At 29.8% G+C, this 57,671-nt stretch carries 57 protein-coding genes, 2 tRNA genes, 1 other RNA gene and 1 riboswitch (1 of these 61 running past the window's edge); of the genes, 44 read left to right on the top strand and 16 right to left on the bottom strand.

Annotated elements, in window-relative coordinates; all coding sequences use genetic code 11:
• On the bottom strand, positions 1–455 hold the 5' portion of the coding sequence (locus tag I4V16_RS16020; RefSeq protein ID WP_049179557.1) for a DnaD domain protein. Its footprint begins 538 nt before the window's first position; 455 of the gene's 993 nt are visible here — the first part of the coding sequence; its start codon is at positions 453–455; its stop codon lies off the left edge, out of view.
• Between the two features lie 164 nt (positions 456–619).
• Between I4V16_RS16020 and I4V16_RS16015 the strand changes: the two genes are divergently transcribed.
• Positions 620–1,813, top strand: a complete 1,194-nt coding sequence (locus I4V16_RS16015; RefSeq protein ID WP_111937894.1) for a peptidoglycan DD-metalloendopeptidase family protein — start codon at positions 620–622, stop codon at positions 1,811–1,813.
• On the opposite strand, the gene I4V16_RS16010 is transcribed toward I4V16_RS16015, so the two are convergent.
• From I4V16_RS16010 to I4V16_RS15990, 5 genes are all read right to left on the bottom strand, one after another.
• Positions 1,810–3,003, bottom strand: coding sequence for a S8 family serine peptidase (locus I4V16_RS16010; RefSeq protein WP_111937895.1), 1,194 nt, complete (start codon positions 3,001–3,003; stop codon positions 1,810–1,812). The genes I4V16_RS16015 and I4V16_RS16010 overlap by 4 nt on opposite strands.
• Positions 3,004–3,096: 93 nt before the next feature.
• Positions 3,097–3,912, bottom strand: a complete 816-nt coding sequence (locus I4V16_RS16005) for an MBL fold metallo-hydrolase (protein WP_049179554.1) — start codon at positions 3,910–3,912, stop codon at positions 3,097–3,099.
• 16 nt (positions 3,913–3,928) lie between these two features.
• A complete protein-coding gene (locus tag I4V16_RS16000; RefSeq protein WP_099329377.1) occupies positions 3,929–4,360 on the bottom strand; it encodes a DMT family transporter in 432 nt (143 codons plus the stop codon).
• Positions 4,361–4,448: 88 nt separating this feature from the next.
• Complete coding sequence (locus I4V16_RS15995) at positions 4,449–4,901, bottom strand: dUTP diphosphatase (protein ID WP_111937896.1); 453 nt, start codon at positions 4,899–4,901, stop codon at positions 4,449–4,451.
• Positions 4,902–5,068: 167 nt separating this feature from the next.
• Positions 5,069–5,611, bottom strand: coding sequence for a hypothetical protein (locus tag I4V16_RS15990; RefSeq protein WP_111937897.1), 543 nt, complete (start codon positions 5,609–5,611; stop codon positions 5,069–5,071).
• A gap of 320 nt (positions 5,612–5,931) precedes the next feature.
• Here I4V16_RS15990 and I4V16_RS15985 point away from each other — a divergent pair, with 320 nt between their 5' ends.
• From I4V16_RS15985 to I4V16_RS15920, 14 genes are all read left to right on the top strand, one after another.
• Positions 5,932–7,197 (top strand): UDP-N-acetylglucosamine 1-carboxyvinyltransferase, encoded by a 1,266-nt coding sequence (locus I4V16_RS15985; protein ID WP_049179550.1) that lies wholly within the window; start codon positions 5,932–5,934, stop codon positions 7,195–7,197.
• Between the two features lie 16 nt (positions 7,198–7,213).
• Positions 7,214–8,005, top strand: a complete 792-nt coding sequence (locus I4V16_RS15980; RefSeq protein ID WP_049179549.1) for an MBL fold metallo-hydrolase — start codon at positions 7,214–7,216, stop codon at positions 8,003–8,005.
• A gap of 30 nt (positions 8,006–8,035) precedes the next feature.
• On the top strand, positions 8,036–8,533 hold the full coding sequence (locus tag I4V16_RS15975; protein WP_099329378.1) for an SEC-C metal-binding domain-containing protein: 498 nt from the start codon (positions 8,036–8,038) through the stop codon (positions 8,531–8,533).
• A gap of 83 nt (positions 8,534–8,616) precedes the next feature.
• Positions 8,617–9,258 (top strand): lactate utilization protein, encoded by a 642-nt coding sequence (locus tag I4V16_RS15970; RefSeq protein WP_111937898.1) that lies wholly within the window; start codon positions 8,617–8,619, stop codon positions 9,256–9,258.
• Positions 9,259–9,349: 91 nt separating this feature from the next.
• Positions 9,350–9,871 carry an Hsp20 family protein gene (locus tag I4V16_RS15965; protein ID WP_207745438.1) on the top strand — a complete coding sequence of 174 codons (522 nt, stop codon included), beginning with the start codon at positions 9,350–9,352 and terminating at the stop codon, positions 9,869–9,871.
• Between the two features lie 63 nt (positions 9,872–9,934).
• Entirely contained in the window at positions 9,935–10,414 is a 480-nt protein-coding gene (rlmH, locus tag I4V16_RS15960; RefSeq protein ID WP_111937899.1) for a 23S rRNA (pseudouridine(1915)-N(3))-methyltransferase RlmH, read from the top strand.
• 228 nt (positions 10,415–10,642) lie between these two features.
• Complete coding sequence (locus I4V16_RS15955; RefSeq protein ID WP_195573400.1) at positions 10,643–12,241, top strand: amidohydrolase; 1,599 nt, start codon at positions 10,643–10,645, stop codon at positions 12,239–12,241.
• Positions 12,242–12,425: 184 nt separating this feature from the next.
• On the top strand, positions 12,426–13,433 hold the full coding sequence (locus I4V16_RS15950) for a serine hydrolase (RefSeq protein WP_049179559.1): 1,008 nt from the start codon (positions 12,426–12,428) through the stop codon (positions 13,431–13,433).
• Between the two features lie 278 nt (positions 13,434–13,711).
• Positions 13,712–14,929, top strand: coding sequence for an ATP-grasp domain-containing protein (locus tag I4V16_RS15945; protein ID WP_099329382.1), 1,218 nt, complete (start codon positions 13,712–13,714; stop codon positions 14,927–14,929).
• A gap of 3 nt (positions 14,930–14,932) precedes the next feature.
• Positions 14,933–15,643 (top strand): amino acid racemase, encoded by a 711-nt coding sequence (locus I4V16_RS15940; RefSeq protein ID WP_099329383.1) that lies wholly within the window; start codon positions 14,933–14,935, stop codon positions 15,641–15,643.
• 23 nt (positions 15,644–15,666) lie between these two features.
• Positions 15,667–17,211 (top strand): UDP-N-acetylmuramoyl-L-alanyl-D-glutamate--2,6-diaminopimelate ligase, encoded by a 1,545-nt coding sequence (locus I4V16_RS15935; RefSeq protein WP_195619223.1) that lies wholly within the window; start codon positions 15,667–15,669, stop codon positions 17,209–17,211.
• A gap of 226 nt (positions 17,212–17,437) precedes the next feature.
• Positions 17,438–17,920 (top strand): hypothetical protein, encoded by a 483-nt coding sequence (locus tag I4V16_RS15930; RefSeq protein WP_053089755.1) that lies wholly within the window; start codon positions 17,438–17,440, stop codon positions 17,918–17,920.
• A gap of 99 nt (positions 17,921–18,019) precedes the next feature.
• Positions 18,020–19,324, top strand: coding sequence for an HD domain-containing phosphohydrolase (locus I4V16_RS15925; protein WP_099329386.1), 1,305 nt, complete (start codon positions 18,020–18,022; stop codon positions 19,322–19,324).
• Positions 19,325–19,423: 99 nt separating this feature from the next.
• On the top strand, positions 19,424–20,185 hold the full coding sequence (locus I4V16_RS15920; RefSeq protein WP_111937912.1) for a YdcF family protein: 762 nt from the start codon (positions 19,424–19,426) through the stop codon (positions 20,183–20,185).
• Between the two features lie 43 nt (positions 20,186–20,228).
• On the opposite strand, the gene I4V16_RS15915 is transcribed toward I4V16_RS15920, so the two are convergent.
• Complete coding sequence (locus I4V16_RS15915) at positions 20,229–21,623, bottom strand: FAD-dependent protein (protein ID WP_111937930.1); 1,395 nt, start codon at positions 21,621–21,623, stop codon at positions 20,229–20,231.
• 28 nt (positions 21,624–21,651) lie between these two features.
• Positions 21,652–21,755: riboswitch (purine riboswitch) on the bottom strand.
• A 102-nt stretch (positions 21,756–21,857) separates the two neighbouring features.
• Positions 21,858–22,583 carry an ATP-binding protein gene (locus I4V16_RS15910; RefSeq protein WP_049179566.1) on the bottom strand — a complete coding sequence of 242 codons (726 nt, stop codon included), beginning with the start codon at positions 22,581–22,583 and terminating at the stop codon, positions 21,858–21,860.
• A gap of 201 nt (positions 22,584–22,784) precedes the next feature.
• Between I4V16_RS15910 and I4V16_RS15905 the strand changes: the two genes are divergently transcribed.
• On the top strand, positions 22,785–23,438 hold the full coding sequence (locus I4V16_RS15905; protein WP_099329388.1) for a DUF6483 family protein: 654 nt from the start codon (positions 22,785–22,787) through the stop codon (positions 23,436–23,438).
• 111 nt (positions 23,439–23,549) lie between these two features.
• Positions 23,550–24,905, top strand: coding sequence for an MATE family efflux transporter (locus I4V16_RS15900; protein WP_111937915.1), 1,356 nt, complete (start codon positions 23,550–23,552; stop codon positions 24,903–24,905).
• Between the two features lie 74 nt (positions 24,906–24,979).
• Here I4V16_RS15900 and I4V16_RS15895 read toward each other — a convergent pair whose 3' ends face one another.
• Positions 24,980–25,696 carry a lysophospholipid acyltransferase family protein gene (locus tag I4V16_RS15895; protein WP_099329390.1) on the bottom strand — a complete coding sequence of 239 codons (717 nt, stop codon included), beginning with the start codon at positions 25,694–25,696 and terminating at the stop codon, positions 24,980–24,982.
• A 134-nt stretch (positions 25,697–25,830) separates the two neighbouring features.
• Between I4V16_RS15895 and I4V16_RS15890 the strand changes: the two genes are divergently transcribed.
• The 9 genes from I4V16_RS15890 to ffs all read left to right on the top strand — a co-directional run bounded on the left by I4V16_RS15890 (position 25,831) and on the right by ffs (position 33,510).
• Positions 25,831–26,607 carry a staygreen family protein gene (locus I4V16_RS15890; protein ID WP_111937916.1) on the top strand — a complete coding sequence of 259 codons (777 nt, stop codon included), beginning with the start codon at positions 25,831–25,833 and terminating at the stop codon, positions 26,605–26,607.
• Between the two features lie 46 nt (positions 26,608–26,653).
• Positions 26,654–27,514: a DegV family protein gene (locus tag I4V16_RS15885; RefSeq protein ID WP_111937917.1), complete on the top strand. Its 861-nt coding sequence runs from the start codon at positions 26,654–26,656 to the stop codon at positions 27,512–27,514.
• Between the two features lie 177 nt (positions 27,515–27,691).
• The gene (locus I4V16_RS15880) at positions 27,692–30,094 is read left to right on the top strand and encodes a cation-translocating P-type ATPase (RefSeq protein ID WP_049178458.1); all 2,403 of its coding nucleotides are present in this window, start codon (positions 27,692–27,694) and stop codon (positions 30,092–30,094) included.
• Between the two features lie 118 nt (positions 30,095–30,212).
• Positions 30,213–30,287, top strand: a tRNA-Arg gene (locus I4V16_RS15875).
• 189 nt (positions 30,288–30,476) lie between these two features.
• Positions 30,477–31,727, top strand: a complete 1,251-nt coding sequence (locus tag I4V16_RS15870) for a hemolysin family protein (protein ID WP_049178459.1) — start codon at positions 30,477–30,479, stop codon at positions 31,725–31,727.
• A gap of 53 nt (positions 31,728–31,780) precedes the next feature.
• On the top strand, positions 31,781–32,242 hold the full coding sequence (locus I4V16_RS15865) for a nucleoside deaminase (RefSeq protein ID WP_049178460.1): 462 nt from the start codon (positions 31,781–31,783) through the stop codon (positions 32,240–32,242).
• Between the two features lie 3 nt (positions 32,243–32,245).
• Positions 32,246–33,013 (top strand): prolipoprotein diacylglyceryl transferase, encoded by a 768-nt coding sequence (gene lgt, locus I4V16_RS15860; RefSeq protein WP_049178461.1) that lies wholly within the window; start codon positions 32,246–32,248, stop codon positions 33,011–33,013.
• A gap of 140 nt (positions 33,014–33,153) precedes the next feature.
• A tRNA-Ser gene (locus I4V16_RS15855) sits at positions 33,154–33,243 on the top strand.
• Positions 33,244–33,246: 3 nt separating this feature from the next.
• An RNA gene (gene ffs / locus I4V16_RS15850) (signal recognition particle sRNA large type) lies at positions 33,247–33,510 on the top strand.
• A gap of 152 nt (positions 33,511–33,662) precedes the next feature.
• Here ffs and I4V16_RS15845 read toward each other — a convergent pair.
• Positions 33,663–34,154 (bottom strand): dihydrofolate reductase, encoded by a 492-nt coding sequence (locus tag I4V16_RS15845; RefSeq protein WP_049178462.1) that lies wholly within the window; start codon positions 34,152–34,154, stop codon positions 33,663–33,665.
• On the bottom strand, positions 34,154–34,945 hold the full coding sequence (locus tag I4V16_RS15840; RefSeq protein WP_049178463.1) for a thymidylate synthase: 792 nt from the start codon (positions 34,943–34,945) through the stop codon (positions 34,154–34,156). The genes I4V16_RS15845 and I4V16_RS15840 overlap by 1 nt, the downstream gene beginning before the upstream one ends.
• A gap of 124 nt (positions 34,946–35,069) precedes the next feature.
• On the opposite strand from I4V16_RS15840, the gene dnaX reads away from it, so the two are divergent.
• The 12 genes from dnaX to I4V16_RS17670 all read left to right on the top strand — a co-directional run bounded on the left by dnaX (position 35,070) and on the right by I4V16_RS17670 (position 46,475).
• Positions 35,070–36,710 (top strand): DNA polymerase III subunit gamma/tau, encoded by a 1,641-nt coding sequence (gene dnaX, locus I4V16_RS15835; RefSeq protein ID WP_049178464.1) that lies wholly within the window; start codon positions 35,070–35,072, stop codon positions 36,708–36,710.
• 66 nt (positions 36,711–36,776) lie between these two features.
• Positions 36,777–37,121, top strand: a complete 345-nt coding sequence (locus I4V16_RS15830; protein WP_027099110.1) for a YbaB/EbfC family nucleoid-associated protein — start codon at positions 36,777–36,779, stop codon at positions 37,119–37,121.
• 70 nt (positions 37,122–37,191) lie between these two features.
• Positions 37,192–37,788 carry a recombination mediator RecR gene (gene recR / locus I4V16_RS15825; RefSeq protein WP_111937918.1) on the top strand — a complete coding sequence of 199 codons (597 nt, stop codon included), beginning with the start codon at positions 37,192–37,194 and terminating at the stop codon, positions 37,786–37,788.
• A 213-nt stretch (positions 37,789–38,001) separates the two neighbouring features.
• Positions 38,002–38,280, top strand: coding sequence for a DUF2508 family protein (locus I4V16_RS15820; protein WP_099329411.1), 279 nt, complete (start codon positions 38,002–38,004; stop codon positions 38,278–38,280).
• Positions 38,281–38,326: 46 nt separating this feature from the next.
• Positions 38,327–38,575 carry a pro-sigmaK processing inhibitor BofA family protein gene (locus tag I4V16_RS15815; protein ID WP_049178468.1) on the top strand — a complete coding sequence of 83 codons (249 nt, stop codon included), beginning with the start codon at positions 38,327–38,329 and terminating at the stop codon, positions 38,573–38,575.
• Positions 38,576–38,949: 374 nt separating this feature from the next.
• Positions 38,950–39,864 (top strand): ABC transporter ATP-binding protein, encoded by a 915-nt coding sequence (locus I4V16_RS15810; protein ID WP_111937919.1) that lies wholly within the window; start codon positions 38,950–38,952, stop codon positions 39,862–39,864.
• The gene (locus tag I4V16_RS15805) at positions 39,864–41,090 is read left to right on the top strand and encodes an ABC transporter permease subunit (RefSeq protein WP_111937920.1); all 1,227 of its coding nucleotides are present in this window, start codon (positions 39,864–39,866) and stop codon (positions 41,088–41,090) included. The genes I4V16_RS15810 and I4V16_RS15805 overlap by 1 nt, the downstream gene beginning before the upstream one ends.
• 106 nt (positions 41,091–41,196) lie before the next feature.
• On the top strand, positions 41,197–41,382 hold the full coding sequence (locus I4V16_RS15800; RefSeq protein WP_049178415.1) for a hypothetical protein: 186 nt from the start codon (positions 41,197–41,199) through the stop codon (positions 41,380–41,382).
• Positions 41,383–41,595: 213 nt separating this feature from the next.
• On the top strand, positions 41,596–42,669 hold the full coding sequence (locus tag I4V16_RS15795; RefSeq protein WP_049178416.1) for an alanine--glyoxylate aminotransferase family protein: 1,074 nt from the start codon (positions 41,596–41,598) through the stop codon (positions 42,667–42,669).
• A 77-nt stretch (positions 42,670–42,746) separates the two neighbouring features.
• Positions 42,747–43,655 (top strand): D-2-hydroxyacid dehydrogenase, encoded by a 909-nt coding sequence (locus I4V16_RS15790; RefSeq protein WP_099329413.1) that lies wholly within the window; start codon positions 42,747–42,749, stop codon positions 43,653–43,655.
• Between the two features lie 21 nt (positions 43,656–43,676).
• Entirely contained in the window at positions 43,677–44,933 is a 1,257-nt protein-coding gene (locus tag I4V16_RS15785; protein ID WP_111937921.1) for a DUF1015 family protein, read from the top strand.
• Between the two features lie 180 nt (positions 44,934–45,113).
• Positions 45,114–46,475 (top strand): methyl-accepting chemotaxis protein, encoded by a 1,362-nt coding sequence (locus I4V16_RS17670; protein WP_161954475.1) that lies wholly within the window; start codon positions 45,114–45,116, stop codon positions 46,473–46,475.
• Between the two features lie 28 nt (positions 46,476–46,503).
• On the opposite strand, the gene I4V16_RS15775 is transcribed toward I4V16_RS17670, so the two are convergent.
• The 3 genes from I4V16_RS15775 to I4V16_RS15765 all read right to left on the bottom strand — a co-directional run bounded on the left by I4V16_RS15775 (position 46,504) and on the right by I4V16_RS15765 (position 49,293).
• Positions 46,504–47,268, bottom strand: coding sequence for a metallophosphoesterase (locus I4V16_RS15775; protein WP_161954476.1), 765 nt, complete (start codon positions 47,266–47,268; stop codon positions 46,504–46,506).
• A gap of 403 nt (positions 47,269–47,671) precedes the next feature.
• Positions 47,672–48,367, bottom strand: a complete 696-nt coding sequence (locus I4V16_RS15770; RefSeq protein WP_111937924.1) for a 5'-methylthioadenosine/adenosylhomocysteine nucleosidase — start codon at positions 48,365–48,367, stop codon at positions 47,672–47,674.
• Between the two features lie 56 nt (positions 48,368–48,423).
• Positions 48,424–49,293 (bottom strand): type II CAAX endopeptidase family protein, encoded by an 870-nt coding sequence (locus I4V16_RS15765; RefSeq protein ID WP_111937925.1) that lies wholly within the window; start codon positions 49,291–49,293, stop codon positions 48,424–48,426.
• Between the two features lie 145 nt (positions 49,294–49,438).
• Between I4V16_RS15765 and I4V16_RS15760 the strand changes: the two genes are divergently transcribed.
• Positions 49,439–50,197, top strand: a complete 759-nt coding sequence (locus I4V16_RS15760; protein ID WP_099329419.1) for a tRNA threonylcarbamoyladenosine dehydratase — start codon at positions 49,439–49,441, stop codon at positions 50,195–50,197.
• Positions 50,198–50,342: 145 nt separating this feature from the next.
• On the opposite strand, the gene I4V16_RS15755 is transcribed toward I4V16_RS15760, so the two are convergent.
• Positions 50,343–50,765, bottom strand: a complete 423-nt coding sequence (locus I4V16_RS15755; RefSeq protein ID WP_242979738.1) for a DUF4230 domain-containing protein — start codon at positions 50,763–50,765, stop codon at positions 50,343–50,345.
• Here I4V16_RS15755 and I4V16_RS17345 point away from each other — a divergent pair.
• The 4 genes from I4V16_RS17345 (at position 50,731) to I4V16_RS15740 (ending at position 54,859) form a co-directional block, all read left to right on the top strand.
• Positions 50,731–50,922: a hypothetical protein gene (locus I4V16_RS17345; protein WP_207742131.1), complete on the top strand. Its 192-nt coding sequence runs from the start codon at positions 50,731–50,733 to the stop codon at positions 50,920–50,922. The genes I4V16_RS15755 and I4V16_RS17345 overlap by 35 nt on opposite strands.
• 243 nt (positions 50,923–51,165) lie before the next feature.
• Positions 51,166–52,101: a GNAT family protein gene (locus I4V16_RS15750; RefSeq protein WP_111937927.1), complete on the top strand. Its 936-nt coding sequence runs from the start codon at positions 51,166–51,168 to the stop codon at positions 52,099–52,101.
• Between the two features lie 3 nt (positions 52,102–52,104).
• Entirely contained in the window at positions 52,105–52,950 is an 846-nt protein-coding gene (locus I4V16_RS15745; RefSeq protein WP_049178426.1) for a PRD domain-containing protein, read from the top strand.
• A 259-nt stretch (positions 52,951–53,209) separates the two neighbouring features.
• A complete protein-coding gene (locus tag I4V16_RS15740; protein ID WP_049178427.1) occupies positions 53,210–54,859 on the top strand; it encodes a PTS transporter subunit EIIC in 1,650 nt (549 codons plus the stop codon).
• Positions 54,860–54,900: 41 nt separating this feature from the next.
• On the opposite strand, the gene I4V16_RS15735 is transcribed toward I4V16_RS15740, so the two are convergent.
• Positions 54,901–55,407: a PTS glucose transporter subunit IIA gene (locus I4V16_RS15735; RefSeq protein ID WP_049178428.1), complete on the bottom strand. Its 507-nt coding sequence runs from the start codon at positions 55,405–55,407 to the stop codon at positions 54,901–54,903.
• A gap of 434 nt (positions 55,408–55,841) precedes the next feature.
• Between I4V16_RS15735 and nagE the strand changes: the two genes are divergently transcribed.
• A complete protein-coding gene (gene nagE / locus I4V16_RS15730; protein WP_111938259.1) occupies positions 55,842–57,245 on the top strand; it encodes an N-acetylglucosamine-specific PTS transporter subunit IIBC in 1,404 nt (467 codons plus the stop codon).
• Positions 57,246–57,671 lie beyond the last annotated feature (426 nt).

Genomic DNA, 57,671 nt, shown 5'->3' with positions numbered 1-57,671 from the left:
GTAAAAGAAAAATCTTTTTGCCATCCTAAATATATTTCCATCTCCTTTGTTGAAAGTGGTCTACAAAGTATTCTTTCTATATCTCTTAACATATCGTTAGTTTCTGTGTTATTTAGTGCATCTAATAGATTAACATCTGGTGAAGTACTACTTAAGTCATTATCTAGTGGTACAAATTCTATACTAAAGTTATTCATTTTATCTACAGGAACAAATTTTATTACACCTTGGTCATTCCAATAATTTAATGCGTTCATTACATCAGATTCTAACAGGTTTAAGGAAGATGCTAGTATTGAACTATTTACTCCAGGCTCATTAGAAAAGTTATACTTTAATAGAAGTAAATAAACCTTAACAAATTCTCCTCTAGCAAATGGCATATATTTTTCAATAAAAACATTGCTAATAGGTGTAAAGGTACATGTGTTATTTTTCAATATAAAAGTACTCATTCTAACATTCCTCCTTTCAAAATTAGTATTTTATAAACATCATATTTAATAATTATAACAAAGGAGAAGAGGGATAACAACTTATCTAAATAGATATATAATGTATAAATTAATATATTATGGGAAAAGTAATTGATGTGTTTTTGGAAATGAAGGGATGATGTATGGATATAAGATTACAAACTAAATTTATATTATGTTGTTTAATAAGCAGTATAATATTAATCATTATTAACTTATTAGGTTTGAACAGTGATTATATATATAAATTATATATTAATAATCAAGAAGTAGAGTGTTATGGAGAAATAGAAGAGTTATCAATGCAATGTAATGAAATTAAGAGTAATATAAAAGATATTCTTATAGATAAAGAAAATAATAACGATATTACATATAAGAAAGTAAAATATGACGAAGTAAAAGGAACTGATAAAGAGTTAAGAGATTCTATAATATCTTCAATAAATTCAGAAGCTGTTCTAACCAAAATTTATTTAGGAAATCAATATTATGGATTAGTTTTAAATGAACAAGAAGGTAAGGAGGTTTTAAAAAGGATAGGAGAAATATTTATAGATGAAAGTAAAATAGATAGAGAAAAAATTATATCTGTTGATGTAAAAGCTAATTTAAGATATGAAAAGGAAAATGAAAGAATTAGAAATGTGAAACCTATAGAAGAGATAGCTAGAAATATTATAAAAAGTGATAAGTTTAATAATCTAGTATCTGTAGATATATTATGTAGAGAAGAAAGAGTTGATAGCATAGATATATCAACAAAAGTAGTAAATAGAGATGATATGTATTTAGGTGAAGGCTATGTAGAGGAGGGGGAGGAAGGAAGCAAGAGTGTTATAGCTAACGTAGTATACAGAAATGGATTAAAAGTAAATGAAGAAATAATAGAGCAGGATATAATAAAAGAGAGTATAGATAAGGTTGTATATAGGGGGACTAAGAGTCCAATAAAAGAAGATGTAGCATTTTTAAGAATGCCAACTAGAGGTGGATATGTAACATCAAACTTTGGACCAAGATGGGGCAGTACACATAGTGGTATGGATATAGCAGGAGAAATGGGAGATCCAGTTTATTCAGCTCTTGATGGAAAGGTTAAGGAATGTAGGTATGATGGTAGCTATGGAAATAAAATATTGCTACAGCATGAAGATGGGATAGAAACTATATATGGACATTTAAGCAAGTTTGAAGTAAAGGTTGGAGATGAAATTAAAAAAGGTCAGTTAATAGGTAGGGTTGGAAGTACAGGAAGAAGTACAGGACCACATTTACACTTTGAGGTTAGAGTAAATGGTAGTCCTGTAGACCCTAAAAAGTATTTAGTTAATTAATCTAATAACTTATAAAGATTTATAGTTCCTTCTCCTACCTGCTTTTTAGGTAGTTCTCCTAATTCGCAGGATAGCTTTAATAGTGAACATAAATCTTTAAAGGATAAGTTTGGATTCTTTTCGTATAACAGTGCACATATTCCAGAGATATAGGCTGTTGATATAGATGTGCCAGAAAATGATTTATATGATACATCTAATTTTTTAGGATATATTTTAAATCCATCTTTTTCAGATAAATAGGATGTATCTGAATTAAGAGACACTATATCAACACATGCAGCACTTAGATTAGGTTTGGAAAGATTTTTAAATGGACCTGAAGATGAGTATAAGTAAGGCTTTAATGAGTTATTAGTATCAACTCCACCAACAGTTAAACAATTGTCTAAAGTTGCAATTCCCATAATAGAATAATCTTCATTTAAATTACTGCCACTAGGTACAATCGGGGCAATATTATTTTCAATGGCTTTATCAAATGTATCCTTAAAAGCATTGATTATAAATGTATTGTGATTTTGTAATTCAAAGGGTAAACATAGAATTTTTATATTTTTTTCTTTAGGTATTTTTATTAATGACTCAATTGCATAGAGAACTGTAGATGAAAAACCTTTTCCGCATTTATCAAAAGCTTTATAGCAATATATATCAGAACGTGGTGCTATTCCCTTATACATATTATTAGATGTTATTCCACTACTTGCAATTATACCAGCTGTACATGTACCGTGACCATTATCATCATATGGATATTGGAAGTTATTGATTAGGTCAGTAAAGCTAGATATCCTATTAGATGGAGAAAGTAAGTCTGGATGAGGATATATTCCACTATCAACAATACCAATACCAATACCCTTTCCGGATAGAGAAACTTTTTCGGAAATATAAACTTTATTGGCAGTGGAGACGCTTATTCCACATAAATGTAAGTATTCATCAAAACTTATATATTTAACTTCAGGATATTCTGAAATACGTTCTATAGACCTGCTATCTAATTTAGCGCAAACTATATTTGAATATTCTAATATATATATAAGTTCTCCTCTATATGAGGAGATTTTTTTTGCAATTTCTTTTGTGAAGTTTTTACATTTGATTAGAACTCTATATTTTCTATAAACTTTATTTTCCATGTAATACTTTAGGTTAGAGTCTATCTTACTTCTAAATGAAAACATAAAATACTCCTATAAATTCTTTCACTTATATAGTATAAAGATTAGGGCAATTTTGTTAATATAACTAAAAAAAGCAGTTATTATAAAAACTGCTTAAAATTTATATGTTTGACCTATATTTAGAATTTTAACTCTTTCATCTTTGAAATTAACAAGTGTATCATGTGTTTCATTGAAATCTTCTAATGATATCTTAAAGGTCTTATAATGAATAGGAATCATAGCATTACATTTCATCATACTAAACATTTTGTAGCTTTCCTCTGGGGTACAATGCATATATGAAAATCTATCTGGTTTATAACAACCTACAGGCATAATAGCAACATCACATTCTAAGTTGTCAAAATCATTAGTAAAAGCTGTATCTCCAGCAAAAAATACCTTCTTTTTATTTCTTTCTATAAGATAGGAATTACTTTCATCATCTATTCCTATATAAAATCTACGACCATCATGATTAGCTTTTATAGCTGTAATCTTTATATTTTCATCTTCATATATTTCTGTATCTCGAAGCATTACAACATTTTTAAATCCTAATAGTCTCATTAATCGTCTATACCCTTTAGGAACTATAATAGTAATATTTTTATCTAACTTTCTTAAGGAAGAGAAGTTAGTGTGATCCATATGTCCGTGAGATAGTAGAATATAATCTATTTTTTGATCATCAAGGCTACTAGGACGGTTAGCAATTCTTTTAAAGAATCCCAAAGTATTATTTAAAACTGGATCAGTAAGTATTACGATATCTGATAAATTTATTAATGCAGTAGCATGACCATACCAATGTACTGAATCAGTTTTTAATGCTTCATTAGAAATATCATTTCTTTGATTAAAGTATTCTTTTATATTGGTTGCTGTTAGTATGGATAAAAATTTAATATTACTAAGTATCCTCATTATAGAACTCCTTTGTTTAATGTTTCCACTTAAATACTATAATACCTACAACCATGATTGCAATACCTATAAATTCTTTTAATGTAAAATTAAGTTTTTCGCTTCCAAATAGTCCAAATGCTTCAATTAGTGCAGCTGCTAATAATTGAGCAACAAGTATTATACCAATACCACATGTAGGGCCTAAACCACTAATGCTTTTCATAACTGTATATGTTATTACAACACCAAGAGCACCCCCTAATAAATATAATTTATTGGCCTCTTTAATTTGATTGTAACTTCCCTTACCCATAAAAAAAGTAATAATTAATGTTAGTATAAGGGCACTTCCTTGAACAAAAACGTTTGTTTCCCAAACTCCAATTTTTTCTCCTAATCGTGTATTAAATACCCCTTGAACACTCATAGCAATACCGGAAATTATTGCTGTAATTATAGCTATCATTTTAATCACCTCAAAAATAGTATTCCCAGAGAGTTTTAGAATATAATAAAAGCTCCCTAAAAATTAGAGAGCTTAAAATATGATAAAGTTATAACTTAAAACCATCTATAATATCTTGTTCAGAAAAACCTAGACTTATTGCAAGACTTAAAAAGTCTTCTAATAAAGTAACATAGTGATCTTCAGAAGAAGATATTAAAAGGTCATTTATGTCTATATATAAATTTAAAAATTGATCGCTTAAACAATATTCACTAGGTTGTATAGTAATACATTCAATATTGTCATAGCCTTTGTCAATTCCTAAAGATAAGACTTGCCTGAAGCAAGAGATATACTTATCGAATACATTGCTTTTATCTACAGTAAAGTTATCATCAATCCAATATTTATAGCATTTTGTTTCATTCGCTAATTCACTCATCTTTATTTGAAGTTCAAGATGTTTTCTTGCAAGTAGTTTATAACCACTTAAGTTAGTATCTATTTGAACTTTATTATTAGCTTCTTTTTGTATTTTAAACAAATCTTCAATTTGCATATTTATATCCCCCTTAATTTTCAAGGCAATCGTCTTTATATATTTTACAGAATCTTTAGAATAAAGAAAAGGTCAGAAAACGACTACAAAACAAATATTTTTCAAATATTAAAAAAAATAATAAAAACTCCTATTTATTCTTTGAAAAAATAGGAGTTTTTATTATTTTAAAAATCTCTAAGAGGATAACTTTTAATTAATGTTTCCCTTCTATTATTAGAAATTTTCCATATTTCAAATCTATCAACTTTTAGTGTAGGATAGGTTTTATTATTTTTATTTGAATCATATAGTACTTCACTATTATTTTTTTTATCTTTATTAAAATAATTTACATTGGCTAAAGAAATAGCAAGTTCATCTTCATCATTATTTAAGATATTAAATCCATGTAATTTTAAAGTATCATTGATAACTCTTGAAATCTTTTTTATGTAACCAATATGTTCAATCTTGAGATTTACTGTTTTAGTAGTCTCACTTACGCAAACACTATCGCACAATTCAACTTTAAATTTTTTATAAGGTTTTAAAATCTTTTCTAAGATTGGACTAAGCTTATCTATAGTCGGATTTTCCAATGCCCCTAAAACGATGTATGGTTGAGGGGAATTTCTATTAGCCCTATATTTTTTTGAAAGATTCTTTTGAATAGGTGATATTAACTTATAAGATTCGTCATCGAATAGTGCCACAATATAATATTTCATAGCAAACCTCACATTCAGGAAAATTTTATATACAAACTTTGTTATAAATTATAACATATTACCAAATATAAAAAAACATAAAAGCGCTGATTTTATTTAATTTACTAAAAATACTAAAAATTTAACAAATTAAATGAGTGTAGTTACTAAAAAGGTGAATTTGCCATAAAAAAGATATTTAAATAACTATACTTTATGTTATAATAGTTAAGATAGAATTCTATACAATAGAGTTATAATGCGTATTTAATAGAATTTTGGATATAATTATGAATTTTGGGAATTTTAATATATATAATCTTTGAATAAGGGTGAATTTGATGGAAAAGTTAGTTATTAATGGAGGTAAGTCTCTTAGGGGATCAGTTGAAATAAATGGTGCAAAAAATGCAGCGGTTGCAATATTACCAGCTGCTATAATAGCAAGTGCTGGGAAATGTGTGATTGATAATATACCAGATATAGAAGATGTACATTGCTTAGAACGTATATTAAAAAGTTTAGGATGCACTGTAAATAAGTTAGATAGTAATACATTAGAAATTGATAGTACGGATGTAAATAATTTTAATGCTTGCACAGAAGATGTTAGAAGAATGAGAGCTTCTTATTATTTTATTGGATCATTATTAGCAAGGTTTAAGCAAGCTAGAGTGGAATTGCCAGGGGGATGTCCTATAGGCGTTAGACCAATAGACCAACATATAAAGGGCTTTGAAGCATTAGGTGCAGAAGTTGTTATAGAACATGGCGCTGTAAATGTTAAAGCAGATAGACTAGTTGGGACTAATATTTTCTTTGATGTTGTTTCAGTTGGAGCTACAATTAATGTTATGATTGCAGCTACATTAGCTGAAGGGGTAACAACATTAGAAAATGTTGCAAAGGAACCACATGTAGTAGATGTTGCGAACTTCTTAAACACTATGGGGGCAGACATAAAGGGTGCAGGAACTGATGTTATTAGAATTAGAGGTGTTAAAGAACTAAGAGGATGTTCTTATAGTGTTATTCCTGATCAGATTGAAGCTGGGACATTTATGATTTCTGCTGCAGCAACAAGAGGGGACATTACAATAAAAAATGTAATTCCTAAGCATTTAGAATCTATAACAGCAAAACTTATAGAAATGGGAGTAGTTGTTGAAGAAGGTGACGATAGTGTTAGAGTTACAGTAGATGGAGAACTTAAGGGAGTTAATATAAAAACAACTCCATATCCAGGGTTTCCAACAGACATACAACAACCTATGTCTTCGCTTTTATCAACAGTACCAGGAAGAAGTATGATTAATGAATCTATATATGAAAATAGGCATAAACATACTGATGAACTAAAAAAGATGGGTGCTAACATAAAAGTTGAAGGTAGAGTAGCCTTAATTGATGGCGTAGAAAAGTTAACAGGTGCTGTAGTTGTGGCAACTGACTTAAGAGCAGGTGCAGCTATGGTTGTAGCTGGGCTTATGGCTGAAGGCGAAACAGAGATTACAAATATAGAACATATAGATAGAGGATATCCTCACATAGAGGAAAAATTCAGATCTTTAGGAGCTGACATACATAGAGTTAGTTGTGAAGATTAAGATGGGGGAAAAGTAAATGATTTTTTGCTCATTATATAGTGGTAGCAGTGGAAATAGTATTTTTATAGGTGATAAAGAATCAAAAATATTAATTGATGCTGGTATGCCGGGAAAAAAGATTGATGAAGCAATGAAGTCTATTGGGCAAGATCCTAGTAAGTTAGATGGAATATTCATTACTCATGAGCATAGTGACCATATTAAAGGTGTAGGAATAATATCAAGAAAATACGATGTCCCTATATATGCTAATGATAAGACTTGGGCTGCTATGGAAAGTTCAATAGGTAAGGTAAAAGAGCATAACATAAAAGTTATGGATAGAAGAACAAGTGTTGATATAGGGAGCTTAAGTATAAAGTCTTTTATAATACCACACGATGCTATATCACCAGTAGGTTACACAGTAAGTAATGGGATAAAGCAAGTAAGTGTTGCTACGGATTTTGGTGTATTTACAGAAGAAATTTATAGTAATGTAAAAGACTCAGAGGTTATTTTACTAGAAAGCAACCATGATGTTAATATGCTAAAGTTCGGTCCATATCCATATTCATTAAAAAGAAGAATATTAAGTGAAGTTGGTCATTTATCTAATGATGATTGTGGAGAAGCTATAGTTAATATAGCTAAAAATGGATTAGGAAAAAAGGTTATATTAGGGCATTTAAGTAATACAAATAATCATCCTGATTTAGCTTATCAAACAGTTTTAAATGTAATACAAGATAGAGGGTTAAAGCAAGGTGAGGATGTAATACTTTCTATGGCAAGTAGAAAAGAGCCAAGTGGCTATATAGAATTATAAAAAAATATATTTAGAAAAGAGGAGAATAGTATGAGTTTATACAGTAATTGGACTGATATGGTAGTAGAATATGTTAAGACTAAGGGCGAAAAGGCTTTTTGGGATGAATATAGTGCTATAGAAACAAAAGTATATAGAGATTTATTAGCAGATCACAAAAACGTAAAAAAAGTTATGATTTCAAATCTTGCTAAAGAATACAATACAACAGAAGAATTCATAATGGGATTTGTTGATGGAATAAATGATAGTTTAAACAATCCATATGATCTTGAATCTGTAGATTCAAATACTGAATTAGTATTTGATATAAACTTAGAAAAGTTATATTTTAATATGTTAGATGCAAAGGCTGACTACTTATATAACTTACCACAATGGGATGGAATATTCTCAGTAGAGAAGAGACATGAAATAGAAAAAGAATATAAAGATTCTAAAACAGTTAGAAATGAAAATAAGGTAGGTAGAAATGACCTTTGTCCATGTGGTAGTGGTAAAAAGTATAAGAAGTGTTGTGGAAAGTAAATTAAATTTAGGTAGATATGATTATCATATCTACCTTTTTGTATAATAAAATTTAATTAAAGATGTATTTAGGAGGTTTTTATATGGATGAGAATTTGAAGTGGGTTAATGAGCAAAAGATAATTAGAACAATCGAAGCTTTAGAGAAAAATAATATGAATGGTTACTTGGTTGAAGATGAAGAGGCGTTGATAGATAAAATTAAAGAGATAGTTTCAGAAGGTTCAATGGTAGCTTGTGGTGGTTCTATGTCTTTATTTGAAACAGGAGTAATAGATCATTTAAGAAGTGATAGATATAAGTTCCTAGATAGATATAAAGAAGGATTAACAAAAGAGGAAGTAGTAAAGATTTATAAAGAGGCCTTTTTTGCAGATGCATATTTCTCTAGTAGTAATGCCATAACGGAAGATGGACAACTATATAATGTTGATGGGAATGGAAACAGAGTAGCAGCATTATTATATGGACCAGAAAAAGTAATTATTATATGTGGTGTTAACAAGATAGTTGCCACATTAGAGGATGCTATTAAAAGGAATGAAGCAGTAAGTGCACCTGCTAATGCAAAAAGGTTAAATAAAAACACTCCTTGTACAAAGGTAGGATATTGCATGAATTGTAATAGTAAAGAAAGGATATGCAGTGAGTATACAGTTATAAAAAGACAAAGTATAAAAGGAAGAATACATGTTATATTTTTAAATAAAGAGATAGGATATTAAAATTGTATCAAAAAAGGAACCATTTAATACATATATATTATGAAAGCATCTTTATGAGAGGATGGTATATATGTTTGGAATGTTTCCTTTTATGTTTAATAATAGTCCTATGAATAATAACAATAATAATAACTTTAACTATGGAAGTATATTAAATGGTTTGCTAAATGATGATTTTATAAATGGAATGGTTGATCAACTTTTATCTAGTGATTTTGTAAATAATATGGTTGATGATTTGATGAATGAGGATGCTTATGATATATCAATAAAAGATTATGGTCCATATTATTTGATAAAAGGATATTTGCCAGGATTAACCCCAAAGGATGTAAATATAGACTTTGAGAAAAATAAAGCTATATTAACCATTAAGAAAAAGCAAACATATTCAAATGGTAAGAATGTAAGAATGACAATAATTCAAACTGGTGGAGACTTAGTAAAAACATTCTATGTAGAAGAAATAGATGTTACAAAATTAAAAGCATCATTTGATAATGAGTTGTTATTGTTGACATTACCTAAGAGAAAACAGATACAATCTAAGGATGTTGTTGTAGAAGATGATTCTCCAACTATTATAGATGTAGATAATTATAAGGTAGAATAAAGAGGGGTTTAATCCTCCTTTGTGGTAATATATTAGTATGTTACCACAAAGGAGGATATTTTTATGAACATTTCAATTATTGCAGTAGGAAAGTTAAAAGAGAAGTATTTAAAACAAGCAATTGATGAATATTCTAAGAGGTTGAGTAGATATTGTAAGTTAGAAGTTATAGAATTGCCGGATGAAAAGACACCAGATAATGCATCAGAAAAAGAAGAGCAACAAATAAAAGAAAAAGAAGGTAGGTTAATTCTATCGAAGATAAAGGATAATTCTTATGTAGTTGCAATGGACTTAAAAGGTAAGCAAATAACTTCTGAAGAGTTTGCTTCATTTATATCGAATTGTGGTGTTACAGGAAATTCAAATATAGTTTTTATAATTGGAGGAAGTTTAGGATTATCGGAAGGGGTAATTAAAAGGGCAAATTATAAGCTATGCTTTTCAAAGATGACATTTCCACATCAGTTATTTAGGGTAATGCTTTTAGAGCAAGTATATAGGGGATTTAGAATTACAAATAATGAACCGTATCACAAGTAAACCTCTAAATGAAGATGAGTAGTGTGTTTCGTTTTGCAAATTAGGTTTATATTTATGGGTATTTGAGTATTAGACATTAAAGACAAAATTACTAATTGTAATTAAGTAATGTGCTTTATTTGAAAAGAATATAGTAAATTTTTAGTTAACGAATTGATTAAAAGTATATATACTGTGAAAAGCTAAAGCTGAATAAATATAAATTAAGAGAATTTTGGGAGGGCGAAAATGTCTAATAAAGAAAAGCTATATTTTAATGGAGATATATTGACACTTGAGGATGAACTATATATTGAAGCAGTACTAATTAAAGGAAGAAAGATATACAAGTTAGGAAAAAAAGAAGATTTACTTAGAGAAGCAAGTAAAGATGTGGAGATGATTAATCTACAAGGAAAAACATTAATGCCATCATTCATAGACGCACATAGTCATTTTTCTGGATACGCTAGTTCCTTTACACAAGTAGATTTGTCAGAAGTAGTAAACTTTAATGAAATCGTTGATGCTATACAAAGGTTTATTAAAAAGAATAACATACCTGCTGGAATGTGGATTCAAGCAAATGGCTATGATCAAAATTATCTAGAAGAAAAGTCTCATCCAACTAAGGATATTTTAGATAAAGCAGCTCCTAACAATCCACTTATTGTTAAACATAAGTCTGGACATATGGGTGTATTAAATACTATGGGAATAAAGGCTTTAGAGATAACCATGGATACACCAAATCCAGAAGGGGGCATTATAGAAAAGAAGGATGGAGAAGTTACTGGATATTTAGAAGAAAATGCATATATAAATTATATTCAATCTATACCAGTTGTATCTAATGAAGAATTTATGGATACTTTAGTTAAGGCTCAAAGTGCATATGCTAGCTATGGTATTACAACTGTCCAAGAGGGGATGGTTGTAGATGTATTAGCAGACATATTTCAGTATTTAATACAGGCTAAAATTCTAAAAATAGATTTGATTGGATATTTAGATATAAGGAATGCTGAATTATTAAAAGAAAAGTTTGCAAATTGCCTTCAAAGATATGATAATCATGTGAAAATGGGAGGATATAAAACTTTCTTGGATGGATCCCCACAAGGTCGTACTGCATGGATGAGAACTCCATACTTAGGAAGTGAAAAAGATTATTATGGATATGGAGTACAAAAAGATGAAGAGATAGAAAGTAAATTGGAGAAGGCTTTAAGGGAAGATATGCAGATATTAGTTCATTGTAATGGAGATGCTGCTTCTCAACAATTTATAGATCAATATAGAATTGCAAAAGAAAGAATTCATTCAAATAATAATATAAGGCCTATTATGATACATGCTCAATTATTAGCTGAAGATCAATTAGGTGATTTAAAAGCTCTAGGTATAATGCCATCTTTCTTTGTATCCCATGTCTATTACTGGGGCGATATTCATATAAAGAATTATGGAATGGAAAGAGCAAGCAAAATAAGTTTGGCAAAGTCGGCGCAGGATGAGGGAATACTATATACATTTCATCAAGATGCACCTGTTATAGAGCCTAATATGTTAGAAACTATATGGTGTGCTGTTAATAGGATAACTAAAAATGGGGGGTTATTAGGAGAAGAGGAAAGGGTAAGTCCTTTAGATGCATTAAAAGCTGTTACAAAAAATGCAGCATACCAATATTTTGAGGAGGATATTAAAGGTACCTTAAAAGAAGGTAAGGTAGCGGATTTAGTTATCTTAGATAAGAACATACTAAAGGTTGACCCTATGGAAATAAAAGATATACAAGTTCTTGAGACTATTAAAGAGGGCGAAACTATATTTAAAAAGCAATAGTTGTAAATTTAAAAAAGGTGGTTTATCCACCTTTTTTATTTTAGGTTACTTAAAGGTGAAGGTGATACACAAGGTTTCTAGGTAGAATATCTCTATTATATCAAAATATGTAAAATTTGATAGAAAATATACTTGTAAAATATTATTATTTTATATATATTATGTAAAACTAGGGGGATAAATAATGAGGGGTGACATGAGAAATAAGAAGGTAAAGGTAATAGTATTTAGTACTATTCTTTTATTCGTTTTATCATTGGGGGGAATATTTAAGTTCGTAGAGACTAAAGAAGTTCAAGCTATAGAAAGAGAAAAACAGATTGCCCTTGAGGAAAAAAGACTAAAGGCAGAGGAAGAGGCTAAAAGGAAGTCAGAAGAAGAAAAGAAGAATGAACAGAAGCCACAAGATAGTCAGACACAGCAAGGTACGAGCTTTGAATCTATATTAGAATCTAATCTTCCTATTAAGGAGAGAATACAAAAGTATTTAGGATCTTATATAAATAGGTTTGGATTTATTTTTTATGATTTAACAAGTGGAGAAAAGATAGCAATAAATGAAAATAAGGTTTTTACAGCAGCAAGTACATATAGGGTTGGATTAAACATGGTAACATATGAGAAAATAAGAAATGGTTCATTAGATATTAATAAGGGTATTACATATGTAGCTAGCAATGATTATGAAGGTGGGACAGGCGTACTTCAAGGTCAAGTAAATACTACTTTGGCTAAACCAGTACCTGTAAGTAAGTTATTAGAGTTATCTATAACTCAATCAGATAATATTGCCACTAGGATGCTTAATAGAATATTAGGTGGAGCTAAAGGCGTAAGACAGAATATAAATTCAATGGTAGGATTAAGTTGTGATACATCAAGTAATAAGACTACACCTGAGATTCAATTTAGGCTATTAAAGAAGTTATATGAAAACAGAAATGATAAGTACTATTGGCAATTAATAAATAATATGAAGAATACAATATTTCATGATAGATTAGATAAATATCTCCCATACAATAAGGTTGCGCATAAGATAGGCAATTATGGTGGGGCTGTTAGTGACATAGGAATAGTGTTTACGGACAAGCCGTATGTAATAGTATCATATGCAGAGGGGGTAAGTGGACCAGCTGAAAAAATATCTAAAATATCAAGAATGATATATAATGAACAATTAAAAAAGTAATTAATCAAGGGGTTGTATTAGATTAAGGTTTTTACCTTAGGCTTATACAGCCTTATTTATTAAATGTGAAAAAGTATGTTTAATAAATTCTTTTGTGACAATAATTAAAAAAGGAGTTATTTTGCTAAAAATAATGTATAATAGTAGTTGTAAAAACCTTGGAAAGTGGCAATATTACTTGCCTTGACAAATAAAATAGCGAATACTATAATGTATTGAGCAAAAAAATGTACAAGTTTTTTACTTTTAAATATTGAGAAAAGATGGTGAGATAAATTATGAAACAAAAGGAAATAGAATTTATGCCACTTTTATTTGGTGGAGATATCAATGTTTATAGTGTGGCTAGAGCTTTCCATGAAGCATATGGAATAAAAAGTACAGTATGGGGTAAGTATGCAATAGGTCCTTGTTTTAATAGTGATATTATAGATTATAATGTGTGTGAGAAAAATGATGATCAAGAAAACTTCATTAAACATGTAAGAGAATTTGCGAATAAGCATAAAGATAAAACAGTTATATTAATTGGATGTGGAGATAGTTATGTAAAACTATGTGCTGAAAATTTAGGAAATTATCCAAGTAATGTAGTAGCTCCATATGTTAGTAGTGAAATGATGAATACATTAATACATAAGGAAAAGTTCTACAATATATGTGATAAGTATGGAATAGATTACCCGAATACATTTATATACCGTAAGGAAATGGGAAATGACTTTGAACTTCCATTTGGAGCACCATATATCTTAAAGCCTGCTAATAGTGTTATGTATTGGGAATATCCTTTCCCAAGTCAAAAAAAGGTTTATAAGCTTGATACAAGAGAAGAATTAGAAGAAACATTAAAGCAAATATATGATGCTGGATATACGGATTCAGTAGTATTACAAGAATTTATAAATGGTGATGACACATACATGAGAGTGCTAACAAACTATTCAGATAAGAATGGAAAAGTTAAGTTAATGGCTTTAGGACATGTTTTATTAGAAGAACATACACCTCATGGAATAGGGAACCATGCTGTTATAATAAACGAATATAATGAAGATGTTACAGTTAAAATTAAAAAATTCCTTGAAGATATCAACTTTGTAGGATTTTCAAATTTTGATATAAAATATGATGAGAAAGACGGAAAGTATAAAGTATTTGAGATAAATGTTCGTCAAGGAAGAAGTAATTATTATGTAACAGGTAGTGGAAATAATATAGTTAAATATTTAGTTGAGGATTATATAGAAAATAAGGATATTCCTTTTAAAATAGCAAAAGAAAGATGCTTATGGAGTGTAGTTCCAAAGTATGTAATGTTTAAATATATAAAACCTCAACAATATAAAGATGAAATGAGAGAACTTATAAAAGAAGGAAAAATAACAAACTCACTAGATTATAAGGTAGACAATGGGTTTAAGAGAAAAATGAGTTTGTTTAAATCAAAGTTAGGGCATGTATATAAATATAGAAAGTATCTTGGAGGAAAATAGTAGATGTCTTCAAATACAATTTATAATAAACTAGGTGTTATAGGTGGGATGGGACCTAAAGCAACTCAATTATTTATGGGAATGGTTATTGATAAAACCAATGCAGATAAAGATCAAGACCATATACCAATGGTTATATTAAATGACACTACAATACCAGATAGAACTAGTGCTATTCTTAAAAAAGATGAAAGTACGGTATTAGATAAACTAGTGGAAGATGCAAAGATATTAGAAGCTACTGGGTGTAGCGTTATAGCAGTCCCTTGTAATACTTCACATTATTTTATAGATAAGGTCCAAAGCGAAGTAAGTATACCTATAATAAACATGATAAAAGAAACAGTTAAATATATATATAACCAAAAGAAAGATATAAAGAAGATTGCTGTCTTGGCAACTGATGGAACAATAAGTGTTAGAGTATATCAAAAGGAACTTGAATTATTAGATATAGAAAGTTATATTCCTAGCAAAGATAAGCAAGCCATGGTAATGGATATAATATACAATCAAGTTAAAAAGGGTCAAATAGGAAATTATGATATGTTTTTAGAGATAGAAAGAGAACTTAAAGAAGCAGGATGTGATGGTGCTATACTAGCATGTACAGAATTATCTTGTTTTAGAGAACAACATTGTCTATCTGATTTCTATATAGATGCAATGGATATTTTAGTCGATAAGTCTATAGAGATGTGTTCAAAAAACTAAATAATAAAGAAAGGGAGCAGTTTATGAGTAATATATGTAGTTTAGAAGAATACCTAAAGCTTTTAAGAAAACATAACTTAGTATTGGAATATAATATAAAAGGTAAGCAAGAAAATTGTATAGAATACGTTTCATGTAATTCTAAAGATATAAAAAGAAATACTTTATTTATATGTAAAGGGGCACACTTTAGAGAAGAATTTTTAAAGGACGCAATAATAGGTGGAGCAGTTTGCTATATAAGCGAAAATAAGTATGAATTAGGAAATGATTGTTCTTATATAATTGTTAATGATATAAGAAAAGCGATGGCGTATATATCAAATCATTTTTATAATAAAGCTTGGGAAAAGTTGAACTTAGTAGGAATTACAGGTACTAAAGGAAAGTCTACCACTACATATTTTATAAGATATATATTTGATGAATATCTAAGAAGCATTAATGAACCAATGAGTGGAGTTATATCTTCTATAGATACATATGATGGTATTATAGATATAGAGTCACATATTACTACACCAGAATCAATTGACTTACATAAGCATTTTGATAATGCTGTTAGAAGTGGAATGAAATATATGGAGATGGAAGTATCTAGCCAAGCATTGAAATATAATAGAGTATTAGGTATAGAATTTAATGTTGGATGTTTTTTAAATATAGGTTATGACCATGTAAGTGATATAGAGCATAAGGATTTTGATGACTACTTTAATTCAAAGCTTAGGATATTTGAACAAAGTAAGATATCTTGTATTAACTTAAATACTGAGCACTTAGAAGAAGTATTAAAAGCAAGTAAGAAGTGTTCTAATGTAATAACTTTTGGCTTAGATAAGAAAGAAGCAGATGTATATGGTTATGATGTTAGAAAGAAAGATAATAATATATTATTTAGGGCTAGAACCAAGAGATTTAATAAGGAGTTCCAATTAACTATTCCAGGGTTATTTAATGTTGAAAATGCATTAGCAGCAATAGCAATATGTGAGGCGTTAGATATTCCTGAAAAGTATATATATGAAGGCCTTAAAAAAGCTAAGGTTAAGGGAAGAATGGAAGTTTACAACAATGAGGATAATAAGGTAATCGCCATTGTAGACTATGCTCATAATAAGTTGAGTTTTGAAAGGCTATTTGAATCTGTTAAAGCAGAGTATCCAGAAAGAAAAATAATTACTGTTTTTGGATGCCCTGGTAAGAAGGCTATAGATAGACGTAAAGATTTAGGTGAGATTTCAGGAAAATATTCAGATACGGTAATAATTACAGAGGAAGATCCAGGAGAAGAATCAGTTGTAGATATATGTAATGAAATATCTACATATATTAAAGCTCAAGGATGCAATTATTCTATAGTTACGGACAGAGGAAAAGCTATAGAAAAAGCCATTATGGATGTAGATGAAGATAGTGTAATTTTAATAACAGGAAAAGGAGATGAAACAAGACAAAAAAGAGGTCTTGAATATATAGATTGTCCTTCAGATGTTGATTATACTAAAGAATTTTTATATAAATATGATAATAGGTTGTTTAGGAAAGACAGAATAAAAAAATTTTAATAAGAATAAATAATAGTAAAAAATCTTATATAACTAAATAAATATATAGTAATAGATTAGTTATTAAAAAACCGCACTTCTTAAATTTATAGAGGTGTGGTTTTTTAATATTTTTCTGTTATTTATTAATTAGTTTTTATAAAAGTTATACTTAATTAAAGATTGGAGTTATAAAAAAAACTTTAATTAATAGATAATAATATAGCATGATGAAAAAGAGGTAATTATGGATTCAGATAATTATAATGAATTTGAAGAGTTTTTTTATAATATGTTTAATTTTACTGGGGTTTTTGATGAACAGGGATGTTCAGATATTCCAGGAGGATTTCAAGATTTAAATCCACAACTTTTTTCTGTAATAGGACAAGTAGTTGGTATGGCGATATCAGGTAACCTTCCATTTAATATTCAAAATGCTGTAGGTAACTGGCTAATGCTAGTTGGGCAGGTTATAATAACATTTAATGCACAACAACAATATTTCCAAAGTGGGCCAGGACGTTATTATGATCTTAAATATAAAAATGTAACTAATCCGTTTTGTCCACAAAGTAATAAATCCAGTGCATATTCGCAAACAGGGGAATCAACATCAAAGGGTAAGAAAACAGCAAAGACTTCTTCTGATATGGAGCACCTTAGAAAAGAAGTAGATAGGTTATCATTAGAACTAGAGAGGTTGAGAAAGGAAGTTCATGGAGAATAAAAGAAAAGTATTTACTAAAAATGTATAAGTGATTTATAATTAATTAATCAATTTATAACAATAAATATTAATTTTATATTAAAGGAATAGAGATGATATATGAAAGAAGTTCTATTAAAGGATATTATAACTATTATACATAGAACAATAAATGAAATAGATAATAGGCTACTAGAACATGGTGAACAGGTAGCGTATATAATGATGAATTTATTAAAAGAAAAAGGAACAAATGATGAAAGTGAGATAATAGATTTGTGTATAATATCCATGTTTCATGATATTGGTATACATAAAGTAAGTGAAGTAAGAAGGTTATTAAATGTAGATTGTTATAGGACCTGCAACAGTACACTTTATAATGGCAAGGAAGTGACGGAATTGCTAAGTATTGATTCTCTTAATCCTTTTGAACATGCAATATATGGAGCATTGTTTATTAAATACTTTTCACCATTAAGTAAGTTATACAAGGTTGTTTTAGGACATCACTTTACATATAAATATATAAAATTTAAAAATATAGATATACCTATAGAGGCTCTAATGCTAGGTTTATCGGATTATTTTAGTGTACTAGTTTTAAATAATAAAGAATTAAGTAATTATGAAATTAAAAAGATGTCTAAGATATATACTTTAGAAAATGTACAATTACTTTTAGATGCAATTAATAAGAATGATATTAATACAAAACTTAGAGATAAATCATATAAATCTGAGTTATATGATTTCTTAAAAAATAAGAGGCTAAAAAGAGAAGAAGTACTTTATTATGCTAGAATGTTAGCTTATGCTATAGATTTTAGAAGTGAAGTTACAGTTAAACATAGCATAATAGTAGAGGCTATAAGTTATGAAATTGGGAAATTACTAGGACTAGATGAAAAATTATTATATAAATTAAAGATATCTGGTATATTGCATGACATAGGAAAGATATCTATACCTGTACATATATTGGAGAAGGATAGCAAGTTGACTGATGAAGAGTTTGAAGCAATGAAAGAACATGCTATTATAGGATATGATATTTTAAGTGGATTAAATATAGACGATATTAGAGATATTGCTACTTTACATCATGAGAAGATTGATGGAAGTGGGTATCCATTTGGTCTTAAGGGTGATGAGCTATCTATAGAAATAAGAATTTTGGCTATAGCAGATATATTAAGTGCATTAGTTGGAAGAAGAAGTTATAAAGAATCTTTCAGTAAGGATAGAGTGATTAATATACTGAAAGAAATGAGTAATAATAATAAAATAGATAAGGATATTACAAATCTAGTTATATTAAATTATGATTCTATATTGAATATGGCTAATATAAAGTCAAGTAAAATAATGAATATATATTTAGATATGAAGAAAGAATATAAAGATTTGCTTAATACTTTATAGAAAAATATGTTACATATTAATTACAAAGGCAATAATCACGTTTACGGAAATAATTACCTCTGATACTATTAGATTATAAGGTATTAGGGAGGAAATAAGATGAAAAAGAATTTAGATATAGCTTTAGGTGGCATATTAATGGGATATTCTATATTGGTGAATTTATTAAGTTTTAGAAAAATTGCCTTTAGTGAAGTGTTTTTTATATCTGGTATATTATTAATAATTTATCACTTTATTAAGAAGATAATATATAATAATGAAAAATTAAAGCTATTAGATAAGGTGATTAAAACCTTTATATGTATTGGGTTAGTTGTCTTTTTCATTATAGAGGGTATTATAATATGCTATCCAAAGAAAAGTATAGAGAGAACTGATTATATTATTGTTCTAGGTGCAGGGCTAAATAATAGAAATGAGTTAAGTCAAACTTTAAGAGATAGACTTAATACCGCATTATATTGTCTTAATGAATATAATAAAGATAGTTATATTGTGGTTTCTGGTGGTCAAGGTGAAGATGAAGATATGTCAGAAGCAGAGGCGATGGAAGGGTATTTATTAGAAAAAGGTGTTAGCAAAGATAGAATTATAAAAGAAAATAAATCTAGAAATACATCTGAAAATTTTAAGTTTTCAAAGGAGAAAATTGAAGAACATAGTAATAAAGAATTAAAAGACGTAAGCGTAAAGATAGTTACAACAGACTTTCATGCTTTCAGAAGCAGTATGTTAGCAAAAAGAAATGGCTATGAAAATATTGAAGTATATTCAAGCAATACAGTAAATTACTTAGTTCCTGTGTTTTATACAAGAGAAGCTGTAGCTTTAGTAAAAAGCTATATTTTTGATAGATAAAAAAAGAACCTCTAGCAAAATACTTTGCTAGAGGTTTTTATATTTATAGAAGTCTTCCCATCATGACTCCCATAGCAGAAGCCATCATAAGACCCCTTGTCCATCCACTTGAGTCACCTAAACAGTGAAGTCCCTTTATATTAGTTTCAAAATTTGTATCTAATTTTATTTTATTACTATAAAATTTAATTTCTGGACCATAAAGAAGTGTTTCTCTACTTGCAAACCCAGGAACTACTGTATCCATAGCTTCAATGAAGTTTAATATGTTGGTCATAGTTCTATATGGCATTGCAGATGTTAAATCACCTGCTTCAGCATCTGGAAGAGTGTGTTTTACGTTTGATTCATAAAGCTCATGTTCCCATGTTCTCTTACCATCTAAGATATCGCCATATCTTTGAACTAATATCTTTCCATTACCTAGCATATTAACAAGTTCAGCTACCTTTTTACCATATTCAATAGGCTCGTTAAAAGGTTCAGCAAAGTTATGAGAACTTAATATAGCTAAATTAGTATTATCAGACTTTAGGTTCTTATATGAATGACCATTAACTATAGCAAGGTTATTATCATAGTTTTCTTGGCTTACAAAGCCACCAGGGTTTTGACAGAAGGTTCTTACCTTATCTTTAAATGGAAGAGGATGTCCAATTAATTTTGATTCATAAAGAACATTATTAACACTTTCCATTACTTCATTTCTAAGTTCTACTCTAACACCAATATCTACTGGACCTGCAGAATGGTTAATATTATGTTCAACACACATATCCTTTAACCAGTCAGCACCTTTTCTACCTGTAGCAACAACAACTTTATTACTGAATACTTCTTCATCCTTTTTCTTAGTTAAGGCATCAGTTAATAAGGCTCCAGTAACAGAATTATTTTCTATAATTAAGTTTTTAACTAATGTATCAAATTTAATTTCAACACCAACTTCTAATAGGTGATTTTGAATTTTTAAGTATATTTCTTGAGCCTTTTCTGTACCTAGATGTCGAATAGGACAATCTACTAATTTTAGTCCACCTTGAATTGCTTTTCTTCTAATTTCTTTAACAGCATCATTATTATCTATACCTTCAACTTTAGTATCAGCACCAAAATCTAGATATATTTTATCAGTATAATCAATAAATTCTTGAGCAGTTTTTGCTCCAACAAGGTTTGGTAAATCGCCACCAACCTCGTAGCTTAATGATAGTTTTCCATCTGAAAATGCACCAGCACCAGAGAATCCTGATGTGATATGACAATAAGGTTTGCAAGAAACACAAACATTTGTCCTGTCCTTAGGGCAATGTCTTTTATCTATTTGTTTCCCGGCCTCAATTAAAAGAATTTTAGATTGTGGTTTTTGTTTCTTAAGCTCATATGCAGTAAAGATTCCTGCAGGACCAGCACCAACTATAATTACATCATAATTCATTATAAACATCTCCTCGTAAATTAAGATAATATACTTAGTAGACACTTATAGCCCAGAGTAATTTACGGTAACCCGGTAGAAACATCCAACCCATATTGTAGGATTTATATAAGTGAACAATTTATTTAAATTTAATAAAAAAGTTCTAACTACAAGGTGATTTTAGCTTATTTTATACATAAAATCAATACAAAACTGTAAAAATATAAAATAAAAAACAATAAAACACGAATATTATTCGTGTTTTATCCTTTCTTTATCCCATATAAATAGTTGGTTAGGGTTATTTAAACACCCAAAAATATTTTTTTTAAAACCTGGTATTTTTCTATCTAAATCTTTGATTAGTTCTTTTATATCTTGCCTTTTAGTTTTTCCGTCAGCAGGACAAGGATTCTTAATAATAGGTAGCTTGTTATTTAGAGAGAATTTTCTAATAGAGCTTTCATTTATATAAACCATAGGTCTAATAAGGGATAAGTTATTTTTATCCATATAGCTTTTGGGAGAAAAACAATTAATTCTACCTTCATAACAAATGGAAAGTAAAAAAGTTTCTAATGCATCATCCTTATGGTGACCTAATGCAACCTTATTACAACCAAGCTTACTTGCATTATCATTTAAGGCGCCTCTACGTAAGTTTGCACATAGAGAGCATGGATTTTTTTCTTTTCTAATATCAAAAACTATTTCTTTTATATTAGTTTTAATTTCATAAAAGGGTATTTCTAATTCTTTGCAGAATTTATGTAAGGGAGAGTTATCTACGCCACCTGGATTTAGGGTTATAGCTATTAAATCAAAGGATTCCGGGGAAAACTTTTTATAAGCATTTAATAGATATAATAAAGTTAAGCTATCCTTACCCCCAGACAATCCTACTGCAATTTTATCTCCATTTTCTATCAAATTAAAATCATTTATAGCTTGTCGCATTTTACTGAGAAGCTTTTGCATATATATTTCCTCCTATGTTGTAAATGTATTATAATTTTATAACAAAAAGCAAAATTTAAAAATATATTTCTTACATTTTAATTTGACCTTAACTTACTATAAATAAATAGAAAATTTAAAATAAATTAACTTAATTTATATTTAATTATAGTTATATAATATTTATACTATAATTAAATTTTCTGTAAAATGGAGGGCCTTATGATTAAGAAAGATTTTATGAAAGAAATAGAAAATTCACTAAAAATAGTTAAAAGGGAAGTTGATAAAAATATAATAAATGGAAATATTAGTGAGGCTAAAGAGGCTATAAATAATCAATTAAAGGGGCTAGTAGGATTAGATATAATGACTATTGACACGCTTTCATTTAGTAGTGTTATTGATATTATAAGTCGTGAAGATGAATTTAATGGAGAAAAGTATATAGCTCTTGGAGAATTGCTTTGTTTACAAGGTTTTGTATGTCAAAGCACAGGAGATGAAGAAGGTCAAATTAAGTATTATCTAAAGTCTATAGACGCTTTAAATGAGGCTTTTATGGAGGATAGTGATATAGAAAAAAGGTATTTTCAAGATGGAATACATATTTCAGATTTATTATCGGTATATGATTTAACGATAAATGAAAATAAAAAGATATTTAAGTTTTATGAGATTGTTGGAAAATATGATAAAGCAGAAGATATATTATTTTACATGATAAAGAAAAGTAATAAGGACAAGAATGTAATAGCAATGGGCATTAACTATTATGAAAAATTAAAGAACTTAAGTGATGATGTACTAGAAGCTGGCAATTTATCCAGAGAAGAAATAGAAGACAGCTATAAAGAATTAATGAATATTTGTTGACAAAATACATTAATTATAAGAAAATAAATCAGGAATTTAATAAGAACTTTTTTAGCAGACGGGCGGCTAGACTACCCGTGTGCTTTTTTTATTTTAACTAAGGAGGAAATTATGGGAATATTAAGGGATAAAAAGTTTATTAAAACGATGCTAACATTAGCAATACCTATAACCATACAAAGCTTTATAACATCATCACTAAATTTAGTAGATAATTTAATGATTGGAAAGTTAGGAGAAGAAGCTATTGCAGCAGTAGGACTTGCTAATCAATATTTCTTTATTTTTATGCTTTGTTTATCAGGAATTAATGCTGGTGCAAGCGTATTTATGTCTCAATATTGGGGGAAAAGAGATGTTAAAAGTATAAAAAAGGTATTAGGATTAGATTTGACCATAGGATTTATTGCATCTTTATTGTTTGGAATAGGAGCATTCTTCTTATCAGACGGTATAATGAGCATATTGTCTAAGGATCCAAGTGTAATAGAATTAGGTGGGATGTACTTAAGGGTTATTGCAATAAGTTATCTTATAACTAATGTAACTCAAGCGTATTCATCTGCATTAAGAAGTACAGAACAACCTAAAGTTACAATGTATGCAAGTTTGATTGGTGTATTAAGTAATGCATTTTTAAACTGGATATTTATATTTGGTAACTTAGGTTGTAAGCCAATGGGAGTAGCAGGAGCTGCTTTAGCTACTACTTTAGCAAGAGTAATAGAAATGCTATATATATTATTTGAGGTATACATAAGGAACAATAAAGTATCTTCTAATCTAAAAGAACTGTTTAGTTTTGATTTTACTTTTGTAAAAACTTACTTTAGAACATCTACATCTGTAATAATAAATGAATTAGTATGGTCATTAGGACTTACTTCTTACTCTATAGCGTATGCACAGATAGGTACAGGTGCAGTAGCAACCATGCAAATAGCAACTACATTAAATAATATGTTTATGGTATTTTGTATAGGTCTTGCAAGTGCAGCGGCTATAATGGTAGGTAATAAGATTGGATCAGGACATGAGGAAGAGGCTGTAGATTATTCTAAGAAAATAGGAGTTGTATCACCTATAGTTGGATTAATTTTAGGTATATTAATATGGATATTTGCCCCTACAATTTTAAAACTGTTTAATATTACTGAAGGTACAGTAAATGACACGATATATGTATTAAGAATTATGGCAGTTTTCTGTGCAATAAGAACATATAATGTTGTAATGATAGTTGGTGTGTTCAGAGGGGGCGGAGATACGACATACTCAATGTTAGTTCAGGCAGGTACTATATGGCTTTTTGCTGTTCCAATGGCATTTATAGGAGCAGTAGTTCTTAAAGTACCAGTATATGTTGTATATTTCTTTATATGCTTAGAAGAAGTAGTTAAGCTGTTCTTTGAGTTTGCTAGGTTAAGATCTGGTAAGTGGGTTAATAATGTAATAAGTTCTAATTAGATAGGGAATAAAAAAATGAGTTGTTGCAACAGAGCAACAACTCATTTTTTTTATTATCTAAAATATAATGAAGCTTATTTTAATGGTGATAAGATTATAGATTCAACTCTTTCTGGTAAAGCTGAAGATTCTTCTTTGCTTAATGATTTAGTATCTATTGCTGGATGAATAATAACCTCAACTTTATCAGCCTTAATCTTGTTACCATTTCTCTCTAATAGTTTATAAGTACCATTTATAGTAACAGGAACTATTGGAACTTTTGGCTTAAGAGCCAATTTAAAGCTTCCACTTTTAAATTCATGAGGCTCTCCACCCTTACTTCTTGTTCCCTCAGGGAAAATTACCATAGAGTATCCGCTTTTAAGAATATTAATTCCCTCAACGATAGCTTCAGCTGATTTTCTTAAATTAGCTCTATCCATAAAAATACATCTTATATATCTCATCCACGTACTTATTCCAGGCCAGTTTTCAAGTTCCTTTTTTGCTATAAAGCCTTTTGGAACGTCAATAACGCTCATTAATAGTGGGATATCAAAGAAACTTTGGTGATTTGCCATGAATAAAACAGTCTGGTCACTAGGTATATTTTCAAGACCTTTAACTGTAATTTCTGCACCACTCATTTTCATTACAAAACGAGCCCAACCTCTTGTTACTTTATGAATAAATATTGTTTTTTCTTTTGTTTTTCCTCTAAGTTCTAAATATTTAATTCTAATTAGTGCCAACAGTGAAACAAATAAGCTTAAGACCACTGCTGGATAAAATAAAATAGTTCTTATCATAAATATAATTCCTTTCTAGAATCAAAAATTTCATATAAAAACAGTATATTATATCTTAATAATAAATAAAAGAACTAATAAACTTAATAGTTCATATAAATGCATTATAAATAATATTATCAAGGAGATTGAAAGTGAGAGAGTTTATAAAAGAAAAACTTCATATTGAAGTGAATGACTTATTATTAGAGAATACAAACATACAAAATCGATTTTATACACTAACACATTCAGATGAAACAGGAGAATTATTTTTGTTTATAGATACTAAGTATAGGGAAGATAAATTTTCAAAGCATAGAGATGAAGTTATATCATGTTGGAAAGAGATAGATAACAAATATATTTTAGAAGTTTACTTATGTATAGATGGAGAGGGGAATTCTAGTGATATAGAGAAAAGAGATATAATATTTAGGGAAGAACTTTCACTAGCTTTAGAAGCAATAGTATATGGAGATAAGGGAATTTTTCTTGGTAATAAAAATTTAATAGATTCTTCCATTATAGTTTACTTTAACTCTACTAATCCTAAATATAATAAGATAGAAAGATGGGGACAAGTATCTGATTATTTAATAAAGAAGGATAGGGTGCAAAGTAATTTTAAAGTACCTCAGAATGTAACAAGTTCAAGGTTAAAGGATGGAGTAATATTTACATTATTAAATAGCTATATAGAAAAAGAAATGAAAAAGATATATGGACCAAGGTATGTATATTGCCCTAATTTTTCAGAGATAATGATGATTAAGTCTTTAAGTGCGCCTCTAGCATGTAAAGGAAGGTATATCGTTGTAATAAGAGTAAGATCTGCTGGAATAAACAAAAATCCAGTAAATGAGACAATAATAGAATTTTTAATAAGTACTGATGGTGTTAAAATACAAAGTGTAAAAAATCCTAGGTAATATATGGTATAATATTATAAACTATTTTATAGAGAGTGGTGATTTTATGGGAGTAAAGTTAGTTACAGACAGTACAAGTTACATTTCTGAAGAATTAATACATGAATATGATATTTCAATTACATCATTAAATGTTATTCTTCAAGGAAAAAGTTATAGAGAAGTTAATCTAGACAATAAATATTTCTATGAGGTTATGAACCAGTCAGAAGAGATACCGACATCATCCCAACCAAGTATAGATGAACTTTTAGGTACATTTAAAAGTATTGTTAAGTCAGGAGATGATGTTGTAGGAGTATTTCTATCATCAGAAATGAGTGGCACATATTCTAGTGCACATTTAGTAAAGAATATGGTTTTGGAAGAGTATCCAGATGCAAGGATAGAAATAATAGATTCAAGAACTAATTGCATGCAGATGGGATTTCAAGTAATTGAAGGTGCAAGAGCTGCAAAGGAAGGAAAATCTATAGAGGAAGTAGTTGAGGTAGTTAATAAGGTTGTTAAGTCTAGTAGATTTTTATTTGTACCAGACACATTAAGGTATCTTAAAAAAGGTGGAAGAATAGGTGGCGCGGCTGCTTTATTTGGAACAATACTTCAAATAAGACCCATCCTTACTGTAAAAGATGGAGTTACTTCAGTTTTTGAAAAAGTGAGAACAAAGAAAAAAGCAGTTAATGTAATAGTAGATAAAGTATTAGATGATATTGAAAATTATGGTCTTGGAGATGTTATAGTTCATCATATAAATTGTGAAGAAGAAGGAAGAGAACTTGCGAAGAGGTTAGAAGAAGAATTAAATATTCCAATAAGGATACAATCTATAGGACCAATAATAGGTTTGCATGTAGGACCAGGAAGTATAGGGGTGGCTTATTTTACTAAAAAGGAATTATTATAGAGGTAGGAGCTAAGTTATAGGCTCCTACTTTTTTTGTTAAGAATAATAAATCATATAAATATAACAATATATAAATAAGAATTAATACAATCTTTCTATTTATTTAAGAGTATTTTAAGATTGTAAAAGTAAAATGAAAGTATAAAAGTGGATTGTAAAAGATATAAGGAGTATTGTATGGAGTGTAGAGATAATTTTTATGATAACATCAACAACTCCTCCTTTATAATAAAAAATAGCAGCAGAGGTCTTACAGATGATGAAGTAAGAGATAGAATTGCAAGAGGAGAAGTAAATAAAATACCAAAGGCGCCTTCAAGAACAATATGGCAAATGATCAGGGCAAACTTTTTTAATATATTTAATGCTTTAAATATAATATTAGCTTTAGTTTGTATAGCAGCAGGATCTCCTAAGAATGCTATATTTGCAGGAGTAATAATAGTAAATAGCATTATTGGAGTCGTACAAGAATTAAGTGCTAAGAGCACCTTAGAAGAGTTATCTGTTTTAAGTATGGCTCATGCTAAGGTATTAAGAAATGGAAAGATTAAAAAGGTTTGTGTTGAAGAATTAGTTTTAAATGATATTGTATACCTTGATTCAGGCAACCAGGTATTAGCTGATTGTGAGCTAATTGATGGTGATGAGTTAGAAGTAGATGAGTCAATGTTAACTGGAGAATCTGATTCAGTATATAAAACAAATGGAGATAAAATATTATCTGGGAGTTTTATTATTGCAGGTGAAGGATTGGCTGAGGTTAAGAAAGTAGGAGCAAATACTTACTCGTCTCAGTTAGCTGAGGAAGCAAGAAAATTTAAGATAATTAATTCAGAGTTACAATCCTCTATAAGCAAAATAATAAAGTTTCTACTATGGTTAATTGTTCCAATAGGGATAATTTTAACAACAACTCAAACAGTTTTTAGTAATATTGGATGGAGAAGTGCGGTGCTAGGAGCTGTTTCTGGAATAGTAGGAATGATACCTGAAGGTTTAGTTCTTCTAACAAGTGCAACCTTTATAGTATCTGTAGTTAAGCTTGCGAAATATAAAACATTAGTACAGCAATTATCAGCTACAGAAGTTTTGGCTAGGGTTGATGTATTATGTGTTGATAAAACAGGTACAATCACAGAAGGAAAGCTTAATTTAGTTAATGTTGAGTTAATAGGAAATAGTGATAAAGAATTAGTAGATATGGCATTATCAACATTAGTACATAATTTACCCAATAAGAATCCAACTCAATTAGCTATACTAGAAAGGTATAAAGATTGTAGAACCTTAGATGTATTAGAAAAAGTACCATTTTCATCTAGAAGAAAGTGGGGAGGAATAGTAATACAAGGTGAGGGAGCTTGGGTATTAGGCGCACCTGAAATATTATTGGATGATAGATACAGTAGGTTTAGTGAGAAAATTGAGAGGGAAGCTAGAAAAGGAAGAAGAATTTTACTGTTAGGAAGAATAGAACAATCTTCCCTAAAGGATGGAATTAAAGCGCAAGTTAAAGAAGAAGCGTTAATTTATATAGAAGATGTTATTAAAGAGGAAGCACCAAGAGTATTAAGGTACTTTAAAGAAGAAGGAGTTAATTTAAGAGTAATATCAGGAGATAACCCAGTTACCGTTTCAGCAGTAGCAATGAGAGCAGGCTTAAAAAATTGGGATAAGTATGTAGATGCAAGGACCTTACCGGAGGATATTGAAGAGTTAAAAAGGGTTGTAGATGAGTATGTGATCTTTGGAAGAGTAACCCCTCATCAAAAGAAAGATATTATAAAAGCATTGCAAGCTAATGGCCATACTGTTGCAATGACAGGAGATGGGGTAAATGATGTATTAGCATTAAAGGAATCTGATTGTGGAATAGCTATGGGAAATGGTTCTGATGCAACAAAGGCTGTAGCTCAGCTAGTACTTTTAAATTCTGACTTTGGAGCATTGCCTTATATAGTTGAAGAGGGAAGAAAACAAATAAATAACTTAGAAAGAGTGGCAGAATTATTTCTATCAAAAACGGTGTTTTTTGTGTGTTTAGCATTTATTTTTTCAGCATTAATGTTACCTTATCCACTATTACCAATACAGGCCTCTTTAGTTGGTAGTTGTGCAATAGGTATACCTGCATTTTTCTTAGCTTTATTGCCATGTAAAGGTAGGGTAAAGAGCGGGTTCTTAAGAAGAATATTAACAACAAGTATTCCAAATGGTGTGTTCATGGTTACTTTTACTACAGTAGGGTATGTAATGAGCTACTTATCGGGTGCTAGTGTAGAAGTTAGTAGGTCTGTAGCACTACTAATATTTGCAGGGATAAGCTTAATTATATTAATTAGATTATCTTTTCCTATTACTAAATTTAAACTTGTATTAGTAATAGGTATGATAAGTTGTATTGTATTATGCTATATGACGCCAATTGGCAGGGAAGTATTTAGTTTAGCACCATTAACAATTAAAGAATGGGTTATGGCAGGAGCATTTACAGCTTTATCTTGGCCTTTAATATCTATAACAGTTAAGGGAGCTAGAGTTGTATTTAAAGAAAATTCAAAAGTTCAAATGGTTTAAGTAAGAAGTCCTCTAGTTTTGAGGACTTCTATTTTTACGTTATATAAAATTAAGAGAGCTATAAAGTTGACAACTAATGGTAAGTGTAATAAAATCTATATGTAATTTAATTAAATATGTCCTCATAGTTCAATGGATAGAATAGTCCCCTCCTAAGGGATAGATGTAGGTTCGATTCCTACTGGGGATACCAAGTACTCAAGTTCTCCTTGAGTACTTTTTTACGTATCGAAAATTATAAACTTTTAATTTGTTATAAATTAGATTCATATATGATATTAATATTAGAATTTCTAGGCATAATAGTTAATATAAAAAATAGAAATATTATGATATAATAAATATTAAAATATATTTAGGAGAATTAGGAGAGTGATTATAGTTGGACTCTAGCTACACGTTTGAGATAATTCTATTAATTATAATGATTATATTATCAGGATTTTTCTCGATGTCAGAGACAGCACTTATGTCTTTAAGTAAGATAAGAATTAGACATATGGTAGATGAAAAGGTTAAGGGATCAAAACTTGTGGAAAAGCTAATTGAGGATCCAAACAAGCTTTTAGGAGCAATACTTATAGGAAATAATATAGTTAATATAGGAGCATCGTCATTGGCAACTTCATTAGCTTTAAAGTTATTTGGAGGTAGTGATAAGGCTGTTACGATAGTAACTTTAGTTATGACTGTATTAATACTTATATTTGGTGAAATAACACCTAAATCAATTGCAAAACAAAAGTCAGAGAAAGTATCATTAATTGTTAGTAAACCTATTAAAGTAGTAGTATCTGTTTTTAAACCACTTGTAACGGTATTTACAGGTATATCTTCTTTGTTTATAAGGCTTCTTGGGGGAGACCCTAAAGCATCTGAGCCATTCATAACACAGGAAGAATTAAAGACAATGGTTGGTGTAAGTGAAGAAGAAGGTGTCCTTGAAGATGTAGAAAAAGAAATGATATTTAATGTTTTTGATTTTGGAGATATGCAAGTTAAGGATATAATGGTCCAAAGAGTTGATATAACAGCTATAGATGTTGAATTTAAATATAAAGAAGTTTTAGAAATAATAAAAACAGAACAATTTTCTAGAATTCCTGTTTATAAGGAAACCATTGATAATATTATAGGGATACTTAATGTTAAAGATTTAATAATAGCAGATATAAATGAAGAAGATTTTAAGGTTACAGATTATACAAGGGAGCCTTTCTACACATTTGAGTTTAAGAAAATAACAGAAGTATTTAAGGAAATGAAAAAGAGTAAAAACCACATGTCTATAGTTTTAGATGAGTATGGTGGAACTGTTGGAATAATAACTATCGAAGATTTAATTGAAGAGATAGTTGGTGAAATAGAAGACGAGTATGATGATGAAGATGAAATGATTGAGGTAGTAAAAGAAGACGAATATATAGTAGACGGAAGTGCTAGACTTGATGATATAAGTGATCTTATAGGAGTAAGTATGGAGTCTGAGGAGTTAGATTCTGTAGGTGGATTAGTAATAGGAGAACTTGGAAGAATACCTGAAGAAAAAGAAGAAGTTCTTATTAATAACATCAGATTCGTTGTGGAAGAAGTAGATAAAAATAGGATTAAGAAAGTTAGAATATTTACTTAATGTATAGAGGGAGTTATTTAACTTCCTCTATAGTTATATAGGAGCAATAGTTTATGGATTTTATGAAGTATGCTTTAATAGAAGCTGAAAAAGCTATGGAGGCAGAAGAGATACCAGTTGGTGCTATAGTTGTAAAAGATGGTATTATTGTAGGAAGAGGTTATAATCAAAAAGAAAAAAAGAATAATCCTACTGAACATGCTGAGATTATAGCAATAAGGGAGGCTTGCAGTAAGGTTGGAGATTGGAGATTAAATGGGTGTGAGATGTATGTTACATTAGAACCTTGTCCAATGTGTGCAGGAGCTATTTTGCAAAGTAGAATATCAAGGCTATATATAGGTACATTTAATAAAGATATGGGAGCTTGTGGTTCTGTAGTTAATTTGGTAGACAATAGAAGTTTAAATTCTTTTGTTAATGTTATATGGACTTATGATGAAAGATGTAGTGATATATTAAAAAAGTTTTTTGATTTAAAGAGGAATGGAATTTTACAAAAGAGGAGATTATAGTTTATGAACAACCCAATTGCATTTGATTTATTTGGATTAGAAGTAAGATGGTATGGATTATTAATAGGACTAGGAGTTATAGTTGCTTTAGCTTTAGCTTATTTTAACTGTAAAAAGAAAAATTTAAGTTTTGATTTATTAACAGATGGATTTTTGATTGCATTTCCTTGTGCAATTATTGGAGCAAGATTATATTATGTAGCTTTTGAATTTGATAGATATAGAAACAGTCTTATAGATATATTTAATATAAGGCAAGGTGGATTAGCTATTCATGGTGGCCTTATAGGAGCCTTTTTAGCTGCATATATTTTTGCAAAAGTGAAGAAGATAAATATATTAGAGTATATGGATGTTGTAGCTCCATCTTTAATTTTAGCTCAAGCTATAGGAAGATGGGGAAATTTTATGAATTCAGAAGCTCATGGTGGCCCTGTATCAGCTGAATTCATAAGTCATTTTCCTAAATTTATACAAGATGGAATGTATATAAGGGGAACTTATTATCATCCAACTTTCTTATATGAATCAATGTGGAATTTACTAGTTTGCGGAATTTTAATATTTATTTTGTATAAGAAGAAAGAAGGAACTCATGGAATTGTTATTTCTAGTTATATAGGATTGTATTCTCTGGGAAGGTTCTTTATTGAAGGATTAAGAACAGATAGTCTAATGTTCTTTGGATTAAGAATAGCTCAGATAGTAAGTATATTAGGAGTAGTTATAAGTATATCTTTATTAGTATATATTTATAGAAAGAAGAAGTAAATTTAAGGACTGTAACAAATTGCATAATACATTTAATTTGTGAACAGTTCCTTTATAAAATCTTAAGGAAGAAATATTCTATTGAATTAGAATTATATCTATGATATTATAAGGAAGTATTAAAAACAATAGTATATCTTGGAGAGATGTCCGAGTGGTCGAAGGAGCACGCCTGGAACGCGTGTATAGGGGAAACTCTATCGTGGGTTCAAATCCCACTCTCTCCGCCAATGCCGTGCTAGATGGGGAGTTAGCGGTGCCTTGTAACCTGCAATCCGCTATAGCAGGATTGAATTCCCTAGGGAGGCTATAATGAGTATGGTCTGCCCTATGTAAGTGGTGTTGATAGTCGGGTCCCACGCAATGGAACCCATGAACCTCGTCAGGTCCGGAAGGAAGCAGCGATAAGTGGTCACTTTCGTGTGCCGTGGATTAATCTGGCTTGAGCTAACTGCATAGGTAACGCGTATGATTTATAATCGAACTAGGGTGCACGGTTTTATTATGTACACCTTTCTTAAAATAAAGGAAAGGCTTTTTTTATGATATACAAGAAATATTTAGGTTACTCTTCAATAGGATTAACAATATAGGACAATAGGATAAGAAAGAGAGGGAATTTAAGCTTTGCTTAAAATCCCTCTTTTTCTTATTGTCTATCTAAATTGATATATTCAAATTCTATTCCGTTTTTAGGATCTTTCTTTTCACCAGAAGAATAGGTGATTTTCCACTTACTAAAGTCTATATCAGGGAAGTAAGTATCTCCTGAAAAACCTCTCTTAACCTTTGTAAGATATAGCTTGCTACAATAAGGGAAAGTTGTATTATATATTTCTCCGCCACCAATTATGAAGGCATTTTCATTATTATTTGCATATTCATTTATAACATCTTGAATATTATGTACTATTTCAACTTGATCAGAATCAACTTTATAATTTTCATCTCTAGTTATAACTATATGTTTTCTACCAGGAAGAATTCCAGGTAACGATTCAAAGGTTTTTCTACCCATTATTATGGTATTATCCATAGTTATTTCTTTAAATCTTTTTAAGTCTTCAGATAAATGCCATAGTAGTTTATTGTCTCCACCTATTAAGTTATTTTCTGCTATAGCAACAATAATTGAAAGCATTAAACAGACACCTCCATTTTAATTGCAGGATGATATTCATAGTCTACTAATTTAATATCATCAATTGTAAAGTCATAAAAGTCTTTTATTTCAGGGTTTAACCATAACTTAGGAGCAGAATATGCATCATTTGCTCTAGTAAGTTGTACTTTCATACCCTCAATTTGGTTTTCATATATATGAGCATTATTAATTACATGAGTAAATAAGCCAGGCTTTAACCCTGTAACTTGTGCTAGCATATGAGTTAGAACTGAAAATTGAGCACTGTTAAAAGGAACTCCTAAAGGCATATCACCAGACCTCTGAATTAACATACAGTTTAGGTGACCATCAGTAACATCCCACATAGTTAAGAAACAGCAAGGAGCAAGGCTCATCTCAGGAAGGTCTTCCCAGTTCCAAAGATTCAACATCATTCTTCTATCTTGAGGATTGTTCTTTAATGCTTCTATTAGATTATCTATTTGGTGAAATTTTTTTACTTGGTATCCATAGGCTTTACCGATAGTACCATCTTCACCTTCCCATTCATTCCAAATCTTAACGTTCATTTGTCTTAAATCTTCAACTACATTAGATTGCTTTTGATAAATCCAAAGCATTTCCTTAACGGCTGTTTTAAAAGCAACAAACTTAGTTGTTAGGATAGGAAACTCTTTTTGAAGATTAAATTGCATTATTTGATGTGGCAACTTATACGTAGGCATTCCAGTTCTATTATTATCATAATACCCATTATCTAGAATGTCTTTTACTATAGATAAATATTTTTCATCGTAAAGACTCATAATTAACCTCCCTAAAAATAGTATCTAAACTATTTTAACATATTAAATAATTATTTACTAATATGTTCTACAGTAGTGTATAATAAGGAATGTAGGATTTAACAAGAGTAGAGAGGTGAAGACCTTGGCATATACAGCCTTATATAGAGAATGGAGACCTAAAAATTTTGAAGATGTAGTAGGTCAAGAACACATAACAACTACGTTAAAAAATCAAATACAAAATGATAGAATTGCTCATGCTTATCTTTTTTGTGGAACTAGAGGAACAGGAAAAACTTCTACTGCAAAAGTTATGGCAAAAGCTTTAAATTGTCTTAATCCTGTAAATGGAGATCCCTGCAATGAATGTGAAATGTGCAAGAAGATAAATGAGGGATTAGCTATAGATGTCACAGAATTAGATGCTGCTTCTAATAATGGAGTAGATAAAATTAGAGATATAATTGATGATGCTAAGTATCCTCCACAGGAAGCTAGATTTAAAGTATATATAATGGACGAGGTTCATATGTTATCTATGGGAGCAGTAAATGCCTTCTTAAAAACATTAGAAGAACCACCAGCTAACGTAATATTTATTTTGGCAACTACTGACCCTCAAAAGTTACCTATTACTATACTTTCTAGATGTCAAAGGTTTGACTTTAAGAGAATTAGTAAGTCAGATATTTCAGATAGATTAAGAAAAATAGTAGGTGCTCAAGGAGTTTTAGCAGACGAAAAAAGTTTAGAACTTATTTCTAGAGTTTCTGATGGTGCTATGAGAGATGCATTAAGTATATTGGACCAAGCAATTGCAATGGGTGATGGTTCAGTTAATTATGATAGTGTAGTTGGAATGCTTGGATTAGTAACTAATGAATACTTGTTTGATATAACTTCGGCAATAATAGAAAGAAACATACAAAAAGCAATGAACATTATTGAAGAAGTAGTTTATGCAGGTAAGGATATAAATTTATTTATTAAGGATTTAACAGGACATTTTAGAAATTTATTAATGGCTAAAGTAACTAATAATCCCGAAGAAGTGTTAGATATGTCTATGGAAAATATAAATCTTATAAAAGAGCAAGGCTCTAGAATAAGAGTGGAAGAAATAATGAGAGATATTAGAATACTTCAAGAGGCAGAGGGTAATGCTAAGATTAGTAAACAAGCAAGACTATATTTAGAATTAGCTACAATTAAAATGTGTAAAATTGAATATGATACATCTAGTGAAGTAATTCTCGCTAGAATAAATAGATTAGAAGAAGCAATAAAGAGTGGCAAGATACAAGTGGCCACTCAAGTACAACAAAGTAACAACCAGGTTGCAGAAGTATCTAATGTGCAAAAAAGGACTGCAACACAAAATGTAATTAACAAAGAGCAAGCAGTAACAGAAGCTCCTGTTATTGAAGGGAATGTTAATGCAACAACATCTATTGGAGATATACAAAGATCATGGCATGATATATTAGAAGCTTTAAAAGCTAGAAGAGCTATGGTTATATATGCTTCATTAATGACAGGAAGACCTGTAGCCTGCAATAATGGAGTAGTTGTAATAAAATACGAAGAAGAGTATGCATTTAACAAAATAAGATTAGAAAAGCCTGAGAATATAAAAGTTATTAATGAAGTGGTTTCAGAAGTGATGAGAGAAAGACTAAAGGTTAGATTTACTGTTGAAACTAAAGAAGAAGCAGAGAGAAACCCTGAAGAAGTTCTTTTACAGGCATTAGGAGAATCTGCATTAGAAATAATAGATGAATAAAAGATAGAATTGAATTGAAAAATACTATATAATATAAAATATATATTTTGTAAGGAGGAATTGATTATGGCAAGAGGTGGATTTCCAGGTGGCTTCGGCGGAGGAAACATTAATAATTTAATGAAGCAAGCTCAAGCAATGCAAAAGCAAATGGAAGAAATGCAAAAAGAAGTTGAAGCTGCTGAATTTGAAGCTTCAGTTGGTGGAGGAGCTATTTCAGTTCGTGTAAATGGAAAGAAAGAAGTTTTAGGAATTAACATAAAACCAGAAGTAGTAGATCCAGATGATGTTGAAATGTTAGAAGATTTAGTACTTAGTGCTGTAAATGAAGCTTTAAGAAAAGCTGATGAAGAAACAGCTAACAAGATGGGTAAATTAACAGGTGGTTTAAAGATGCCTGGTTTATTCTAGGAAATTATTTAAGGCATACAGGTATAAATTATTCCTGTATGCCTTTTTACTGAAAGGAATGAGGGAAGGTATGGATTTTTATCCAGTAGCTATAGAAAAACTAATAGAAGAATTTGCAAAGTTACCTAGTATAGGACAAAAGACAGCTCAAAGACTAGCTCTACATGTATTAAATTTACCTGAAGATGAGGTTAAAGAATTTGCAGGAGCATTAGTTAAAGCAAGAGGAACTATAAAATACTGTTCAGTTTGTGGAAATTTTACTGATAGTGACCCATGTGTAATATGTTCAAATCCTAATAGGGATAAGGGTATAATTTGTGTAGTAGAACAACCTAAAGATATTATGACAATGGAGAAGGTAAAGGAATTTAATGGGCTTTATCATGTTCTTCATGGCAATATTTCTCCTATGCAAGGAAGAGGCCCACAAGATATTAGAATAAGAGAATTAGTATCTAGAATGAGAGAAGATATAAAAGAAGTAATAGTTGCAACTAACCCTAATATTGAGGGAGAAGCAACAGCTATGTACATATCTAAGATATTGAAACCTCTAGATGTTAAAGTAACAAGAATTGCAGCTGGAATTCCAGTAGGTGGAGATTTAGAATATGCAGATGAAGTAACTTTATCTAAAGCCTTAGAAGGAAGAACTGAAATATAATGTGGAAATAAAAAAGGAGGGCCACAATTTACATTGGGCCCTTTAATAGATAGATGGGAGTTTTAGAAGTTTTGTTTGATAATGAGTGAAAAGCTTCTTATAGAATTAATATATGAGATAGAGTGAAATGTGTTCCAAAATTTTTTTAAAATGCTTGTATACTACCTCTAAAAAATGGAAATGATTTAAATAAATAAGTTTGGAGGGGTAGTTATGAATAAAAAGAATATAATTCAATATATTACAGGTATTAAGGAAAGTGAGAACGAAGGAGCAGATATTGTAGATGCAATTGAAGATGCTAAGGCAGAACTTGAAGCTGCAAGAAGCACATTTGATAATGTACAGGACTCAAGATTAATTGAACTTGCTATCTATGCTGAAGAAGTTGCATTAAAAAGATATGAATATTTACTTTCATTAGCAAAAGAGAGAGATATTAGAGTAAGTAATGAATATATATTAGATAGATGCATAAGAATGGCAGAGTAAAGTAAACGGGGGGATTTCAATGGAACAATTAACACAGTTAGTAACTATGAATCCGATAATATTTGGTATAGTAGGATTAGTCATATTATTTATTATTTTAAAGTTATTTAAGTGGCCTTTAAAGATACTCCTTAATGGTGTATTTGGTGTGATATTATTATACTTAGTTAACTTTATAGGTGGACAAGTTGGATATCCAAACCTTATTGGAATCAACTGGATAACAGCTCTTGTGGCGGGATTCTTAGGAATACCAGGGGTAGCTGTTTTAGTAATATTTAAATTGTTTATGTAGTTTTGAGCTCACTTAATTAGTGGGCTTTTTTTATTTTTTAGGAAATTATAACTTCAATTAAATTATGGATAACTTCAACAATTTAGCGATACATTAGTCCATTTCTTCCTAAAGAATAAAAAATAAAATATATACCCCTGCAAGATTTTCCTCAGGCAAGCTTCGGAAGCTCTAATGAGTAAGTTCTATTTACCAAATTTAAATTTGTAATATCACTTATGCAGATGGGCGAAAAAAATCGACGGCTCCACAGTCGCCTTGGCGATTTTTTTATATAAATTAAGAATATGTTAAGAAAAAACTAAGGTTTTAGATTGTTTATTCTTAAGTATTGGTGGTTATTATTAGGATATAGAATTTTAGGAGGAGAACATATGAAAGTTTTAGAAGTAAAAGGGGTAAAGAAAAAACTTGGCAAAAGAGAAATTATTAAAGGTTTGGATTTATCCGTAAATGAGGGAGAAATTTTTGGGTTTTTAGGACCAAACGGTGCGGGTAAAACAACAACTATAAGAATGCTTGTTGGATTAATATCTCCAAATGAAGGGGAAATAGTGGTATGTGGTAAAAGCGTTTTATCAGAAAAAGAACAAGCTCTTAAAAATGTTGGCGCAGTTGTAGAAAATCCTGAACTTTATAAATATCTTTCTGGTAGAGAAAATCTTATGCAAATAGCAAGAATAAGAAAAGTATCTAAAGAAGAAGTAGAAGAATTAATAGATTTAGTTGGTCTTAAAGATAGAATAGACGATAAAGTAAGAAAGTATTCCTTAGGAATGAAACAAAGACTGGGATTAGCTGCTGCATTAATAGGAGATCCTAAGTTATTGATTTTAGATGAGCCTACAAACGGGTTAGATCCTTCAGGTATTATAGATTTTAGAGATGTTGTAAAGAAGGCATCAAGAGAAAGAGGAATGGCTGTATTTATCTCTTCCCATATATTAAGTGAAGTTCAAAATCTTTGTGATAGAGTTGCATTTATAAATAATGGAGTTATTAAGTCTGTAGAAGATATTCATGATAATAGCATGGAAACGGAATTAGATAGTTTAACATTAGTGGTTTCAAGCAATAAGGAACAAGCTATAAAAGTATTAAAAGACATTGGGTTTGTAAATTCATCAACAGTTATAGATGAAGAAATTCATATAATAGTCGAAACAGGAAAAACAACGGAATTATTAAAGATATTATTAGAGAATAATGTGTTAGTTGAAGAAATTTATAAGAATAGAAAAGGACTTGAACAAAGATATATGGAGCTTGTTGAAGGAGGGATAAGATAATGATATTTACATTAATAAAAAACGAATTAATTAAGATATCTAAAAGAGCTAAAACATGGATTGTATTTGCATTGTTTGCTATTTGTGTAGTTGGAATTGGAATTATAAGTAATATAGATGCAAAACAAATAGCTTATAACAATACTCCAGAAGGTAGAATAGAATCTTTAAATAGCTCTATCCAATATGCTGAAGATCACTTAAAGGAGTTAGAGACATATAAGGATAAATGGGCAGAGGAAGCAATAGAGGAGCAAAAGCAACATATAATTAGCCTAAAGGAAGAGATTAAGCTTCAAGAGGAAAGAAAGAAGAATCCTAATGATCCTAATTTGTGGAGAAAAACATTAGAACAAGAAAAGAAAAATATTCAAGAAGTTTTAGATGATGAAAGCTATCCTGATAGATATAAGACATATGAAAAACAAAGGATGGCAGAAATAAATTCATTTTTAGATGCTGGAATAAAGCCAGTAGAAGAGTGGGAGTTCTATCCTACAAATGTTGGAATGCAATTTATGCAAGTTGTAGGTTTAATAATATTAGCAGCAGGTATTGCTGTGTTTATGAGCGATATTGTTTCAGGTGAGTCTACACCAGCTACATTAAAGTTTTTATTAGTTCAACCAATCTCTAGAGCAAAGGTTATTTTATCTAAATTTATTGCAGTTGTTATTACAGTTGTAGGTATGATAGCTGGATTAGAGGTTGCTGCCTATGGGGTGATAGGAGCATTTACTGGATTTGATGCTGCAAAAATGCCTAAATTAATAGGTATGAAGTTCCAATGGGATTATAGTGAAATAGAAAAGTATGGTGCACCTCAATTATCACAAGTTGATGGTAGTGGAATATTATCAACAAGAGGAGATGCATTATTCCAAGGGTTTGCTTTACAAATATTATTTATAATTGCATGTTGTGCTCTTATATTTATGATATCTACATTAGTTAAGAGTAGCATGATTAGTATGGCTATTTCAGTATTAGTTTGTGTAGCAAGCACTATGATTTGCATGATGTCTCCTTCTGTAGCATCTAAGTTTGGACATTTAATATTCTTAAACTATGGAAATACAGTTAGTGTTATAGATGGTAGTATAGCTCAGATGTTTAATAATCCTAACTTCAGCATAGGCTTTGGAGTTGCTTTAATGGTTGGAACTATTGTTGTTTGTTATACAATATCAACTGTTATATTTAATAAGAAAGATATTTTAGCATAGGTAAAAATCAATGTTACCTCTAGTACCATTATTACAACTATTACTTCTTTTACTTCTAATATTATGTTAATCTATATTATATTGAAAGGTTTAAGGAGATGATTTTATGCCAGCCGGTACTGGAGTTAATTGCGGAGAATGTCCTGAAAAGAAGAATGGGAAGTGTAATGGCGATGATACAAGATGCCTTTGCTATAAATGTCCTAGAAAGTTATCTCAATGTATGTGCGTAAAGTATTGTAGAGAAACTGAATCAGTTTTATATTTTGATGAAGATGAAAACCACTGGTAGAAATACTAGTGGTTTTTTATGTTTGTAGTTAATAAATCATAAATAAATCTTAAAAATAAAAATATTTAAAAAAAATGTATACCCAATTTCATAATAATGGTATATAATATACATTACAAGAACACTTGTATTTCATACAAATACACATGGGGCTTTTTTATTAGAAATTCAAGTGAAGCAATAAGTATATAGATAATTAGGGGGATGTTAAACATGCATAAGAAATTATTTATTCCTGGACCAGTAGAAGTACGTCCAGAAGTCTTAGCCAAAATGGCTGAACCAATGATAGGTCATAGAAGCAAGGATGCTTCAGCATTACAAAGAAGAATAAGTGATAATATGAGAAAGATATTTTTCACAGAAAGTGAAATTCTTCTTTCAACTACTTCAGGTAGTGGGCTTATGGAGGGGGCTATAAGATGCTGTACAGCAAAAAAAGCAGCAGTATTTTCAGTAGGTGCCTTTGGTAAGAGATGGTATGAGATGGCTGTTTCAAATAATGTACAAGCAGATCTTTATGAAGTAGAAATGGGTAAGGCAGTTGACCCCAAAGATGTTGATAAGGCACTTGCTACAGGAGAATATGATTTAGTGGCAGTTACTCATAATGAAACATCTACAGGCATAATGAATCCAATTGAAGAAATAGGGGAAGTAGTAAAGAAATATCCTGAAGTTGTATTTATAGTAGATATGGTTAGTTCAGCAGCAGGAAGTAAGGTGGAAGTGGACAAGTGTGGAATAGATGTTTGTATTACTTCAACTCAAAAATGTATTGGATTGCCTCCAGGAATGTCAATTTGTACATTCTCTGAGAAAGCAAGAAAGAGAGCTGAACAAGTTCCTAACAGGGGATATTATTTAGATTTACTTCAATTATATAAATATATTCAAAAGAAGGATTATCAATATCCATCAACTCCTTCACTTTCTCATATGTTTGCTTTAGATTATCAACTAGATTATATCTTAAATGAGGAAGGTCTTGAAAATAGATTTGCAAGACATAAGGAAATGGCAAAAATAGTTAGAGATTGGGCAGAAAAGAATTTTGAATTATATTCAGATAAGAATCATCTATCAAATACAGTTACTAATGTTAAGAATACAAAGAATATAGATGTATCAGCATTAAACAAAGCACTTGGGGAAAGAGGTTTCCAAATTTCTAATGGATATGGAAGCTTAAAAGATAAGACTTTTAGAATAGCTCATATGGCAGATTGCCAAGTTGAAGATGTAAAAGAATTATTAAAGAATATTGATGAAATTTTAGGATTATAAAACTTTGAGAGTTTAGAGTATTATCTAAACTCTTCAAAATTATATGGTAATAAGCAAAGATTAAGGGGGAATATATTATGATTAAGGTGTTAACAAACGACGGGTTAGAAGCTGCTGCTATAGAGAGCTTAAAAGCAGCTGGGGCAGAAGTAGTTAATGAGCATATAGAAGCAGATAAATTAGGAGAAGCATTAAAGGATTTTGATGCACTTGTTGTAAGGTCAGCTACTAAGGTTACGGCTGATGTATTAGATAAAGCTGAAGGCGGAAAATTAAAGTTAGTAGTTAGAGCAGGGGTTGGCATTGATAACATTGATATAAAACATGCCCATGACAAAGGTGTTACAGTAAAGAATACTCCTAATGCAAGTTCAGATTCTGTTGCAGAACTAGTATTAGCTCATATGTTTACAGTTGCAAGATTTTTAAGCAATTCAAATGTAACAATGAGAGATGGCCAATGGAATAAGAAGAAATATAAAGGTGTGGAAATTGCAGGTAAAACCTTAGGGGTTATAGGAATGGGTAGAATAGGTAGATCTTTAGCGAAAAAAGCTACAGCTCTTGGAATGACTGTAATATATAATGATATATTTGGAAAACAAGATAATTTAGAATATGAATTCTGTGATATGGAAGATTTATTAAAGAAGTCTGACTTTATATCATTACATGTTCCATATGATAAAGAAAAGGGTTCAGTAATAGGTAAAAAAGAGTTTGAATTAATGAAAGATGGAGCTTACCTAATAAATTGTGCTAGAGGAAACGTTGTTGATGAAGATGCTTTATTAGATGCATTAAACAGTGGCAAGGTAGCTGGAGCAGGTATAGATGTATTTGCTAAAGAGCCTACAGCAAATGAAGCTTTAGTTAATCATCCTAATGTAAGTGTAACACCTCACATAGGAGCTTCAACTGAAGAAGCACAAACAAGAATTGGTGATGAGGTAGCATCAACTATAAAAGAATTCTTTAATTTATAAAATATTAGGGGGTAAAACGGAGTGGCTATAGTTAAGGCGTTTAAAGGTATAAGGCCAATTGAAGAATTGGCCTCAAAGATAGCAGCATTACCATATGATGTTATGAGTAGTGAAGAGGCTAGAGATATGGTTGTAGATAATCCGTACTCATTTCTTCATATTGATAGGGCAGAAATAGACTTAGACCCTTCTGTAGATATACACGATAAAAAGGTTTATGAGAAAGCTAGAGAAAATCTAGACAAAATGATTGAAGATGGTCAATTTATTCAAGATGAGAAACCTTGCCTTTATATTTACAGACAGATAATGAACGGAAGGGCTCAAACTGGATTAGTATTTTGTGCATCTATAGATGATTATCTTAATAATGTTATAAAGAAGCATGAATATACAAGAGCAGATAAAGAGTTAGATAGAATTAATCATGTAGATTATTGTGATTCCAATACAGGTCCAATATTCTTAACTTATAGGGAAGATGAAGTTACTTCTGAGGTTATTAAGGAATGGACTAAGGAAGGAACTAAAAGAAAGCCAGTATATGACTTTGTTTCAGAAGATGGAATAGGCCATCAAGTATGGGTTATAGATAATGAAATAATAGTAGAAGAAATAATTGCGTTATTTAATGAAATAGAAAATCTTTATATTGCAGATGGGCATCACAGGTCAGCTTCGGCAGTTAAGGTAGGATTAAAAAGAAGAGAAGAAAATCCGGACTATACTGGAGAAGAGGAGTTTAACTATTTTTTAGCGGTGGCATTTCCAGACAATGATTTAATGGTTATGGATTATAACAGGGTAGTTAAAGATTTAAATGGTCTATCTACTGATGAATTCTTTGAGAAGTTAAAAGATAACTTCATAATTACTGAATCTAAAGAAAATGTACAAATAAAACCATCTAGTAAGCATACATTTGGTATGTTTATTGAAGACAAGTGGTACTTGCTTGAAGCTAAAAAAGGAAGTTTTAATGAAGAGGACCCTATAAAAAGTTTAGATGTAGCAATATTACAAGATAATATTCTTACACCCATATTAGGAATAGAGGATGTTAGAACATCGGATAGGATAGATTTTATTGGTGGAATAAGAGGATTAAGTGAACTAGAAAGAAGAGTTCATAAAGATATGAAGGTTGCTTTTTCCATGTATCCTACAGAAGTTGTAGATATAATGAAGGTAGCTGATACAAATCAAGTAATGCCTCCTAAGTCTACATGGTTTGAACCAAAATTAAGAAGTGGATTATTTGTTCATAAATTAAGATAAGAGGAACTTATTATAAAAAAGGTTTATAAAAAAATATTAATAATATGTTAAGAATTATAAATTATATTACGATAATTAAATAAGGCGATATGGTCAAGTATTTAGCTCAATGGAGAGTAAGGCATGTTTGTCTTGCTCTTTTTTATTTCACATCACAGTACAACGAAGGGGGAATGCCAAGTGAACGCACAATATGATAAAACGTACAGAAAAAGTTTAAAAATTGTTATTACAAAGAAAGTTGCAGTGGTATTTGCAATAGTATATGGAATTAGTATTTTATCACTATATTTCATAGGAAAGATGCTTTTAAAGGATGAAGCTGTAAGTCTAGCGATAGGATCATCATTTAACAAAATGATATTAGCCTATTCTGCAATACTGTTAGTAGTTTTAGTAGCAGGTGTAATTTTTGTTTATAAGGCAGTAGAGAAGTTTGCAACCTTAATACACAGATTTAGAACACACTTTCAGCTATTAAAAGAAGGAGACTTCTTTTATAGAATTAGAGAAAAACACTTTAAAAGAGAAGATGAATTGGCTGGTATAGCTATAGAAACAGATGCAATGCAAGATGCTGTTGTAAAAATGTTAGGAGATGTTAATAGTGCAGCTATTGAAGTTAATGATAAGTCTAATGCAGTAACTCATACATCCCAAGGTTTAATGAATTCAGCAGAAAACATTTCAAAATCTGTATCAGAAATTACATCAAATTTAACAGAAGAATCTGCTAGTATATTAAATATAGTAAGTATTTTAACAGATTTTAAGAGCATACTTGAAACTAATTTAGAAGCAACTAATAATATAACTAGTATGTCTAGAAATGTTAATGATAAAGCTAATATAAGTTTTTCTGACATGGAAAAACTAAGAACATCATTTGAAGATTTCAATGGAAAGTTTGATGAATTCGTTTCTATTATTGAAAGCATGCAAGCTAATATAGAAGAAGTAGACAAGATATCAGTTCTTATTAATGGAATTGCAGAACAAACTAATCTTCTAGCATTAAATGCAGCTATTGAGGCAGCAAGAGCTGGAGAGTCAGGAAGAGGATTTAGTGTTGTTGCAGAGGAAATAAGAGCATTATCTGAACAAACTAAGGAATCATCTATAAATATAAATAAATTAGTAGGAAATGTTCTAGGAAATTCTAAAAACTTAGTTAGTAAGACTAGTGATATGGTTAAAGACATTCAAGAACAAAATAATACTATTTACACATCAACATCAGCATTTAAGGATATATCTAAGTTAATTATTGATATGAATCCTGCAATGAATAGTTTAGAAAAAAGCTCAAAAGAAGTATCAAAGAAGAGTGATTATATTATAGAAAAAATTAAGAATATATCTGAAACATCAGAGGAAATCGTTGCATTATCTGAGGAGATTAATTCTGCTTCAGAAGAGATGGATTCATCATCTAAGTTTGTATATGAATTATCTAAGGAACTTGGAGTGCTTGCGGATAATACTTTAAAAGCAGCAGGTGTATTTAGATTAGAAAAACCAGAAGATGAAGAATGGAAATAATTAAAGAGTAAGGCATAAGCCTTACTCTTTAATTATGTAGTTTAATCATTACTATTTCAGAGGAACTGCCTATTCTTATAGGAGGTCCCCATGTTCCAAAGCCAGAAGTAACTACAACAGAAGTGTTCTGAAACTTTCCTAATCCATAGTCAATATCAAATAATTTATCAGTTATTAAATTAATAGGAGAAAGCTGCCCTTTATGTGTATGGCCAGATACCTGTAAATCAATGTTATTACTGATTGATTCGTCTAAATATTGAGGGTTATGGTCTATAACGATAACGGGTTTATCAGAATTAAAGTTATCTATTGAACTTTTAATAACATTTAAGGAGTCTCTTTCTCCGTTATATCTTTTTACAGTAGCATCATCTCTGCCAATTAAGTAGAAGGAATCATTAATTAAAGTTATTTCATCTCTTAATACATTCACATTTACTTTAGAAAGCATATTTTCTAATTCATCTGCTTCACCAGTATAGAAATCATGATTTCCAAGGGATAGATATGTTCCGTATCTACTTTCTATATCTTTTAATAAATCTAGCATATCTTTTTCTTTAACAGGGGTTAAGTCACTATCTACTAAATCTCCTGCAATTAAAACCATATCACCATTTAATGAATTGATTTTTTCAACCAAAGTATTTAATCTATTATTTTCAATAACTTCACCTAAATGTATATCAGAAACAAGCACTATGTTAACATCATTTTTTAAAGCTTTATCTATTTTTATATCATAATTTTTAATGGAAATTGAGTGACTAAAATATGTACCTATACACACCAATATTAATGATAGAAGTATAGAATAAAAATATAAGTCTAAATTTAAGTTTTTATTTTTAAATATTCTATAAATAATAAAGGATATTATAAATAATAAAATTATGTAAAAAAGAAAAGCTAGATAATATGATCCAATAAAATATAAGATTTTATTTATAAGTGTTGGAACATAATTTTTGATAAGTTCATAAAGAATAAACGAAGAACTTAATAAGACAAATATAATAATAAATAATTTGGAATTTATATTTATCCTATTACTGATTGATTTATATATTCTTTTACCAATAAGGTAATTAATTAATCCATATACAAATATAAAAGCAATAATACCTAAAATCAATTTTATCATCTCCTATAAAGATACCTACTAACTAAAATAGCTAGTAGGTATAATATTATTAATTCATAGAAAGTAACATTTCTTTTAATATTGAAGTAGAGTTTTTAACTGCTATTGGAGTGAACTTTTCAAAGTCCATATGAGCTCCATTGTTAGCATTATCAGAGATTGATCTAATAACTACAACAGGAATGTTGTTTAAGTAGCAAACGTGAGCAATACTTGCACCTTCCATTTCGCAAGATAAAGCATTAAATTCTTTTTCAAGCCACTTGATTTTTTCTACATCTGCAACAAATACATCTCCAGACACTATTCTACCTGTAAAAGTATTAAAACCTCCAACCTTTTCACATGCATTGTTTGCTAATTCTATTAAAGAAAGGTCACATTTAAAATCGAAAGTATCCATTCTAGGAACTTGACCATGTGGGTCTCCAAATGCAGTAGTATCCATATCATGTTCAACTAAGTTAGTAGCTATAACTACATCACCAGGGTATATATCTTTTCCTATACCTCCAGCAACACCAACATTTATAACCTTATCTACGTTAAATTCAGATACTAATATTTGTGTACATACAGCTGCGTTTACCTTTCCAATTCCACAAACTACAGCAATTACGTCGTTATTCCAAAGCTTACCTTTGTTAAAAGTCATTCCAGCTTTTGTAGTTGAAGAGTCAAGTTGCATATCTTTTAATAATATTTCTAATTCTTCACTCATTGCAGCGATTATTCCTAAAGTCATTCTATTTATCCTCCTAAAAGTGTTTATTCATAAAATAATAGTTATAGTTTAACATATTACGTTTCGTCATTGGAATATAAATTTTCATCTATTGGTATTATACTAATAAAACGTCTTTCATAATTAAGACGCATATGTTTTTTTAAATAAATAAGTACAGGAATACTTATTAAGCAGGAAATTACCATATTAAAAGCTACTCCACCAAAAACTAAAGGAATCAAAAAGAAAAATGGAGTAATGTTATTAAAGAAGTGGCAGTAAATAGCTAAGTATAAAGAATGTGTCTTATAATATATACAACCAATTATTAATGCTAGTAAAAATGCATTTACTCCTTGATGTAAATTACCATGTGCAAAAGCAAATAATAGGGAAGATATAATAATAGCTGTAGAAGGATTATATCTTTTAAGCATACCATTTAATATTATTCCCCTAAAAATAACTTCTTCTACTATAGGAGCTATTATGCAGACAGATAAGACGGCATAAATAAGAGAACTATTTAAAGTTTGCTCAGCTTGTATAAGAGTATCATTTTCAGGTATTCTAAGCATCATTGGCAAAATAAAAGCGTCAAATAATAGTCTAAAGACTATAAGTAATAATGTAATATGGAAGAGCGTTTTTTTATTAACTTTTTTAAATGTATTTAGTTTATTTGTTCTTCTTCCAAAGACTTTATTAAGTATAAGTATCTCAATGGGTAAGGTAAATAATCTTACTATTGCAAAGATAGAAATAATTGTAGCCTCTGATTTGGATTGAAAACATAAGGCGTATATTAAAACCATAACAATAGCATCAACAGTTAGCCATAATAAAATTACCCCTATACTTTTCCAAAATCCAATATCAAACTCTATGTTTTCATTTTCTATATTTTTTAAAGGACTAAAAATATTTTGTATTAAATTTCTCATAGAATCCCCCCTATAAACTTATATTTTAATTATATACAATAAATGGGATTTATAACAATAAATAAAGAAATAATGGGGTTGTAATAATGTAAGATATAAAATAAAATAAATTAATAAAATCTTTAATAGTAAGGAGAGATTAGGAATGTTACAACATCCTTTATCTAGAACAGAATTATTAATTGGAAAAGATGGTTTAGATAAATTAAGAAATAGTAAAGTAATGATATTTGGAGTAGGAGGAGTAGGGAGTTATACTGTAGAAGCATTAACAAGAGCTGGAGTAGGAACTTTAATTTTAGTTGATGATGATACTGTGTGCCTTACAAACTTAAATAGACAAATACATGCTACTTATAAAACTATAAGTAAAGTTAAAGTTGAAGTTATGAAAGAAAGAATTCTTTCTATAAACAGAAAGTGTGAGGTAATAACTCATCAAGTATTTGTAACTAAAGAAAATATTCCGGAATTAATTCCAGATGATGTTGATTATGTAGTTGATGCAATTGATACAGTATCAGCAAAGATTGCTTTAGTTGAATATTGCTCTGCTAAAGGAATAAAAATTATGAGTTCAATGGGTACAGGGAATAAGTTTGATCCAACTCAATTTAAGGTAGCTGATATATATAAGACTAAAGTATGTCCGTTAGCTAAAGTTATGAGATATGAATTAAAGAGAAGAGGAGTAAAGAAACTTAAGGTTGTTTATTCTGAAGAAATACCAACAAAACCAAAGACAGAAGATGTAGTGACTTGTAAAACAGGATGTGTTTGTACTGGTGAATCAACTAAGAAGTGTGCAGCTAAAAGACAAATACCAGGAAGTATGTCATTTGTTCCACCTGTTGCTGGTATGATAATAGCTGGAGAAGTTATTAAAGATATATTGTCTATGTAAAAATAAAAGAGCTGTTGTAAGGTTAATAAACTTTTCAACAGCTCTTTATTAATATGAATAACTTATATTTATATAAATATAAAAATATAAAAACATATAAATATATGAATATATAAATATAAAAATATATGAATATAGGCCTGTTTTATTTATATATAAACGTTGTTTTAATATCTTCTCCAAGAATAGTTTTTAAAAACTTATCTAAAGCTATATTGCTAGAAGAGCAAGCTTTATCATATAAATCTTTAGAATTCATTTTATTGGTGAATCGTTTCTTTACTTCTCTTTCTATTACACCATACTCTTCTGCATTTAATTCTATATCCCCAAACCTAAGTAATCCTGTCACAGCTTCCTCATAAATTGTTTTGTCATGATTTATATTCACTGAGTATACTGTGGGAGCGGAGATGTTAAGCTCCACATCTCTAGTATCAGAATTCATTTTTAAATCAGAAGAGGAGATTTGAGATAAATCAATCATATAAGAACAATCAGCAAAATAAGTTATCTCTTTATATTTTTCAAATATGCTAAAGTCTCCCCAACTATCATCAACAGTAATTGTCTCTGATAACTCAAGTTCTAAGGGAATTAAGAGATTAGTTTCATTTATATTATTTATAATGCTTTCCTCTGTTAGATATTTAACTCCTGTACCTGATGCATCTGGAAGTGTCCATTGCTTTTTCGATTTTGAAGGAAGTATAAAAATAGTATAGCCAATAAAGATACCTAAAAAAATAAGTATACAAGGAATTAATAAAGAGTTTTTTTGTTTATTCTTTTTTAATAATTTTATGGGAAAACCTCCTTATATAATTAATTTTAATTAAATATATGAGGAAGACTATAAATATATGTTAAATTGATTAATTTGGCAATATTGTGCTTCTTGTATTGTAAAGATTTTAAACTATAATATATAATAGGTTATTATACATGATGGTTTAGGAGATGACTTTATGCCACAGAAATTGGGAGTAAGCATTTTAAAAAGTCCTAGTAATTCTAATGAGTATATTATAAAAGATAAAGATAAAATAAACATTGGTAGATTTATAATTACAGATTTAGATGAAGAGAATAGAAAATGTGATATTAAGTTTAAATTTTATAGAGTTAATGATCAAGATTTACTAACTGAAACTTTAAAGTTAGTATTAAAAGCTGTATTTAATGAAATACGGGTAAATAAAATTAATATCTTTATTTCTGAACTTATTCCTATAAGCCCTTTCTTAGATTTAGGGTTTGTTCTAGAAGGTATATTTAATGAAAATATATATTCACAAGGAAATTCTTTTAGTGAATTATCTATGGGTATAAATAGAAGTGATTATAATTATGGCAACAGAATAAGTCTAGTAAATATAGAAGGTAGAGATTTTAACATTAAGTTATTAACTCCAGAGCATGCACAAAGTCTGTTGGATTATTATATAAGGAATAAAAAACATCTAGAGCCATTTGAACCTTTAAGGGATAATAGTTTTTATACTTATGAAGTACAAAAAAATATATTGAGTGATAGTTATAGACAATTTTTAAATGGAACAGCAGTAGACTTAGGCATATTTAAAGATGATTATCTAATAGGAAAGCTTAAATTGTCTAATATAGTATATGGAATTTTTAAAAGTGGAATACTTGGGTATTCTATTGATAAGGATGAACAAGGCAAAGGATATATGAAAGAAGCTGTTAACTTAGTTGTTAATTATGCATTCGAGGATTTAGATCTTCATAGAGTAGAGGCTTCAGCCTTAGTTGATAATGAACCTTCAAAGCATGTATTGATTGGTTGTGGCTTTACAGAGTTAGGAATAAATAAAAAGTATTTGTATATAAATGGTGGATGGAAAGATCATATTACCTATTATAAAGTAAGGGGTGATTAAAGGTTGATTTTAAGTAATGATGAAATAGTAACTAAGGTATTTAACAATAACATTATATTAGTAAATTCAGAGGATCATGAAAAAATCTTATTTGCTAAGGGAATAGGGTTTGGGAAGAAGCCTGGATATGTTATACCAAAAGGAATAAAAGTAGATAAAATATTTACTATTGCAGATAGTGATAATATTGAAAATCTTAATACTATGATAGAAAAAGTAGATAATGACTTCTTTGTTGTATGTGAAGAGGCTATATATGAAATATCGGAAAAAATAAATCAAGAATTAAATGAAAGTATTCATATAGGATTAATTGATCACCTGTCTTTTGCAATAAAAAGATTGAAAAATAATGAAGAGATTGAAAATCCATTTTTGGTTGAGATAGAGACACTATATTCTAAGGAATATATGTTAGCAGATATGGTTGCTAAAAAGGTAGGGGCATATTGCAATGTAGATATACCTGATGGTGAAATCGCATTTATAGCACTTCATATACATTCAGCAATAAATAATGGGAAGATATCAAATACATTAAAAAATAGTTACTTAGGAAGTACTATAGTAGAACATGTTGAAGATAGATTAAATATAGAAATAGATAGAAAATCGCTAGATTATGCTAGATTCTTGACTCATATTAAATTTGCTATTCAAAGAATTATGGAAAATATACATATAAACAATGAGCTTACAAAAATTATTAAGTCAAGTTATAAAGAGTCTTTTTCTATAGCAGAAGAAGTGGCTGAAATTATAGAGGATGAATTAGGTATAAAAGTTATGGAAGATGAAGTGACGTTTTTAACAATTCATATAGAAAGATTTAGAATGTCAATTAGATAATAATTATAAAAAAAACTTCACATGAGTTTTTTGTTATGATATTATTAGTTTATAAATTAAATAAAGTAAGGTGTAACTGGTAATGCAGGCAAGACTTGATAGAAGTATTTTGGTTTACTTATTAGGAATAATTATAAGTAGATTTAGAAATGCTATAATTGAGTCTTTTTTTGTTGCCTAAATTGCCTTTAGCTGGCCAGCTTTAATAAATTTACCTTACTACTAGAACTTATTATTAGTATTTTAGGAGGAATTGGAAATGCTTAAATATTTACAAAGAATAGGTAAAGCTATAATGCTTCCAATAGCAGCATTACCTATTGCAGGTATACTACTAGGAGTTGGTGGTGCATTATTAGGTATCTCAGGATTAAGTAATCCACCAGCAGTATATGAACCATTAATTTCATTTGTTAATATACCAGCGGTAACTGCAATATTAACAGTTATGAAGAATATAGGTGATATCGTATTTGGTAACTTACCAATTTTATTTGCAGTCGGGGTAGCAGTAGGTTTAGCTAAGAAAGATAAAGGAACTGCTGCGTTAGCTTCTGTATTTGGATTCATAGTAATGAATCAAGTTATATCAACATTACTTGCTTTAGGTACTACTCAGCTAGGAGTTCTTACTCCAGATAATGTAGGAGAGTACGGAACTTATGTTACAACTAACCTAGGAATATTTACATTAAACATGTCAGTATTCGGGGGTATTATTACAGGTATTATTACAGCATTATTACATGATAAGTTCCATGAAATCCAATTACCACAAGTTATAGGTTTCTTCTCTGGTTCAAGATTTGTTCCAATAATAACTTCTGTTGTTATGGCTTTAGTAGGTGCAGTACTTGCATTTGCATGGCCTGTTGTTCAAGATGGTATAGCAGTAATTGCAAATGTAGTTAGAGATGCAGGTTCAATAGGAACATTACTATATGGAATAATAGAAAGAGCGTTAATTCCATTTGGATTACATCACGTATTCTATACTCCATTCTGGTTTGGTTCATTTGTTGAAGGCCATGTGTTAGTAGACGGAGTATGGCAAACAGTTGCAGGAGCAAATACAGCATACTTTGCTCAATTATCAAGTATGACAGATTTAGTTGGTGCATCTGCAGATACTATGGCTAATGTTGTTAGTGGTACTACAAGATTCATGGCAGGTAAATTCCCATTCATGATGTTTGGTTTACCAGCAGCAGCCTTTGCAATGTATAGATGTGCAGCACCAAATAAGAAGAAGACTGTTGGGTCATTATTATTAGCAGCAGCAGTTACTTCATTATTAACAGGTATTACTGAACCTTTAGAGTTTACATTCTTATTCGTAGCACCAGTTTTATATGGAGTTCACTGTTTACTTGCAGGTTTATCATTCATGCTGATGGATATATTTAATGTTTTTATAGGTATGACTTTCTCAGGTGGTTTAATAGACTTTAGCTTATTTGGATTACTTCCAGCAGGTGCAGGAGTTCCAACTAAGTGGTTTATGGTTATAGTTATTGGATTAGTATATGCAGTAGTTTACTATTTCTTATTCTCATTTATGATAAAGAAGTTTAACTTAAAAACTCCTGGTAGAGATGAAAATGAAGAAGATACTAAGTTATTTACAAAAGCTGACTACCAAGCATCAAAAGGTGCTAAGGGTGAAATAGAAGAAAATGCTCCATTAGTATTAGAAGCATTTGGTGGAGAAGAAAATATAGTAAGTGTTGATGCATGTATTACAAGACTTAGAATAGAAGTTAAAGATAAGTCAAAAGTAGATAAAGACAGAATAAAAGCTTTAGGTGCAACAGGTGTTGTAGAAGTAGGTAACGGAATTCAAGCAATATTTGGAGTTAAAGCTGATAGATATAAGAACGAAATAAATAAGATATTAGGAATAAGCTAATATATAAATAATAAAAGCGAAGGAATTATCCTTCGCTTTTATTATTTAACTGTATATTCTATAACTGTTGTTTCTCCAGCAATAGTATCTATATTTTCAACTGGTGTTATTGTTCCTAAGATATCAGGATTTGTTATTAATATTGGAGTAATTAATGATAATCCCTTACTCTTTATTAATTCTCTATCAATCTTAATTATTGGAGTTCCAGCTTTAACCTTTGTTCCTTGTTCAACTAATTGTTCGAAACCTTCACCTTCTAGGCCTACTGTTTCTATTCCTATATGTACTAAAAGCTCAACACCATTTTCTAATGTTAACGCAAAAGCATGTTTTGTTTTGAATACTAAAGTTAATTCTCCATCAGCAGGAGCAACTATAGTATCACCAGTAGTGTCAATAGCAATACCGTCTCCAGCCATCTTTTGTGCGAATACTGGATCTGGAACCTCAGATAGTGGAATTGATTTACCAGCTACAGCTGATACTAATCTAAAATTGTTTTCTACAGATTGTTCATTTTTTTTCTTTTTTAAAAATCCAAACATAATTACCTCCTGAATATAACAGGAAGACTCACATCCTTTCTTAACTATATACTACTATAACTCGTCTTAGTTTTAGAGTATATTGATTAATATATACATATAAAAAAAGGCATAAGTTTTACATGAAAACTTATGCCTGATCTAACAGTAACACGTTTAATCTCATTATATATTTGGTAAAAGTAAGTGTCAATAATTTTGTGTTAAATTATTTTAAATTATATATTGACATGTAAAGGTTTTTATAATAAAATAAAGTCAAAGATAAATAACGGATTACAATTTGGCGTGTTACCAATATGGGCATTAGCCGGAAAGAATGGAAGTGAAGTTCTATTTCTTTTCGGCTTTTTTTGTTGCCAAAAAACAGAAATTATACATTTATTATTTGGCCAAGTTAATCTGAAATGTTTATTGAAAAAGGAGGATTTTATATGTCTAAAGGAAACAACAAAGTCCTAGGAATGTTTCAAAAACTAGGAAAAGCAATGATGACACCAGTAGCAGTAATGCCAGCAGCGGCAATACTAAACAGACTTGGTGCAGCGGATGTTCTTGACCTTCCATGGATGGCAGGTGCAGGTGCAGCTATTTTCAATAACCTACCAATTATATTTGCAGTTGGTATAGCAATAGGTTTAGCAAAACAAAATAATGGTACTGCAGGGCTTGCAGCAGTTGTTGGTTATTTCACAATTACAAATGTAGCAATTTCATTTGATAGCAGTATTGATATGGGAGTTCTAGCCGGTATTATAGTAGGTATATTAACTGGATACTTATATAATAAGTTTAATGATATTCAGCTTCCAGAATTCCTTGGATTCTTTGGTGGTAAGAGATTTGTTCCTATTATAACTTCAGTTTCTTGTTTAATACTAGGTATTGGTGCTGGATTTGTATGGCCATCAATTCAAGGTGCTTTAGATACATTTGGTAACCAAATGGCAGCAGCAGGAGCAATAGGTGCTTTCGTATTTGGTTTATTAAATAGATTATTACTTCCATTTGGGTTACACCATGTATTTAACTCAATATTCTGGTTCCAATTTGGTTCATATCCAAAGGCAGATGGTACTATAGCATATGGGGATATAGCTAGATTCTTTGCTGGAGACCCTACTGCAGGTACTTACATGAGTGGTTTCTTCTTTATAATGATGTTTGCATTACCAGCAGCATGTTTCGCTATGATATTAGCAGCTAAGAAGTCTAAGAGAAAAGCTGTAACTGGTATGTTCTTAAGTATTGCTTTAACAGCATTCTTAACAGGTATAACAGAACCAATCGAGTTTACATTTATGTTTTTAGCTCCAGTATTATATGTATTCCATGCATTAATGACTGGTATAGCATTAGCAGTTGCAAGTATATTAGGTATTAAATTAGGATTTGGATTCTCCGCAGGTTTAACAGATTACTTACTTGGATTTGGGATATCAACAAAACCAATTTTAGCTATAGGGGTAGGATTAATATTTGCAGCAATTTACTTTGTAGTGTTCTACTTAGTAATTAAGAAGTTTAACTTAAAGACTCCAGGTAGAGAAGATGATGAAGATGTTGTTGGTGATAATGGGACAATAGAAAAGTCATCAGGAATAGCTAAAAAGGCTGAAGGAATACTAGAAGCAATAGGTGGTTCAGCTAATATAGAAAGTATAGATGCATGTATAACTAGAATAAGATTAACTGTTGTAAATGGTGAGTTAATTGATGAGAAGAAGCTTAAGAGTTTAGGTGCTAGCGGAGTTATGAAGCTAGATGAAACTAACTATCAAATAGTTGTTGGTACTTTAGCTGATCCACTAGTAACAAATATAAAACAATTAATGTAATATAGAAGTTCTTTCATATAAAAGAGACGTAGAATTGGTTAATTCTACGTCTCTTTTATTTGAAATTGTATAAAAATCAAATTCAAATTGTTACACTAATCCTGGTGTATCTACATATGGATAATAAAGATAATAATAGATATATCAAGTTATATAAAGTTTAATTTAAGAAAATGAGAAATTATATGTCGTGTAATGTCGAATATCATGGTAAGATAAATCTCGTCGCAAGGCAAGAATCAAGTAAATGTGGACAACAAGTAAATTTAAAAAAGTAAAAAAAGTTGTTGACAAGATTCGAGTTGAGTGATAAGATAAAGTAGTCGCTTGAGTGCGACACACAAATTGGTCTTTGAAAATTGAACAGAATATAAAGTTAAAAACCAGCAATTCTTTTTTACGAGTAAACTTGAGAAATCAAGTTGT

The sequence above is a fragment of the Clostridium sp. 1001283B150210_160208_E6 genome (assembly GCF_015669365.1).
GTDB classification, from domain to species: domain Bacteria; phylum Bacillota; class Clostridia; order Clostridiales; family Clostridiaceae; genus Clostridium; species Clostridium paraputrificum.
Note: the sequence above shows the minus strand (reverse complement) of the source record. Positions and strands in the feature narration are given on the sequence as shown.

Excerpts from the sequence above, each read along its gene's own strand:
- I4V16_RS16015 (WP_111937894.1), top strand. The coding sequence starts at position 620 with ATGGATATAAGATTACAAACTAAATTTATATTATGTTGTTTAATAAGC.
- I4V16_RS16010 (WP_111937895.1), bottom strand. The coding sequence starts at position 3,003 with ATGTTTTCATTTAGAAGTAAGATAGACTCTAACCTAAAGTATTACATG.
- I4V16_RS16005 (WP_049179554.1), bottom strand. The coding sequence starts at position 3,912 with ATGAGGATACTTAGTAATATTAAATTTTTATCCATACTAACAGCAACC.
- I4V16_RS16000 (WP_099329377.1), bottom strand. The coding sequence starts at position 4,360 with ATGATAGCTATAATTACAGCAATAATTTCCGGTATTGCTATGAGTGTT.
- I4V16_RS15995 (WP_111937896.1), bottom strand. The coding sequence starts at position 4,901 with ATGCAAATTGAAGATTTGTTTAAAATACAAAAAGAAGCTAATAATAAA.
- I4V16_RS15990 (WP_111937897.1), bottom strand. The coding sequence starts at position 5,611 with ATGAAATATTATATTGTGGCACTATTCGATGACGAATCTTATAAGTTA.
- I4V16_RS15985 (WP_049179550.1), top strand. The coding sequence starts at position 5,932 with ATGGAAAAGTTAGTTATTAATGGAGGTAAGTCTCTTAGGGGATCAGTT.
- I4V16_RS15980 (WP_049179549.1), top strand. The coding sequence starts at position 7,214 with ATGATTTTTTGCTCATTATATAGTGGTAGCAGTGGAAATAGTATTTTT.
- I4V16_RS15975 (WP_099329378.1), top strand. The coding sequence starts at position 8,036 with ATGAGTTTATACAGTAATTGGACTGATATGGTAGTAGAATATGTTAAG.
- I4V16_RS15970 (WP_111937898.1), top strand. The coding sequence starts at position 8,617 with ATGGATGAGAATTTGAAGTGGGTTAATGAGCAAAAGATAATTAGAACA.
- I4V16_RS15965 (WP_207745438.1), top strand. The coding sequence starts at position 9,350 with ATGTTTAATAATAGTCCTATGAATAATAACAATAATAATAACTTTAAC.
- rlmH (WP_111937899.1), top strand. The coding sequence starts at position 9,935 with ATGAACATTTCAATTATTGCAGTAGGAAAGTTAAAAGAGAAGTATTTA.
- I4V16_RS15955 (WP_195573400.1), top strand. The coding sequence starts at position 10,643 with ATGTCTAATAAAGAAAAGCTATATTTTAATGGAGATATATTGACACTT.
- I4V16_RS15950 (WP_049179559.1), top strand. The coding sequence starts at position 12,426 with ATGAGGGGTGACATGAGAAATAAGAAGGTAAAGGTAATAGTATTTAGT.
- I4V16_RS15945 (WP_099329382.1), top strand. The coding sequence starts at position 13,712 with ATGAAACAAAAGGAAATAGAATTTATGCCACTTTTATTTGGTGGAGAT.
- I4V16_RS15940 (WP_099329383.1), top strand. The coding sequence starts at position 14,933 with ATGTCTTCAAATACAATTTATAATAAACTAGGTGTTATAGGTGGGATG.
- I4V16_RS15935 (WP_195619223.1), top strand. The coding sequence starts at position 15,667 with ATGAGTAATATATGTAGTTTAGAAGAATACCTAAAGCTTTTAAGAAAA.
- I4V16_RS15930 (WP_053089755.1), top strand. The coding sequence starts at position 17,438 with ATGGATTCAGATAATTATAATGAATTTGAAGAGTTTTTTTATAATATG.
- I4V16_RS15925 (WP_099329386.1), top strand. The coding sequence starts at position 18,020 with ATGAAAGAAGTTCTATTAAAGGATATTATAACTATTATACATAGAACA.
- I4V16_RS15920 (WP_111937912.1), top strand. The coding sequence starts at position 19,424 with ATGAAAAAGAATTTAGATATAGCTTTAGGTGGCATATTAATGGGATAT.
- I4V16_RS15915 (WP_111937930.1), bottom strand. The coding sequence starts at position 21,623 with ATGAATTATGATGTAATTATAGTTGGTGCTGGTCCTGCAGGAATCTTT.
- I4V16_RS15910 (WP_049179566.1), bottom strand. The coding sequence starts at position 22,583 with ATGCAAAAGCTTCTCAGTAAAATGCGACAAGCTATAAATGATTTTAAT.
- I4V16_RS15905 (WP_099329388.1), top strand. The coding sequence starts at position 22,785 with ATGATTAAGAAAGATTTTATGAAAGAAATAGAAAATTCACTAAAAATA.
- I4V16_RS15900 (WP_111937915.1), top strand. The coding sequence starts at position 23,550 with ATGGGAATATTAAGGGATAAAAAGTTTATTAAAACGATGCTAACATTA.
- I4V16_RS15895 (WP_099329390.1), bottom strand. The coding sequence starts at position 25,696 with ATGATAAGAACTATTTTATTTTATCCAGCAGTGGTCTTAAGCTTATTT.
- I4V16_RS15885 (WP_111937917.1), top strand. The coding sequence starts at position 26,654 with ATGGGAGTAAAGTTAGTTACAGACAGTACAAGTTACATTTCTGAAGAA.
- I4V16_RS15880 (WP_049178458.1), top strand. The coding sequence starts at position 27,692 with ATGGAGTGTAGAGATAATTTTTATGATAACATCAACAACTCCTCCTTT.
- I4V16_RS15865 (WP_049178460.1), top strand. The coding sequence starts at position 31,781 with ATGGATTTTATGAAGTATGCTTTAATAGAAGCTGAAAAAGCTATGGAG.
- lgt (WP_049178461.1), top strand. The coding sequence starts at position 32,246 with ATGAACAACCCAATTGCATTTGATTTATTTGGATTAGAAGTAAGATGG.
- I4V16_RS15845 (WP_049178462.1), bottom strand. The coding sequence starts at position 34,154 with ATGCTTTCAATTATTGTTGCTATAGCAGAAAATAACTTAATAGGTGGA.
- I4V16_RS15840 (WP_049178463.1), bottom strand. The coding sequence starts at position 34,945 with ATGAGTCTTTACGATGAAAAATATTTATCTATAGTAAAAGACATTCTA.
- I4V16_RS15830 (WP_027099110.1), top strand. The coding sequence starts at position 36,777 with ATGGCAAGAGGTGGATTTCCAGGTGGCTTCGGCGGAGGAAACATTAAT.
- recR (WP_111937918.1), top strand. The coding sequence starts at position 37,192 with ATGGATTTTTATCCAGTAGCTATAGAAAAACTAATAGAAGAATTTGCA.
- I4V16_RS15820 (WP_099329411.1), top strand. The coding sequence starts at position 38,002 with ATGAATAAAAAGAATATAATTCAATATATTACAGGTATTAAGGAAAGT.
- I4V16_RS15815 (WP_049178468.1), top strand. The coding sequence starts at position 38,327 with ATGAATCCGATAATATTTGGTATAGTAGGATTAGTCATATTATTTATT.
- I4V16_RS15810 (WP_111937919.1), top strand. The coding sequence starts at position 38,950 with ATGAAAGTTTTAGAAGTAAAAGGGGTAAAGAAAAAACTTGGCAAAAGA.
- I4V16_RS15805 (WP_111937920.1), top strand. The coding sequence starts at position 39,864 with ATGATATTTACATTAATAAAAAACGAATTAATTAAGATATCTAAAAGA.
- I4V16_RS15800 (WP_049178415.1), top strand. The coding sequence starts at position 41,197 with ATGCCAGCCGGTACTGGAGTTAATTGCGGAGAATGTCCTGAAAAGAAG.
- I4V16_RS15795 (WP_049178416.1), top strand. The coding sequence starts at position 41,596 with ATGCATAAGAAATTATTTATTCCTGGACCAGTAGAAGTACGTCCAGAA.
- I4V16_RS15790 (WP_099329413.1), top strand. The coding sequence starts at position 42,747 with ATGATTAAGGTGTTAACAAACGACGGGTTAGAAGCTGCTGCTATAGAG.
- I4V16_RS15770 (WP_111937924.1), bottom strand. The coding sequence starts at position 48,367 with ATGACTTTAGGAATAATCGCTGCAATGAGTGAAGAATTAGAAATATTA.
- I4V16_RS15765 (WP_111937925.1), bottom strand. The coding sequence starts at position 49,293 with ATGAGAAATTTAATACAAAATATTTTTAGTCCTTTAAAAAATATAGAA.
- I4V16_RS15760 (WP_099329419.1), top strand. The coding sequence starts at position 49,439 with ATGTTACAACATCCTTTATCTAGAACAGAATTATTAATTGGAAAAGAT.
- I4V16_RS17345 (WP_207742131.1), top strand. The coding sequence starts at position 50,731 with ATGCTAAAGTCTCCCCAACTATCATCAACAGTAATTGTCTCTGATAAC.
- I4V16_RS15750 (WP_111937927.1), top strand. The coding sequence starts at position 51,166 with ATGCCACAGAAATTGGGAGTAAGCATTTTAAAAAGTCCTAGTAATTCT.
- I4V16_RS15740 (WP_049178427.1), top strand. The coding sequence starts at position 53,210 with ATGCTTAAATATTTACAAAGAATAGGTAAAGCTATAATGCTTCCAATA.
- I4V16_RS15735 (WP_049178428.1), bottom strand. The coding sequence starts at position 55,407 with ATGTTTGGATTTTTAAAAAAGAAAAAAAATGAACAATCTGTAGAAAAC.
- nagE (WP_111938259.1), top strand. The coding sequence starts at position 55,842 with ATGTCTAAAGGAAACAACAAAGTCCTAGGAATGTTTCAAAAACTAGGA.